The sequence below is a fragment of the Agrobacterium sp. InxBP2 genome (assembly GCF_026191755.1).
In the GTDB taxonomy this organism is placed as follows: domain Bacteria; phylum Pseudomonadota; class Alphaproteobacteria; order Rhizobiales; family Rhizobiaceae; genus Agrobacterium; species Agrobacterium pusense.
This window is the reverse complement of record NZ_JAINDY010000014.1, coordinates 1-56,521: the sequence shown is the minus strand read 5'-3', so window position 1 is coordinate 56,521 and position 56,521 is coordinate 1. Positions and strand designations below refer to the sequence as shown.

Annotated in this window: 58 protein-coding genes and 1 pseudogene (1 of these 59 cut by a window edge); 30 read left to right on the top strand and 29 right to left on the bottom strand. The window is 59.5% G+C overall.

Annotated features, from left to right (window positions below; genetic code table 11):
• From K7A42_RS00625 to nirK, 7 genes are all read right to left on the bottom strand, one after another.
• Positions 1-378, bottom strand: partial view of a helix-turn-helix domain-containing protein gene (locus K7A42_RS00625; RefSeq protein WP_223215467.1) — the 5' portion only. Its footprint begins 201 nt before the window's first position; the window shows 378 of its 579 coding nt (coding positions 1-378); it begins with the start codon at positions 376-378; the stop codon falls past the left edge of the window.
• 557 nt (positions 379-935) lie between these two features.
• Positions 936-1,574: a response regulator FixJ gene (fixJ, locus tag K7A42_RS00620; protein ID WP_077986064.1), complete on the bottom strand. Its 639-nt coding sequence runs from the start codon at positions 1,572-1,574 to the stop codon at positions 936-938.
• A complete protein-coding gene (locus K7A42_RS00615) occupies positions 1,561-2,940 on the bottom strand; it encodes a PAS domain-containing sensor histidine kinase (protein WP_081859577.1) in 1,380 nt (459 codons plus the stop codon). Before K7A42_RS00615 ends, fixJ begins: the two co-directional genes overlap by 14 nt.
• 672 nt (positions 2,941-3,612) lie before the next feature.
• Positions 3,613-3,873, bottom strand: a complete 261-nt coding sequence (locus K7A42_RS00610; protein WP_282454657.1) for an antitoxin — start codon at positions 3,871-3,873, stop codon at positions 3,613-3,615.
• A gap of 138 nt (positions 3,874-4,011) precedes the next feature.
• Entirely contained in the window at positions 4,012-4,713 is a 702-nt protein-coding gene (locus K7A42_RS00605) for a Crp/Fnr family transcriptional regulator (protein ID WP_003585377.1), read from the bottom strand.
• 147 nt (positions 4,714-4,860) lie between these two features.
• Positions 4,861-5,778: a formylglycine-generating enzyme family protein gene (locus K7A42_RS00600; RefSeq protein WP_282454656.1), complete on the bottom strand. Its 918-nt coding sequence runs from the start codon at positions 5,776-5,778 to the stop codon at positions 4,861-4,863.
• 108 nt (positions 5,779-5,886) lie between these two features.
• The gene (gene nirK, locus K7A42_RS00595; protein ID WP_034499549.1) at positions 5,887-7,029 is read right to left on the bottom strand and encodes a copper-containing nitrite reductase; all 1,143 of its coding nucleotides are present in this window, start codon (positions 7,027-7,029) and stop codon (positions 5,887-5,889) included.
• Positions 7,030-7,265: 236 nt separating this feature from the next.
• On the opposite strand from nirK, the gene K7A42_RS00590 reads away from it, so the two are divergent.
• On the top strand, positions 7,266-8,498 hold the full coding sequence (locus tag K7A42_RS00590) for an NnrS family protein (RefSeq protein ID WP_034499551.1): 1,233 nt from the start codon (positions 7,266-7,268) through the stop codon (positions 8,496-8,498).
• Between the two features lie 85 nt (positions 8,499-8,583).
• On the opposite strand, the gene K7A42_RS00585 is transcribed toward K7A42_RS00590, so the two are convergent.
• From K7A42_RS00585 to K7A42_RS00550, 8 genes are all read right to left on the bottom strand, one after another.
• Positions 8,584-9,117, bottom strand: coding sequence for a DUF2249 domain-containing protein (locus K7A42_RS00585; protein ID WP_034499553.1), 534 nt, complete (start codon positions 9,115-9,117; stop codon positions 8,584-8,586).
• A 78-nt stretch (positions 9,118-9,195) separates the two neighbouring features.
• A complete protein-coding gene (locus K7A42_RS00580; protein ID WP_034499555.1) occupies positions 9,196-9,501 on the bottom strand; it encodes a DUF2249 domain-containing protein in 306 nt (101 codons plus the stop codon).
• A gap of 143 nt (positions 9,502-9,644) precedes the next feature.
• Positions 9,645-11,543, bottom strand: coding sequence for a nitric oxide reductase activation protein NorD (locus K7A42_RS00575; RefSeq protein WP_282454655.1), 1,899 nt, complete (start codon positions 11,541-11,543; stop codon positions 9,645-9,647).
• A 72-nt stretch (positions 11,544-11,615) separates the two neighbouring features.
• The gene (locus K7A42_RS00570) at positions 11,616-12,428 is read right to left on the bottom strand and encodes a CbbQ/NirQ/NorQ/GpvN family protein (protein ID WP_022557546.1); all 813 of its coding nucleotides are present in this window, start codon (positions 12,426-12,428) and stop codon (positions 11,616-11,618) included.
• A 64-nt stretch (positions 12,429-12,492) separates the two neighbouring features.
• Positions 12,493-13,839 carry a nitric-oxide reductase large subunit gene (locus tag K7A42_RS00565; RefSeq protein ID WP_003585385.1) on the bottom strand — a complete coding sequence of 449 codons (1,347 nt, stop codon included), beginning with the start codon at positions 13,837-13,839 and terminating at the stop codon, positions 12,493-12,495.
• A 24-nt stretch (positions 13,840-13,863) separates the two neighbouring features.
• On the bottom strand, positions 13,864-14,316 hold the full coding sequence (locus K7A42_RS00560) for a c-type cytochrome (protein WP_022557547.1): 453 nt from the start codon (positions 14,314-14,316) through the stop codon (positions 13,864-13,866).
• Positions 14,317-14,481: 165 nt separating this feature from the next.
• Positions 14,482-14,772, bottom strand: a complete 291-nt coding sequence (locus K7A42_RS00555; protein WP_034499560.1) for a hypothetical protein — start codon at positions 14,770-14,772, stop codon at positions 14,482-14,484.
• Positions 14,773-14,776: 4 nt separating this feature from the next.
• Complete coding sequence (locus K7A42_RS00550) at positions 14,777-15,310, bottom strand: cytochrome c oxidase subunit 3 (protein ID WP_045535130.1); 534 nt, start codon at positions 15,308-15,310, stop codon at positions 14,777-14,779.
• Positions 15,311-15,447: 137 nt separating this feature from the next.
• Between K7A42_RS00550 and K7A42_RS00545 the strand changes: the two genes are divergently transcribed.
• On the top strand, positions 15,448-15,603 hold the full coding sequence (locus K7A42_RS00545) for a hypothetical protein (protein ID WP_022557550.1): 156 nt from the start codon (positions 15,448-15,450) through the stop codon (positions 15,601-15,603).
• A 12-nt stretch (positions 15,604-15,615) separates the two neighbouring features.
• A complete protein-coding gene (locus K7A42_RS00540; RefSeq protein ID WP_022557551.1) occupies positions 15,616-16,293 on the top strand; it encodes an NnrU family protein in 678 nt (225 codons plus the stop codon).
• Between the two features lie 4 nt (positions 16,294-16,297).
• Here K7A42_RS00540 and K7A42_RS00535 read toward each other — a convergent pair whose 3' ends face one another.
• From K7A42_RS00535 to K7A42_RS00525, 3 genes are read right to left on the bottom strand one after another with little or no spacing between them, the layout of a single operon-like run.
• Positions 16,298-16,888 (bottom strand): UbiX family flavin prenyltransferase, encoded by a 591-nt coding sequence (locus tag K7A42_RS00535; RefSeq protein WP_108081998.1) that lies wholly within the window; start codon positions 16,886-16,888, stop codon positions 16,298-16,300.
• Positions 16,885-18,399, bottom strand: coding sequence for a UbiD family decarboxylase (locus K7A42_RS00530; protein WP_162699417.1), 1,515 nt, complete (start codon positions 18,397-18,399; stop codon positions 16,885-16,887). Before K7A42_RS00530 ends, K7A42_RS00535 begins: the two co-directional genes overlap by 4 nt.
• A 56-nt stretch (positions 18,400-18,455) precedes the next feature.
• Positions 18,456-18,806, bottom strand: a complete 351-nt coding sequence (locus K7A42_RS00525; protein ID WP_072495328.1) for a DUF488 domain-containing protein — start codon at positions 18,804-18,806, stop codon at positions 18,456-18,458.
• 150 nt (positions 18,807-18,956) lie between these two features.
• Between K7A42_RS00525 and ubiT the strand changes: the two genes are divergently transcribed.
• The 15 genes from ubiT (at position 18,957) to K7A42_RS00450 (ending at position 31,333) form a co-directional block, all read left to right on the top strand.
• Positions 18,957-19,472, top strand: coding sequence for a ubiquinone anaerobic biosynthesis accessory factor UbiT (ubiT, locus tag K7A42_RS00520; RefSeq protein ID WP_108082043.1), 516 nt, complete (start codon positions 18,957-18,959; stop codon positions 19,470-19,472).
• Positions 19,463-20,440, top strand: a complete 978-nt coding sequence (ubiU, locus tag K7A42_RS00515) for a ubiquinone anaerobic biosynthesis protein UbiU (RefSeq protein WP_045535119.1) — start codon at positions 19,463-19,465, stop codon at positions 20,438-20,440. The genes ubiT and ubiU overlap by 10 nt, the downstream gene beginning before the upstream one ends.
• A 5-nt stretch (positions 20,441-20,445) precedes the next feature.
• Positions 20,446-21,384, top strand: a complete 939-nt coding sequence (gene ubiV / locus K7A42_RS00510) for a ubiquinone anaerobic biosynthesis protein UbiV (RefSeq protein ID WP_034499926.1) — start codon at positions 20,446-20,448, stop codon at positions 21,382-21,384.
• Positions 21,381-21,764, top strand: coding sequence for a hypothetical protein (locus K7A42_RS00505; RefSeq protein WP_022557558.1), 384 nt, complete (start codon positions 21,381-21,383; stop codon positions 21,762-21,764). The genes ubiV and K7A42_RS00505 overlap by 4 nt, the downstream gene beginning before the upstream one ends.
• Positions 21,765-21,911: 147 nt before the next feature.
• Positions 21,912-22,898, top strand: coding sequence for an ABC transporter substrate-binding protein (locus K7A42_RS00500; protein WP_034499571.1), 987 nt, complete (start codon positions 21,912-21,914; stop codon positions 22,896-22,898).
• A 5-nt stretch (positions 22,899-22,903) separates the two neighbouring features.
• Positions 22,904-23,713: an ABC transporter permease gene (locus K7A42_RS00495; protein WP_022557560.1), complete on the top strand. Its 810-nt coding sequence runs from the start codon at positions 22,904-22,906 to the stop codon at positions 23,711-23,713.
• Positions 23,710-24,462, top strand: coding sequence for an ATP-binding cassette domain-containing protein (locus K7A42_RS00490; protein ID WP_034499575.1), 753 nt, complete (start codon positions 23,710-23,712; stop codon positions 24,460-24,462). The genes K7A42_RS00495 and K7A42_RS00490 overlap by 4 nt, the downstream gene beginning before the upstream one ends.
• Complete coding sequence (locus K7A42_RS00485; RefSeq protein WP_108081997.1) at positions 24,459-25,646, top strand: NnrS family protein; 1,188 nt, start codon at positions 24,459-24,461, stop codon at positions 25,644-25,646. Before K7A42_RS00490 ends, K7A42_RS00485 begins: the two co-directional genes overlap by 4 nt.
• Before the next feature lie 181 nt (positions 25,647-25,827).
• Positions 25,828-26,013: a periplasmic nitrate reductase, NapE protein gene (napE, locus tag K7A42_RS00480; protein ID WP_022557563.1), complete on the top strand. Its 186-nt coding sequence runs from the start codon at positions 25,828-25,830 to the stop codon at positions 26,011-26,013.
• 7 nt (positions 26,014-26,020) lie between these two features.
• Positions 26,021-26,521 (top strand): ferredoxin-type protein NapF, encoded by a 501-nt coding sequence (locus K7A42_RS00475; RefSeq protein WP_034499579.1) that lies wholly within the window; start codon positions 26,021-26,023, stop codon positions 26,519-26,521.
• On the top strand, positions 26,514-26,801 hold the full coding sequence (locus K7A42_RS00470; RefSeq protein ID WP_064263844.1) for a chaperone NapD: 288 nt from the start codon (positions 26,514-26,516) through the stop codon (positions 26,799-26,801). Before K7A42_RS00475 ends, K7A42_RS00470 begins: the two co-directional genes overlap by 8 nt.
• Positions 26,776-29,280 (top strand): periplasmic nitrate reductase subunit alpha, encoded by a 2,505-nt coding sequence (napA, locus tag K7A42_RS00465; RefSeq protein ID WP_112767067.1) that lies wholly within the window; start codon positions 26,776-26,778, stop codon positions 29,278-29,280. Before K7A42_RS00470 ends, napA begins: the two co-directional genes overlap by 26 nt.
• Positions 29,250-29,741, top strand: a complete 492-nt coding sequence (locus K7A42_RS00460) for a nitrate reductase cytochrome c-type subunit (RefSeq protein WP_034499927.1) — start codon at positions 29,250-29,252, stop codon at positions 29,739-29,741. The genes napA and K7A42_RS00460 overlap by 31 nt, the downstream gene beginning before the upstream one ends.
• A complete protein-coding gene (locus K7A42_RS00455) occupies positions 29,738-30,439 on the top strand; it encodes a cytochrome c3 family protein (RefSeq protein ID WP_077986030.1) in 702 nt (233 codons plus the stop codon). The genes K7A42_RS00460 and K7A42_RS00455 overlap by 4 nt, the downstream gene beginning before the upstream one ends.
• Before the next feature lie 651 nt (positions 30,440-31,090).
• On the top strand, positions 31,091-31,333 hold the full coding sequence (locus K7A42_RS00450; protein ID WP_108081995.1) for a hypothetical protein: 243 nt from the start codon (positions 31,091-31,093) through the stop codon (positions 31,331-31,333).
• 1,387 nt (positions 31,334-32,720) lie between these two features.
• Here the strand turns inward: K7A42_RS00450 and K7A42_RS00445 are convergent.
• The 4 genes from K7A42_RS00445 to K7A42_RS00430 all read right to left on the bottom strand — a co-directional run bounded on the left by K7A42_RS00445 (position 32,721) and on the right by K7A42_RS00430 (position 36,288).
• Positions 32,721-33,134, bottom strand: a complete 414-nt coding sequence (locus K7A42_RS00445; RefSeq protein ID WP_064263838.1) for a hypothetical protein — start codon at positions 33,132-33,134, stop codon at positions 32,721-32,723.
• A gap of 91 nt (positions 33,135-33,225) precedes the next feature.
• A complete protein-coding gene (locus K7A42_RS00440) occupies positions 33,226-34,002 on the bottom strand; it encodes an SOS response-associated peptidase family protein (RefSeq protein WP_034499589.1) in 777 nt (258 codons plus the stop codon).
• A gap of 289 nt (positions 34,003-34,291) precedes the next feature.
• Complete coding sequence (locus K7A42_RS00435) at positions 34,292-35,248, bottom strand: DUF808 domain-containing protein (RefSeq protein WP_022557578.1); 957 nt, start codon at positions 35,246-35,248, stop codon at positions 34,292-34,294.
• Positions 35,249-35,322: 74 nt separating this feature from the next.
• Positions 35,323-36,288 (bottom strand): magnesium and cobalt transport protein CorA, encoded by a 966-nt coding sequence (locus K7A42_RS00430; RefSeq protein ID WP_006699058.1) that lies wholly within the window; start codon positions 36,286-36,288, stop codon positions 35,323-35,325.
• Between the two features lie 674 nt (positions 36,289-36,962).
• On the opposite strand from K7A42_RS00430, the gene K7A42_RS00425 reads away from it, so the two are divergent.
• The 3 genes from K7A42_RS00425 to K7A42_RS00415 are packed head-to-tail and all read left to right on the top strand — an operon-like array spanning position 36,963 to position 42,413.
• Entirely contained in the window at positions 36,963-37,727 is a 765-nt protein-coding gene (locus K7A42_RS00425; protein WP_006699057.1) for an ImuA family protein, read from the top strand.
• Positions 37,648-39,159: a Y-family DNA polymerase gene (locus K7A42_RS00420; protein WP_282454654.1), complete on the top strand. Its 1,512-nt coding sequence runs from the start codon at positions 37,648-37,650 to the stop codon at positions 39,157-39,159. The genes K7A42_RS00425 and K7A42_RS00420 overlap by 80 nt, the downstream gene beginning before the upstream one ends.
• Positions 39,156-42,413, top strand: a complete 3,258-nt coding sequence (locus K7A42_RS00415) for an error-prone DNA polymerase (RefSeq protein ID WP_034499591.1) — start codon at positions 39,156-39,158, stop codon at positions 42,411-42,413. Before K7A42_RS00420 ends, K7A42_RS00415 begins: the two co-directional genes overlap by 4 nt.
• Before the next feature lie 368 nt (positions 42,414-42,781).
• On the opposite strand, the gene K7A42_RS00410 is transcribed toward K7A42_RS00415, so the two are convergent.
• Together K7A42_RS00410 and K7A42_RS00405 are read right to left on the bottom strand one after the other, a co-directional pair.
• Positions 42,782-43,192 carry a hypothetical protein gene (locus tag K7A42_RS00410; protein WP_051674319.1) on the bottom strand — a complete coding sequence of 137 codons (411 nt, stop codon included), beginning with the start codon at positions 43,190-43,192 and terminating at the stop codon, positions 42,782-42,784.
• A gap of 488 nt (positions 43,193-43,680) precedes the next feature.
• Positions 43,681-44,565: a DMT family transporter gene (locus K7A42_RS00405; RefSeq protein ID WP_022557108.1), complete on the bottom strand. Its 885-nt coding sequence runs from the start codon at positions 44,563-44,565 to the stop codon at positions 43,681-43,683.
• Between the two features lie 157 nt (positions 44,566-44,722).
• Here K7A42_RS00405 and K7A42_RS00400 point away from each other — a divergent pair, with 157 nt between their 5' ends.
• Complete coding sequence (locus tag K7A42_RS00400) at positions 44,723-45,610, top strand: LysR family transcriptional regulator (RefSeq protein ID WP_022557109.1); 888 nt, start codon at positions 44,723-44,725, stop codon at positions 45,608-45,610.
• Positions 45,611-45,791: 181 nt separating this feature from the next.
• Here K7A42_RS00400 and K7A42_RS00395 read toward each other — a convergent pair whose 3' ends face one another.
• The 3 genes from K7A42_RS00395 to K7A42_RS00385 form a co-directional block, all read right to left on the bottom strand.
• A complete protein-coding gene (locus tag K7A42_RS00395) occupies positions 45,792-46,769 on the bottom strand; it encodes an MBL fold metallo-hydrolase (RefSeq protein ID WP_045535260.1) in 978 nt (325 codons plus the stop codon).
• Between the two features lie 225 nt (positions 46,770-46,994).
• Positions 46,995-47,912, bottom strand: a complete 918-nt coding sequence (locus K7A42_RS00390; protein WP_022557111.1) for a LysR family transcriptional regulator — start codon at positions 47,910-47,912, stop codon at positions 46,995-46,997.
• Positions 47,913-47,990: 78 nt separating this feature from the next.
• On the bottom strand, positions 47,991-48,647 hold the full coding sequence (locus K7A42_RS00385) for a TetR/AcrR family transcriptional regulator (RefSeq protein ID WP_064263835.1): 657 nt from the start codon (positions 48,645-48,647) through the stop codon (positions 47,991-47,993).
• Positions 48,648-48,718: 71 nt separating this feature from the next.
• On the opposite strand from K7A42_RS00385, the gene K7A42_RS00380 reads away from it, so the two are divergent.
• Both K7A42_RS00380 and K7A42_RS00375 read left to right on the top strand, forming a co-directional pair.
• Positions 48,719-49,450, top strand: a complete 732-nt coding sequence (locus tag K7A42_RS00380; protein ID WP_022557113.1) for an SDR family oxidoreductase — start codon at positions 48,719-48,721, stop codon at positions 49,448-49,450.
• A 140-nt stretch (positions 49,451-49,590) separates the two neighbouring features.
• Entirely contained in the window at positions 49,591-50,571 is a 981-nt protein-coding gene (locus K7A42_RS00375) for a helix-turn-helix domain-containing protein (RefSeq protein ID WP_022557114.1), read from the top strand.
• A gap of 19 nt (positions 50,572-50,590) precedes the next feature.
• Here K7A42_RS00375 and K7A42_RS00370 read toward each other — a convergent pair whose 3' ends face one another.
• Entirely contained in the window at positions 50,591-51,526 is a 936-nt protein-coding gene (locus K7A42_RS00370) for a hypothetical protein (protein ID WP_045535265.1), read from the bottom strand.
• 236 nt (positions 51,527-51,762) lie between these two features.
• On the opposite strand from K7A42_RS00370, the gene K7A42_RS00365 reads away from it, so the two are divergent.
• From K7A42_RS00365 to K7A42_RS00355, 3 genes and pseudogenes are all read left to right on the top strand, one after another.
• Positions 51,763-52,512, top strand: coding sequence for an SDR family oxidoreductase (locus K7A42_RS00365; RefSeq protein WP_022557116.1), 750 nt, complete (start codon positions 51,763-51,765; stop codon positions 52,510-52,512).
• 72 nt (positions 52,513-52,584) lie between these two features.
• Positions 52,585-53,133, top strand: coding sequence for a flavin reductase family protein (locus K7A42_RS00360; RefSeq protein ID WP_022557117.1), 549 nt, complete (start codon positions 52,585-52,587; stop codon positions 53,131-53,133).
• Between the two features lie 54 nt (positions 53,134-53,187).
• Positions 53,188-53,918, top strand: a pseudogene (locus K7A42_RS00355) (SDR family oxidoreductase).
• 76 nt (positions 53,919-53,994) lie between these two features.
• Here the strand turns inward: K7A42_RS00355 and K7A42_RS00350 are convergent.
• The gene (locus K7A42_RS00350) at positions 53,995-54,459 is read right to left on the bottom strand and encodes an Rrf2 family transcriptional regulator (RefSeq protein WP_022557119.1); all 465 of its coding nucleotides are present in this window, start codon (positions 54,457-54,459) and stop codon (positions 53,995-53,997) included.
• 110 nt (positions 54,460-54,569) lie between these two features.
• Here K7A42_RS00350 and K7A42_RS00345 point away from each other — a divergent pair, with 110 nt between their 5' ends.
• The 3 genes from K7A42_RS00345 to K7A42_RS00335 form a co-directional block, all read left to right on the top strand.
• Positions 54,570-55,247, top strand: coding sequence for a class I SAM-dependent methyltransferase (locus K7A42_RS00345; RefSeq protein ID WP_034499602.1), 678 nt, complete (start codon positions 54,570-54,572; stop codon positions 55,245-55,247).
• A gap of 38 nt (positions 55,248-55,285) precedes the next feature.
• The gene (locus tag K7A42_RS00340) at positions 55,286-55,972 is read left to right on the top strand and encodes a glutathione S-transferase family protein (RefSeq protein ID WP_045535270.1); all 687 of its coding nucleotides are present in this window, start codon (positions 55,286-55,288) and stop codon (positions 55,970-55,972) included.
• A gap of 297 nt (positions 55,973-56,269) precedes the next feature.
• Positions 56,270-56,521 (top strand): AAA family ATPase (locus K7A42_RS00335; RefSeq protein ID WP_282454653.1); only part of this gene is annotated, 252 nt, incomplete at its 3' end.

The window sequence follows — 56,521 nt, the reverse complement described above, 5'->3', positions numbered from 1 at the left end:
AACAAGGAATACCGCAAGTTTCTCGAGGGCGCTTTGGCGGCCAACCACGAGCAGATGCTCCTGGGCCCGAATCATGCTTCGCAAGGCGAGCGCCATCAGGTCGCCGCGGTGAATTTCGCTTCCTTCTGCCTCGATCGACGTCAATCCGGTTGGCACGATCGCCTCGGCGTAGAAGCTCCGACACCCCCACGCCTCAAAACCGAACGTTTCCCCTTGCACATGAAACGCAACAACCTGTCTACGGCCGTCCGTAAGCAGACGGTAGATGCGCACAGCCCCGGACTCTATCCTGTACAGAGATCCAGACTTTTCGCCCTGCGCATAAATCTCACTACCGGAGGCATGAAAAGTGATAGCGCGCGGGCGGACTACCCCCATTGGCAGACCGGGTGACGGAGACGAGCCACGGGAGGAATAACTGGCGGAAGCCATAGCGAGCATGTGAGCTGACCCTCAATTTTGATTGTCCCGACTATGCCGCAGAGCGACGCCTGCCAAAATTCGTTTGTTCCACTAAGGGTTTTTACCTAGCCGCATCAGCGCACTCACGATATCCGTGCCCGTTAGCGGCTTGTGAAGGATTTCTATGCTTGGCCTCTCGTTGCTGAACGTCTCGTCTTCTGCAAGAAAAAGGACAGGCGTCTTTACGGGGAGGGTTGCGAGACATGCTTCCCGCTCGCATTCTGGAAGGGAGCCGTCGAGAATAACACAAATCGCTCCACCGACCGATTCTCCGGCATGCTTCCAGGACCGGAATGACGCGACGTCATATCCGTACGCGCGCAGGGCGAACGCCAAGCCGCGCGACAGTGCGGGGTCCTTCACAATCGAAGTTATATGTCGTGTAGTCGGCAAATTGACACCGGGAACATTGCAATAACGCGACAAGCAGGGCCAGTTGAACAGCCTCTTGACCTTGCGCGCCTTGTTCTGGATCAATTTCCGTCGGAGTTTCCAAAGTCCGCGATTTCAATCGAAAGTGACATGCGGACCAGCTCGGGAAGGCTTCGAGCTTTCATTTTTCCCATGACGTTAGCTCTGTGGACCTCCACGGTTCGCGGGCTTATGTCCAGATTGAAGGCTATGGACTTATTCGGGTGCCCCGCCACCACCGCCGCGAGAACCTGCCGCTCGCGTTCGCTCAGCGTCTCCAGTCTTTTGCGTACTTCTTCTGCCGATTCCGTTTCGGGAGCACGGGGATCCAGACGGGTAGCCGCACGGTGGATCGCGTCGATGATGACCGTATCTGCAAATGGCTTTTCAATGAAGTCAACGGCGCCGGCCTTCATTGCCTCCACCGCCATAGGCACGTCGCCATGGCCGGTGATTACTATCGACGGTATACGCACCCCCTCTGAGCGGATCCGTCGGATCAGCTCAACACCACTTATGTCCGGCATGCGCAAATCAGTCACCAGCACAGCGCGGTGAAGTCTGGGCGCAAGCGATGCAAAGGCGGTAGCCGTTTCATGCACTCTCACGCCAAGACCGCTCATGCTGAGCATAAAGGCGAGCGATTTCCTGACAGCTTCCTCGTCATCAACGACGTGCACAGTGAAATCATCGTTCGCCATTTTCTTCCCCATCATAGGCTGGCAGTGTGAATGTAAATCTTGCTCCTCCGAGCTCGCTACGTGACACGGTTATCTCTCCGCCGTGAGCCTCGATGATACGCTTCGATATGGACAGCCCGATTCCCATTCCGCCAGCCTTAGTCGTGACAAAAGGCCTGAACAACTGGTCGGAAATCTCATTGGGAATGCCGGCGCCGGAATCTTCGACTGTTACTGCGGCTTTGCCGCTTTCAGCAGCCTTGATGCTCACCCGAAGGTTTTTCTTTGGGGACTCGCCCATCGCCTCGACTGCATTTCGCATCAGGTTCGTGAGTACCTGCTGTATCTGAATTCGGTCGACCATGACCATATCGTCGCTAGCAGCAAAGTCAAAGACGGATCGCACACCTTTTTCTCTTGAACCCATCAGCGCCAGTGCGCCCGCCTCCTCAACCAGATGGCGGAGTTTGTGAGGCAGCTTCTCAGTCTCACCCTTAGTTACGAATTCTCGGAGATGGCGAATGATTTGACCTGCCCTGACACTTTGTTCACCTGCTTCCCTCAGGGCTTCGTGCAATTGCCTGTCCCTTTCACTTTCGGAGCCCTGTAGCAAGCGTGCGCAACCATGAACATAGTTGGCAATCGCCGAAAGCGGCTGGTTCAGCTCGTGGGCCAAGGTAGATGCCATCTCTCCCATTTCGTTCAGCCGTGCCAATCTTGCCAGTTCAGTCTGAATCTCCTGTAGGCGGGCTGCTGATTCCTCTCTTTCGGTAAGATCTCTCACGAAACCGGTGAAAAACCGTTTGCCCCCCCGATGCGTTTCTCCAACCGCGAGCTTCATGGGAAATGTCGACCCGTCCTTGCGCTGGCCGACCACGACCCTATCGGTTCCGATAATGCGTTTTTCGCCGGTCGCGAGATAGCGCTGGAGGTAGCCGTCGTGCTCGTGCCGATAAGGTTGTGGCATCAGCATTCGAAGATTTTGCCCAATTGCTTCGTCCTCGGAGTACCCGAACTGCCTGACGGCAGCTGCATTGAAAGAGACAATCGTGCCATCCTGCTGGCTGACGATCGTGGCATCGAGCACAGTATCGAGTATAGACCTTAGGTGTGCCTCGCGCGTGTTCAGCGCTTCTTCTGCCGCCTTATATTGATGCCTCAGGCGTTTGAGCGACCCCCCGAGGTACGCAATTGCAATGCCGACCGCTCCGAAAACCATCAACTCGGGGACCTGGGCGCCGCCGGGGGTAAGCGACCTCAGATAGCTTGCGGAGCAAAACGCCAGGAAAAATGCCAGCAGTCCAAGCCGCAAACCTCCGGTTATTGCGGCCAGGAGAATTGGAGGAACAAACAGTATGTAGATAGCAGGGGCGTCGAGTAGATCCATGAGAAACACTCAAAATAAACAGAACGAAAACGGATGAAGCTGCGATGGAATTCCCATGCGTTTGTCGCAAAGCGAGCGCAACCCGCCATTGGATCTTTTCCGGTCCCTGATCGGCATCATACTTTTCGCGTCCGCCATCGAGGTGCCCATCCTATCGCTAACCATATGTCACATTGGCATAGCGCGCTGGCTGGCGACCGGCAATTGTTTCATGTGTCGGCGGGAGATCATGCCAAACTTGCGGACCACAGACGGTCGTAGAAAGTGATATACAATTCAGCGGCGACGGGACGAACTACCAGAGCTGGCCACGCCCGGAAAAGTCTACGCTGGCTTTGCGCACGAGGTTGCGATGAGGATCACGCATTCACGCGTGACGGACCGCCCGATCAACATGCCGGCGGCGCGAATCTTGAACATGCAGACTGACGTCTCGACTTCGACTGGGATGTTATTGCCACCCAGCCCAAGGCCTTCGATCAGACTAGGCCGGTCCACATGGTTGCGCACATCAGGGTGACAAGGGTGTCGGCGAGCCACGCGCTGCTCAAGTCCCGGAAAGCTGAAGATTCAAAATGGTTTCAAGATTCTTCGGTCGACGTGAAGAGCCGGAATATGTCCGATCGGCGGCCAACAATGTTACAACCGCAGTCGTGTCGAGAAGATGCGCGATTACGGAAACATCGTATAGATCTCCAGCCGGTCCTGTCGATCTGACTGGTCGCGCACGTCTTTCATAAAAACGTCGCTCTCGCCGCGCACCATCGCTGCTACAAGAGAGTTCCAGGCCTCGGCACGCTCAACATGGGGACGCAAGATCAGTGCATCGCCCTCTTGCGTAATGTCCACACGATCGACGTGGACAGGCAATTCTTTCGGCAGGCGAATCCACTGGGAGTTACCGGACTGAAATACGCGGGCGACATGGGGCATGGTTCGCTCCCCTCAGGTTTACCGCATTTATAAACATCATATGTCCCGCCACTTCAACTAGCAGCCTGCTTATAACCGACAGACAGTAAGAAATGCGCAAGAGCAGGTTGCCGCAATGAGCGAGGCCAAGGCTCCGCCCTAGACTTGACTGGTATCGCCGTCCGCCAGTTGAGCGAGGCCCGGCAGATCGCATACGAGAAGCTTCTGCCGGCCGCCCTGAACGAGGCCCTTGCTCTCCCAACTGGACAGGATGCGAGAAACGGTGTGGAGCGTGGTGCCGGTCATTTCCGCTATATCCTGCCGCGAGATCGGGAAGTCGATTCGAATACCGTCCACCTCCTTGCGCCCTGCCTGTTGCGAAAGGCGCAGTACGGCGTGCGCCACCCGACGCTCTACCTCCTGCGTCGACATTTCGCGGATGCGCGTATGGGCTTCCTCAAGACGTTGGCCAATGGTCTGCATGGCGGAGACGGCAAGGTGCGGGTTCTGCTCGACGAAGTGCGGCCAGAGGTCCGTCTGCCAGGAAAGGATCACGCTTTCGGCGGCCGTGGTCGCGGTACCGGGATAATCGGACCGCTGCAGCGCCCGGGCGAAACCGAAGAGATCACCGGGATGCACCACACGCACGATGATTTGCTGGCCATCGTGCGTGACCTGCGTCACCTTCAGGCGGCCATGAATGAGCAGGAAGAAATGCTTGGCTGGCTGGCCCTGCTCAAAGATGGCTTCGCCCGGCGGCACCAGCCGAGATGTGGCGTGCGTCAGCAGTCCGTCCAGCTCATCGTCGGCCATCCTGGCAAACAAGGCCAGCGACCGGATGACGCTTCGGTCAATCTTCACTTGCACCCTCTCCGGTTAACTGGCACCGCGCGCTCCCTGCAGGAGAAACATGATGCGAGCGTTCTGTATTCTCAACGACACAGCTCTACCCATCGGGCGAAGAAGAACAAATGATATAAATCAACTGGATGTTTTAAGTGACGACTATCACGTAGCCCGACCGGCTGCCCGGAGCTTTTCGACAAGCGGAGCATACCAGCGCGTATCCTTCACCAGCCGGAAGCCGAGATTGTCAGGCGGTACTCCGACAGCGCAGCCTCCGCTCTTCGGGTTTTTGACGAAGGCGCTCATAGCCGCCCGATGTTTTCCCGACGCGACCGGGATACCGCAGGAGGCAACGCTATCGATCGCCTCACCATCCTTGCCGAGCGTCACGCGGTGGCTGCAGCTCGATGTCCATTCCCAGACGTTGCCCCCGAAATCGGCAAGGCCATATTCGTTTTCGCCAAAGCTGCCATAGGATTGCGGAACCGGGTTGTCCGAGGCTTTACGGCTGGTCTGCCGCTCGTAATCGGCCAGCCAACGCAAGGCCGGGTTTTCGCTGTCCGCGCCGACACCCAGCGTCTCATCCGGAAAATGCGACCCGGCGGCGAAAGCCAGTTCAGCGTCGCTCGGCAGGCGCCAGACCTCGCCTGTCCGCTCACTCAGCCACGTCGCATAAGCGCGGGCGTCATCCTGGCTGATTCCGGTTGCCGGTATCTCGCCGCCGACCGGAGCGGCAAAGCTGGGTTCCGGCTGCTGACAGCCGCCTTCCGCTACGCAGCGCGCATAATCGCCGCTCGATACCTGATATTTCATGATCGTCAGATTTTGCCGCATCACTACGTCGACCACCGGGCCATCGACGGCATAGCCATTGCGGAAATATTCGCCCTCCGCCCGGTATGTGAAATGCCCGGCGGGCACTGTGACGACCTGTGGAGCCATCATGGTCGCGCGGTCATCAATGCCGCTGCGGATGATCCCGGATTGGAAACCGATGGCCGTTGCCAGCAGCGTTGCAATCGAGAGCGGGAGAAGAAGCGAGACGGCTTTTGGGAAGTGGCTGTTGCCAGAAATGCCCATGGGAACCTGCCTGCGTCGAGAAGACGCCAAAGTCGGGCCTGCGTTCAGGCGCGGAGAGCAGAACCTTAAGCGCGCCCGCGGCTGTCGACGGGCGCGCTTCCGCTTGTGTCAGATGCTCGACGGGGCGAGCACCGCCTGCATCAAGCTGTTGTTCCACTCGCCTGTCACCTTGAAATGGGCGGCCGCGCCCAGTTCGAAGGCTTCGATAAGGTTGTGATTGACATAGGCGTAGATGCCAGGCTGCTCGAAGGTATAGAAGGCCGCGCCTGCCGTGCCGCCGGGGATGAACCATGTTTCCTGGTCGATATCCGGCGGATTGCGGAATTTACCCGTTGCCCAGACATAATCGCCATGGCCGCCGATAAGGTGCGGGCGGGTATCACGGTTCGCCTGCGAATGCACGATCAGCACTTTTTCACCCACGGCGGCCTGAAGGGCGTGTTCTCCCGTTAGCGCGCCAACCGCACCGTTGAAGACGATGTGACTCGGTGTCAGCTTGCGCATCACCTCCAGCGTGTCGGCCATGGCGTCGCCGGCGCTTTCATATTTTTTGAAATTGCCGTTCTCGTCGCGCGGGATGTAGAAGTCCTGCTCGCCGACATAATAGATCTTGTCATAAACGAGCTCCTTGCCGTGGCCGTCCGTCAGGCCCTCACGCGGCAGTACCATGATCGCGCCATTCATGCCCGAGGTGACGTGCCACGGCACCATGCCGGGAGGTGCGCAGTGATAGACGAAGACGCCGGCCTTGGTGGCCTTGAAGCGCAGGATCGCCTTTTCACCGGGGTTGACGATGGTGAGCCCGCCGCCGCCGAGCGCGCCGGTGGCCGAGTGGAAATCGATATTGTGCTGTAGCTCATTGGTATCGGGGTTGATGAGGGTCAGTTCGACATAGTCGTCCTGGTGCACCACCATCAGAGGCCCGGGAACCGAACCGTTGAAGGTCATGGCGTGGACCTCGGTGCCCTTGTCGTCGAGGATCATCTTCTGCTCTTTGATCGTGAGCGTGAACTCGACGATCTTCGGTCCGCCTTCGGCTTTCTGCGTGTGAGCATGCACGAAGGGCGGCTTGACGAGATCAACTTTTACGCGAGGCAGTACTCCAATCTCCGCGTTCGTCAATGGCTTGGCCGCAGCCTTTTTTTCCTCTGCCGCGCTCGCTGTCGATGGCATGATGACCGGAGCTATAGCCCCTGCAAATGCCGCGCCTGCGAGAATATTACGCCGTGTGATGTGGAAGGTTTCCGTCATCATATTTCTCCTGTCCCTCTTGGGGCAGAGCATGCTTCGCTCTGTCCCAGCATTTGTAGTGGAGGTACGAAAATACAATTTGAGATGGAGCAAACTGCGCGTCGGGCCACCTGCGACATTTTGGCAGGCGGTTACGGCTTCATGCGGACGGGTAGCACCGCCTCTTTGCCCGTTCGCAAAGAAGCCTGACGGGCTTGGGTCTAGACATATGTCAAGACCAAGCAAGGAGCATTATAATGAGTGGCAGCCAACCCGTTCCCACCAAAGGACGTAGCCGGCCAAAGGGCGGCATTCCAAGGGGGCTGGCACGCAGCGGCCCGGTTATCTTCTCCTACGGCTTCCGGCCGTTTTTTCTCGGTGGCGCCCTCTGGGCCATCGTGGCGATGGTGTTGTGGATCGCAGCACTTTCCGGCTTCATCGACCTTGGCGGAGATTATGGCGCGCCGAACTGGCATGCCCATGAGATGCTGTTCGGTTTCGCTTCAGCGGTGCTGGCCGGCTTTCTCTTGACGGCTGTGCCCAACTGGACGGGGCGGCTGCCCGTATCGGGCAAACCGCTGGTCTGGCTGTTTGCGCTGTGGTGCGCGGGCCGGATCTTGCTGCTGGTGCCAGGCAAGGTAGGTGTGGTCACCGCCGCAACCGTTGACGGACTTTTCCTGCCGGCACTTCTCACGATCTGCGCGCGCGAGGTCATTGCAGGGCGCAAGTGGAAGGACCTCAAAGTGCTGGGTGGGCTATTGGCGCTTTCCATTGCCAATATCGTTTTCCATTTGGCGGCGATTGAAGGCGACCTGAGCCAGACGGCGACCCGTCTTGCCGTCTCAGCCTACACCGTGCTCGTCATTATCGTCGGCGGCCGGATCGTGCCGAGTTTCACTCGCAACTGGCTGAACCGTTTCGGCCGCACGGATTTTCCTGTGCCCTATAACGGCTTCGACACCGCCGCCATCCTCACCGGCATTGCGGCGCTGGCCACCTGGACAATGGAACCCGAGAGCATGCTGGCCGTGATAACGGCGCTTCTGGCGGCTTTCATGCATGCGATGCGGCTCATCCGCTGGCGCGGCTGGACGACATGGCCGGACCAGGTGCTGGTGGTGCTGCATGCGGCCTATGCCTTCATCCCCGCCGGTTTCATCGCCATCGCGCTGGCGGCTCTCGATGTCATGGATACACGCTCGGTCCTGCATGTCTTCACCGTCGGCGTCATCGGCTGCATGATGCTTGCGGTGATGACCAGAGCGAGTCTCGGCCATACCGGACGAAAGCTCGCGGCTAGCAAAGTTACTATTGCCGCTTATGTGGCGCTGATCGCCTGCGCACTGCTGAGGCCGGCAGCCGAGTTCTTCCCCGGCGCGATGATGCGTCTCTACGCCTGCTCGGCGCTTCTCTGGATCGTGGGTTTCGGTCTGTTCTGCTTCGAGTACGGGCCGATCCTGATGCGCGAGCGCAAACCGCTCAAAGCCTAGAAGGCCTGCTTGCCATACCGCCAAAACAAAACGCCCCGGAAGCAATTTCAGGGGCGTTTCGTTTTCCGGGAGTTTGACTTCTGGTTTAATGCGCGCCGGCACCGGCGCGGATGAAGATGCGAAACGCCGTGCGCGCCTCGTCGAAATTTCCGGCCCATTGATGACCCCGGGCCAGTAGCTCCGGGTAGAGGAAGGTCGGTTCCTGCGGCATCAGCAAGAAGATCACGGAACCTAGGGGAAGACTGTCAAGTGTGGCAAGCGTACGGGTCGTTTGACCCTCGGTCGCCTCATCGCTCAGATCGAGATAGACGACCGGGTCGGGCCATATCTGCGGCTCCTCCGCGTTGCCCGCAAGCGCGGGCGACACGGAAATCTGCTCGGCTTCACTGGATCGCGGCGTGAACAGCACCTCCCAGTCGCCGCCGCCGATTTCCCGAACCTGATGGTTGAAACCGCGTTCGGCCATCACCTTGAACAGTGGACTGGGCCGGAAGGTGGCGTATAATCGCAGCGCCTCACCGGGCGCAAGCCCTGCCACGGCTTCCATGATGGCCGGAAAAGGCTCGCCGCCGCTCAGCAAGAGCGGCCGGACATCGAGTTCCCTGATCATTTCCGTCATTGCATCACCTCATCTGTCGGCTGGCGGCGGCAGGGGCCGTCCGCCAGAGGAATTTTCACCATGCCGCAGGCGCTGGGCTCAATGTTCGGATCCGCAGCAGCATTCGCAGCCGGAGATATCGTCTTCCGAACCTTCGGCCTGTTCTTCCAGGCGGCCGATATCGAGGCGCCAGACGTCCGGACCCTGTTCGAGATATTCCCAGCCGAACTGGCCAGGGAAATTGGTGGCCAGCTGGTAAAGCAGCGGACGGGGATCGTGATCGCTGGTGATCTGTAGCGATTGCCCCTCGGTCAACGCGCCGAGCGCACCGAAAATGCGCGGATGACGTTCGCGATGCGGAATGATGCGCACATCGATATTGGTTGCGGTATGAGCTTCGGACATAGGCTGGCTCCACGGCCGCGGATGGAATGATGCCCGGCGGTGCGGCCGGCCGGCGGACTGGAAAAACCTATCCGCCGTGCGGTTGGGAGACATTGTCGCCGCGCAAACAAACCTGAGATTCGTCAGGTCCGTCTGCGCGACAATCAGCCGGCAAGGCTGCGATAGATTGCCGGCAGCGCCGATGGAAGCTTGGCGATCCTGTTGACGATGGCATAACCGTTCTGGCCGAACATGGCCGGAATATAGGATTGCGCCTTGCTGTCGACGGTCACGCCGAAGACACTGACGCCCGAGCGCCGCGCCTCGGAAACCGCACGACGGCTGTCCTCGATGGCGAAGCGGCCTTCATAGTGGTCGACATCGTTCGGTTTCCCGTCTGTCAGCAGCAGAAGCAGCTTGCGGCGCTCCGGCCTCTCATGCAGCTTGGCGCTGGCGTGGCGGATGGCGGGGCCGATGCGGGTATAGAAGCCGGGCTTCAGCGCCGCAATGCGCCGCTCGACAGCGTGGCCCATTGGCTCCTCGAAATCCTTCACCGTTTCCACCCGCACCCAGGAACGGCGGCGGGAGGTGAAGGTCAGGATGGAGTGACTGTCACCACAGGCGGAAAGCCCGTGCGCCAGCACCAGCAGGGCTTCCTTTTCCACATCGAGAACCCGGCGATTGTCGAACCAGGCATCGGTGGACAAGGACACATCGACGAGGATCGTTACGGCGAGATCATGCGCCTGCGGGCGACTGGCCATATGAATGCGGTCGCTGCCCTGTCCGCCGGCGGTGATATCGCTTCTGGCGCGCACCACCGCGTCAAGATCGAGATCATTTCCGTCAAGCTGGGCGCGCAGCATCTCGTGGCGTGGCCGCAGCACCTCGAATTGCCGCCTGACTCGGCGGATGAGGCTTTTGGTGTCCGGGTCGGGTTCCGGTGCCGTCTTGGCGTCCTTCGCCGGACCGGCGATCACCCGGCAATGATCGGAGAGATAGGTACCGCTGCGATAATCCCATTCGGGATAGGTGAGCTCTGCCCTCAGCGCGGTGTGGTTCAGCGCTTCGGGCGGCAGGTCCAGATCGAAGCGGAAGCGGGCGGAAGGCCGTCCCTTTCTCTCGCCCAGCGTCATATCATCCAGCTCGTCGGCTGCGCTGCCGTCGGCATCGTCGCTGTCGTCAACGGGGCGGTCGACATTGACCATCTCCGCCATGGCGAGGATTTTTTCGAAACGATTGAGGATGAAGGGGCTGCGTTCGGTCTGGCGGTTCTCAGTTTTTTCGCGCACGGCGATATGGCGGGCGGTCTCCGCCCCCTGCGGCGCGGCGCTCGTTGCCGGTTGGTCCTTGCCCTGCCGGGCTTCGGATGTCTCGCGCAGCAGCGTATCCGGCCACAGCGGCACCGGCAGCATCGGCAGGTAGCGTGGCGGCGCTTTGGCCAGAAAGCCGGCGGGTGGCTCATGTCCCTCGATCCCTGCCGCATCGGCCAGCATGGAAAGCACCCGTTGTTCCACCTGCTGTTCGGCCTGCGGCAGTGGCCGCTTTTGCCGCACCGCGAGCATGGCGGCGCATAGCCGGCGATAGCGGGTCTTCATGCCGGGAAAAGTACGGGTTACGGTCTTGGCCAGCTCCGCGGCGCGGTCGAGCCGGGCAAGATCGTTGCGCAGCGGATCGGCAGCCACGACCGGTTTAAGCGGCATCATCGCCATGGCGGCGGCGAGCCAGAGATAAAGATCGCGGTTGAGGCACCGGTCGGGAAACAGATCGAGCATCGGCGGCAGCATCAGCGTGGCATGATCGCGTCCGGGTTGGGCGAGCTTCTCTTCGCCAAGGCCCATGCGCTGGCGCAGCCTCAACCGGTGGCTGGAAGTGCGCGCGCGGGCGGGAGCGATCTGCACCGCGTGTTCACCGCCAAAACCGCGGAAACAAATGGCCAGCACGGCCTGCATATCTTCCAGCTTCACGGCGTGATCCGGAAAGCGCAACCATGTACCGGTATCGCCGATCAGCCTGTGCCAGGCGCGGCCGACGGTTTCTTCCAGTTCCAGAAAGTCCAGCATGGTTTATCCTCATGGCATCAGGCCGGAATGCGAGGGCCTCGCCGCGCATTCCGATACGGATAAAAATGCGCCCTATCGAATGATCGCATCCGCGACTTCATGCAGCGCGGCCTTCACGTCAGGCTCGTCGGTCAGCGGCTCGATCATCGCCGCGCGCACGGCCTGACGGGCGGGAAGGCCGGTATCGATGAGGCTGGCGCAATAAACGAGCAGGCGGGTGGAGACGCCTTCTTCCAGATCGTGACCTTTCAGGCCGCGCAACCGGTGGGCGAGATCGACGAGCGGCTCGACGTCGCGCGCATCAAGCCCGCTTTCATGCGAAACGACGGCAATCTCCTGCTCCTTCGGCAAAAAATCGAATTCAATGGCGACGAAGCGCTGGCGGGTGCTGGGTTTCAGGCTTTTCAGCAGGTTCTGGTAGCCGGGATTGTAGGATACGACGAGCATGAAACCCGAGGGCGCTTCCAGCACCTCGCCGGTGCGCTCCAGCGGCAGGATACGACGGTCGTCGGTGAGCGGATGCAGCACAACGGCCACATCCTTGCGCGCTTCCACAATCTCGTCGAGGTAACATATGCCGCCCTGACGCACGGATCGTGTCAGCGGGCCGTCCATCCACACGGTTTCACCGCCTTTCAGCAGGTAACGACCGGTCAGATCGGCGGCGGCAAGATCGTCGTGACATGAAACGGTCGAAAGCGGCAGGCCGAGTTTCGCCGCCATATGGCTGACGAAACGGGTCTTGCCGCAACCTGTCGGGCCTTTCAGCAGCAGCGGCAATTGCCGCACCCAGGCGCTTTCGAACAGCGTGCATTCATTGCCAAGCGGTGTATAGAACGGCGTGTCCGGCAAAGGCTGCGGCGGGGGGCGGAAAATCGTATTCATGGTCATCTCCATGGTTGGTGGTAAGGACCGGCTCTCCGGGGGAAAAGGAGAGCCGGTCCGTTTCTCATTCGGCGGGCTGCACGAGGCGGGCGACGTCGCCCTGTTTCTGCTTGCCCGGCACCAGGACTGCCCAGATGAACATGACCGCCGAAATGAGAACTGCGAAACCGGAGCCGAGACGGATCCAGTAGAAGATCGCCAGCTGGTCCTGCACATCCATGAAGCTTTCGCCCATGACGCGCTGAAGCTGGATCTGCACCACGCCGGCAAAGGTCAGCGCGAAGGTCATGACCGACATGGCCGTGCACATCACCCAGAAGCTCGTCATCGAAAGCCACTGGTTGTAGGGCGCGCGTTTCTTCATTTCGGGGATGGCGTAGGCCATCATCGCAAGGTTCAGCATCACATAGGCGCCGAAGAAGGCGAGGTGGCCATGCGCGGCGGTAAGCTGCGTGCCGTGGCTGTAATAGTTCACTGAAGACAACGTGTGCAGGAAACCCCAGACGCCGGCGCCGAAGAAGGCCATGACCGAGCAGCCGATCGACCACAGAAGCGCTGCGCGGTTCTCATGCTTGCGGCCGGCCTTCCAGGTCATAACGAAGGTGAAGATGACCATGGTGAAGAAGGGGGCCACTTCCAGCGTCGAGAACAGCGAACCGATCCACTGCCAGTAACCTGGCGCGCCGATCCAGTAATAATGGTGGCCGGTGCCGAGAATGCCCGAAAAGAGGGCAAGGCCGACGATGACATAGAGCCATTTTTCCACCACTTCGCGGTCGATGCCGTTGAGCTTGATCATCAGGAAGGCGAGGATTGACGCCATGATCAGTTCCCACACGCCTTCCACCCACAGATGGATGACGTACCACCAGTACATCTTGTCGAGCGCCAGGTTCATGGGGTTGTAGAAGGCGAAGAGGAAGAAGATCGCCAGACCCCAGAGTCCGAAGAGCAGGATGTTGATGACGGTGGTTTTGCGGCCCTTCAGCGCTGTCATGGTGATGTTGAACAGGAACATCAGGACGACAAGCACGATGCCGACCTTGATCGCAAAGGGCTGTTCGAGGAACTCGCGGCCTTCGTGGATACGGAACATATATCCGACCACGGCAACGGCTGCGGCCACCAGAAAGATCCAGAACTGCGCGATGGCGAGCTTGGGGCTGTAAAGCTCCGTTTCCGTCTCTTCCGGCAGCAGGTAGAAGGTCGAGCCCATGAAGCCCATCAACAGCCACACGACCAGCGCATTGGTGTGGATCATGCGCACGATGTTGAAGGGCAGAAGCTCTGAAAGCGTATTGGGAAGCACGTAGATCGTCGCGGCGACGACGCCGAACAGGATCTGCGCCACGAACAACCCGATTGCGCCGTAAAAATACAGCATGGCGACTTTTTGCGTCTGGTATTTCATCTCGTCATCTCCTTGCCGTCAGCCTCAGCCCGCATCGTTCGGCGGCCAGTTCTGCGTCTTGATCCGGCTCGTCCATTCGAGGAAGTCGACGAGATCATCCAGTTCCTGTTCGGTGAGATTGAATTGCGGCATCTGGCGCCGGCCCTCGATGCCGGTGGGCTGGGCTGCCATCCAGGCCTTGATGGAATCGCGCGCCGCATCCTTGTCGTCCACGCCGCCATAGCGCTTCCAGACATTGCCGAGTTCGGGCGCGAAATAGGCGCCTTCGCCGAGCAGCGTGTGACAGTTGATGCAGGAATTTTTCTCCCACACATGTTTGCCGCGTGCGACGCTTTCGGTCAGCGTGCTTTCATCCGTCGAGGTGGTGCGCATGTAATAATGGCTATGGGCGGTCAGCCCGACGAATATGGCGAAGAAGAAGATGGAGCCGCCGTAAAAGACGTTTCGCGCTCCTGTTTTGGTCAGGCGTTCTGCCATGCCAATGGTCCTTTCCATCCGGAAGACCGCTTATGCGGACTGGCTTGATCGAACCCTCTTGCCGGAATTTGCCGGCAGCTTCGGGTCTCGCCCCTTTCTAGCCGCTGGCCGCCGGCGTTCTTTGCCATTTGGCAAACAAGTGCAGAGGTGATGTGGTCCGCCTTTTCAGAGCGACAAAATGCCCTGCAGGAGCGCCCGCAGCAGGGCTGCGGCGGCAAAGATGGCCGGCCATGCCAGAAGTGCTGTCCGCAGCAGGCCACGCTCTTCGCGAAAGCCGAGAAAGTCGTCGATGACGCGTCTGGATTTTAGGAGCGCGAAAAGCAGCATCAGGCAAGCGGCGGCGACCGGTGGCAGAAGCGCCGCTTTCCACGATGTCACGACGGCCGTACCGGCGAGAACGAGAATGGCGAGTGCTGCAAAACTTCTTGCAAGCTGGTGGGAGGTGCGGTGGATCATGATGTCAAACCAGATAAATAACGGGAAAAATGACGATCCAGACGAGATCGATGACATGCCACAGCGTCGTCACCAGCGTGACGTTCTCGTTTTTCGGGAAGACTGCGACGAGAAACAGCAGCACGGCCACGAAGACGACATGCAGCAGATGGAAGCCGGTGAGCAGAAAATAGAGCTCGAAGAAAGCGCCATAGGCGGGATCGGAGGCGAATGCGATTTCGGTGGAGTATTCATAGAGTTTTACGCCGACGAAAACGAAGCCCAGCAGGCCGGCAAGCGCGAGCGCCCGCCTTCTGCCCGCCAGCGCGGTGGGGCGACTGGCCGCAACGGCCGCCTGCCAGCCGCTCGCCAGCAAAATCAGCGTATTGAGGCCGGCAAGTTGTGGCTGCAGATGCTGGCGCGCGGCGGCAAATGCATCGGGATTGAGGGTGAAGGCAATGATGAAGGCGCCGGTCAGCGCGCCGAAAGCGGCAAGTTCGCTCCAGACCAGAATCCACAAAAGCAGGTTTCCGCTTTCCTCTTCCGTATTGATCGCCATGGTCTTGTCCGTAATGGTAAAACAGCAAGCCACGCTTAGGCGTCCTCAAACCCCGCTTCTTTGCGGTCGGTCAAAGAAGGGAGCGTGCAAAGTCCTATTGTCATGACAAAGCGCAACTCTGGAAAATGGAGCTTCCCATGAACGACGCGCAGGTCGGGCTGATTGTCGCAACCCCTATTATCGTTGGCTTTGCGGTGCTGTTGTACCGTATGGGTGTGTTGCAGCGCATGGGTGCGGTTTCCGCCGTGCTTGCCTCCGTGGCCATTGCTTCGGTGCTGTTCCTGAACCAGTAAGAAGGCAGTCACATGCTTGAACTTGTCGCCGCTCTTTCGCTTTTCGTGGCGCTGCATTCCATTCCCGCCGTACCTGCCGTGCGCGGCCGGCTGATTGCGGCTATCGGCAGGCCCGCCTATTTCGGGAGTTATTCCGTCGTCTCGCTTCTGACGCTGGGCTGGGTATTTTATGCCGCGCTGTCGGTCGATTATATTCCGCTTTGGGATGTCGCGCCTTGGCAGGCGCATGTCACGTTTCTCGCTGCTCCAATTGGCCTGTTTTTCGTGCTGGCCGGCCTCCTCAGCGTCAATCCGCTTTCCATTTCCGTGCGGCAGGGAGATATACCTGGGGCAATCGTGCGCATCACGCGGCACCCGGTACTCGTCGGCTTTCTGTTCTGGTCGTTGGGGCATGTCGTTCCGAATGGCGATCTGCGCTCCGTCATCCTGTTCGGCGGCTTTGCACTGTTTTCGCTTGGCGGGATGGCCATGACGGAAAAACGCGCGCGGAAAAGACTGGGTAATGCATGGAGCGCGGCGGCTGCTAAAAATGCAACGATCCCTTTCGCAGCAATGCTTTCCGGCAAAACGCGCCTTGCCGTGGACGGGCCGATGCTGCTCGCCGCGGCGCTGACAGGATTGACGGTGTGGTGGCTGCTGGCCGGCGGCCATGTCATGCTTTTCGGCGCGGACCCCATGGCCTATCTCTGATCGTTCAGCGCGCCTTCACCATATGCGGCCGCCATATCGGCGCCTGCGGCGCGGGCGTGATACCGAGCTGATCGATGGCGCGGGCGGCGAGCTGATCGACAATATCGAAGACGCGTTGCGGCCGGTTGTAAAAGGCCGGCACCGGCGGCATGACGATCGCACCTGCCTCCGTCACCGTGCACATGTTGCGCAGATGGATGAGATGCAGCGGCGTCTCGCGCGTCATCAGCACAAGTTTCCGGCGTTCCTTCAGATGCACATCGGCGGCGCGGGTGAGAAGATTGTCCGAAAACCCGGTTGCAATGGCCGTAAGTGTGCGCATGGAGCAGGGCGCAACGATCATGCCTTTGGTCGGAAAGGAGCCGCTGGCAATTGCCGCGCCGATATCATCGACGGCGTGGTTGACGCTGGCGAGCGACAACATGCGCCCCATGGCTTGCGCACCTTCCTCATGCAGCACGGTACGCTTGGCGGATTGCGACAGGACGAGATGGATTTCGACGCTTTCCATCGCGGCGAGGCGCTCGACGATCCGCAACGAAATGCCGGCACCCGAGGCGCCGGTGACGCCAACCACGACGCGGCACGGGGTCATGGCCGTTCTCCTAGGCCAAGATCACGCCACATCAGATCCACTTTCGCGATCACGTCAGGCGTCATCGACAGCACACGGCCCCATTCGCGCTCCGTTTCCGGCGGCAGCTTGCGGGTGGCGTCCAGCCCCATCTTGCCGCCGAGCCCGGGTTTCGGCGAGGCGAAGTCGAGATAATCGATAGGCGTATCGTTTATGATCATCGTATCGCGCGAGGCGTCGAAACGGGTTGAGAGCGCCCAGATGACATCTGCCCAGTTGCGCACATCAATGTCGGGATCGACCAGAATGATGAGCTTCACATAGCTGAACTGCGGCAGCATCGACCAGAGGCCCATCATCACCCGCTTTGCCTGACCGGGATAACGCTTGTCGATGGAAGCGACCATGACGCGGTAGGAACAGGCGTCCGGCGGCATCCACAGATCGACAATTTCCGCAAACTGCTTTTTCACGAGCGGCAGGAAAATGTCGAGCATGGCTTCGCCGAGAACCGAAGGCTCATCCGGCGGCCGGCCGGTATAGGTGGAAAGATAGATCGGATCGCGGCGCATGGTGATTGCCGAGAGCGTCATGACCGGGAAGGATTCGACCGAATTATAATAGCCGGTATGGTCGCCATAGGGACCTTCGAGCGCCTTTTCCGTTACTGAGACGGTCCCTTCCAGTACGATTTCGGCATTGGCGGGCACCGGCATCGGCACGGTCAAGGCTCTGGCAATGCGGCTTTTCGAGCCGCGCAGCAGGCCGGAGAAGCCAAGCTCGCTGATATGGTCGGGAAGCGGCATGACGGCGGCGAGAATGGTGGCGGGATCGGCACCGATGGCGACGGTAACGGGCATATCCAGCCCGCGCGCTCGCCACAGCCGGTGGTGATGCGCGCCGCCGCGATGCGCCAGCCAGCGTATAATCACCCTGTCCGGGCCCAGCACCTGCATGCGATAGATGCCGACATTGATATCATCGGGATCGTCAGGCGAACGGGTGATGACCAGCGGCCAGGTGACGAGCGGGGCCGGTTCGCCCGGCCAGCACCATTGCACCGGCAGGCGGGCGAGGTCGACAGCATCGCCCGTCAGCACCCTTTCCTGCACCGGCGCGCGTGAGACGTTGCGTGTCCGCATCGAAAGTGCGGCTTTCAGCAAATGCAGCTTACCCCATGCCTCGGCCATGGATTTCGGTGGTCGCGGCTCGCGTAATTCGGCGAGCTTTTGTCCAAGTGCGGGCAGGCCGCCGGTCTCAAGCCCCAGCCCCCACTCGATACGTTGCCGCGTGCCGAAAAGATTGGCAAGCAGCGGCATGTCCCGCACCTTTGCCTCATGGTCGACGGGTTGCTCGAAAAGCAGCGCCGGCCCGCCATCGGCGAGCACGCGGCGGTGGATTTCGGTGATTTCGTGCACCAGCGAGACCGGCTGGCGAATTCGCCGCAGCTGCCCGCGTTCTTCCAGCAACCGGGCGAAACTGCGCAGATCGGCTGCGTGGGCGGGTTTAGTTTCTGTTTTCTCGTCTCTCATGCCGCCTGTTTGCCGATGGCAGTGCGGCATGTCCTTGCGCTGCCGCAAATGCGGCTTCAATGCGAACGAAGATAGTCGGCGAGAACCAGGGCGTGGTTATGTTCGATATCATGGGCGGCATAAAGCAGCGTGACGCGGCCTTTCGCCATCAGCTCCTTCATGTGCGCCACGGCATCGGGATTGGCCGAGAGTTCCTTATGATAATGCCGGGTAAATTCCTCAAAGCGAGACGGCATATGGGAGAAGTTCTTGCGCAATTCGTTGCTGGGCGCGATGTCCTTCATCCACAGGGAAAGCTTTGCCTTTTCCTTGCTCATGCCGCGCGGCCAGAGCCGGTCCACCAGAATGCGCGCGCCGTCATCGTCGCTGGCGGGTTCGTAAATCCGTTTGACCCTTAAATCGGACACGGGCGGCCTCCGTCGCTTGGCAAGTGAATGAATTATAGCGGCTTTTGTGAAGGCGCACCCGAAAATTTCCCTGTCTTTGCGTTCGCTCAAACCGCCACCCCGCGCGCTGCGGTTAAGTTGCCGCCCGCAACTGAGCCGACAGGACCTTTCATGAGATCTTTTCCCGCCGCCATCGCCCGCCCCCTGAATTTCCTACCCCTTGCCGTGGTGCAGCGAGCGACGGCGGCGATGCTGGCACAGATCATGAAGCGGCATCCGGATATGTTCGTCCGGCTCGGTGAACATCGTGGCAAGCGCTACGCCTTTCTGCCCGTCGATCTCCCCTTCGCCTTCATGGTCGAGCCGGCAGGTCCCGCCATCACCGTCAGCCGCAAGGCTCGCTTGGCCAAGGCGGATGCGGCGGTCGAGGGACCGCTTTTCATGCTGCTTGCGCTGATGGAGGGGCGGCAGGATGCCGATGCGCTGTTCTTTTCGCGTGATCTCAGCGTCACCGGCGACATGGAGGCGATGCTGGCGCTGCGCAATGCGCTCGATGACAGCGGCATCGATCTGCCGCGCGATCTCGGTGCATTTGCTGGACCTTTCGCGCCAATGGTAACGGGCCTTGCGAACCGCCTGCGCGGCCATGTTCTATCCGAAACGCGGGGAGGCGAGGCATGGAACTGATCTGTCCTGCGGGAACGCCTGCCGCCTTCCGCGAGGCCGTGGATGCCGGGGCGGATGCGGTCTATTGCGGTTTTCGGGATGAAACCAATGCCCGCAATTTCCCCGGCCTTAATTTTTCCCGCGAGGAACTTGCCGAGGCCATCGTTTACGCAAAAAAGCGCGGTGTACAGACCTTCGTGGCGCTCAACACCTTCATGCGTGCTGGCAATGAGGATATCTGGTATCGCGGCGCGGCCGATGCCGTGAAGGCGGGGGCGGACGCACTTATCCTTGCCGATTTCGGCCTGATGGCGCATGTGGCGGAACATCATCCGCAGCAGCGTATCCACGTCTCCGTGCAGGCCTCCGCCTCCAATGCGGATGCGGTGAATTTCCTCGTCGATGCCTTCGGCGCGAAACGCGTGGTGCTACCGCGCACCCTGACTATCCCCGACATCGCCCGGTTGGCGCGGCAAATCCGCTGCGAGATCGAAATTTTCGTGTTCGGCGGTCTCTGCGTCATGGCGGAGGGGCGCTGCTCGCTGTCATCTTACGCCACAGGCAAGTCACCCAACATGAACGGCGTCTGTTCGCCGGCAAGCCACGTCCGCTACCGGCAGGACGGGCAGGCGCTGGTGTCGGAACTTGGCGATTACACCATCAACCGTTTTCCGGCCGGCGAGGCGGCGGGTTACCCCACGCTGTGCAAGGGCCGTTTCGAGATCGCCGATGACAGGTCCTATGCCTTTGAGGATCCGGTGTCGCTTGATGTGATGGACCAGATCGATGCCTTGCGCGAGGCGGGCGTCAGCGCACTGAAGATCGAGGGCCGCCAGCGCGGCAAGGCCTATGTGGCGGAAGTGGTTTCCACCCTGCACCGGGCGCTGGCCGCTAGCGCCGAAGAACGGGGACGGCTGCTCTCGCGCCTGCGGCTCCTAAGCGAAGGCCAGCGCACCACCGTCGGCGCTTATGAGAAACGCTGGAGATGACGGCGATGGCAAAACCCGCAAAAACCACATTGGCGCTCGGCCCGGTCCTCTATCTCTGGCAGGGGGAGAAATGGCGAGATTTCTATTTCCGCATCGCCGATGAAGCGCCCGTCAGCCATGTTTATCTCGGTGAAACCGTCTGCTCCAAACGGTTTCATTTCACCGAGCCGCATCTGGCAGAGGTGATCGAGCGGCTGGAGAGTGCCGGAAAACAGGTGATCCTCTCGACGCTTTCGCTGGTGACGCTGGAGCGGGAAAGCCGCCACCTGCGCAGTCTGATCGCCGACAGTCCCTATCCGGTCGAGGCGAACGATCTTTCCGCGCTCGGCATGCTGCACGGCACCCCGCATGTCGTCGGGCCGATGGTGAATGTCTATAATGCCGCGACCGCGCGGTTGCTGTCGTCTCGCGGCGCGAGCGCCATCTGCCTGCCGCCGGAACTGCCGATGACCTCGGTGGAGCGCATCGTGGCGCAGACGCCTGATGTGGACTTCGAGATCTTCGCCTTCGGCCGCCTGCCGCTCGCCATTTCGGCGCGCTGCGCCCATGCCCGCGCCAAGGGCAATATCAAGGATAATTGCCAGTTCGTCTGCGGCGACGATCCGGATGGATTGCCAGTACGCACGCTTGACCGGCAGTCGTTTCTGGCGCTGAACGGCGTACAGACGGTGTCGCATACCTGCCAGTCGCTGCTTGGCGAATTGCAGGACCTAGCCGCCGCCGGCATTTCCCGCTTCCGGCTGTCGCCGCAGGACTGCGACATGGTTGCGGTGGCGCAAATCCATCACGACGTTCTGGCCGGCAGGCGGGAGGCGGAAGACGGTCTTGCACGTCTCGGGCAAATCTACCCGGACGTGCCCTTTTCCAATGGTTTCCACCACGGGCAGGAAGGGGCGGCCTGGATCGCCCGTGCCCGCAACACGGCGCATGGGGTGAATGCATGACGACGAACGGGCAAAGCGAGCAAAAGCTACCCGCAGCGGCACCGGGCGGAGCGGATATCGCGGCGGCAATCCATCTGGTGCGCGATATTGTCTTGCAGAGCGCGCTTGATTGCAGCTGCCGCGACAGGGTGCACGAGGCGCTGCGCGAACTCGAGGATTTCGAGCGCCAGCGCAATATCGTCAAGCTTCTTGCCGCCGCCCGTGAGGAGCGTCGCAAGATCGCGCTCCTTACCGAGATGCTCTGCGATTTCGCCGAAGACGACACGGTGGATGAAGGCGTGGTTGAAACCGCAAGCCTGATGTTTCTCGATATCGCCGCCGCCGCTCAGGAGGGCTCGCGGCTCCTGCGGGACGCGCTCTCACTCAAGAAGGGTGAATAATCCCTGTTTTCGGCTCTGTTTGATCCTGCGCAAAGAGCGGGCGCTTGCAAAATGTCATTTCCGGGGTGGCGACGCGCCGGGACCGGAAAACGGTCTGAGCGGGCGTCACGCGCATCAGGGCGCTTCCGGCGCGAAAGGATCAGGACCATGGCCCATCATTTCACCCGTCGTCAGGCTCTTTCGGCCTTTTCCGCGCTCGCGGTGGCGACACTAGCCGCACCGCATGTCGCGAAGGCGGAAGCGCCGCTCACCTTTTATGGCCCTCCGGCCGCGCCCTCCGCCGTGCTGGCCCATGCGGTAAAGGGCGGGTTCCTGAAGGATGTCGCACCCGGAGCATTCTTCAAAGCCTGGAAAACACCGGATGAAATGCGCGCCGCCGTTGCCTCCGGCTCCATGGGGGCGGTGGTGATGCCGAGCTACGGCGCCGCCAATCTCCATAATCGCGGTCTCGGCCTCGGGCTGTTGAACGTGCTGACCACGGGCCTGCTCTATATCGTTTCGAAAGACGAGACGCTGAACTCCCTTAAAAGCCTTTCCGGCAAGACGCTCGCTTTGCCGTTCAAGAATGATATGCCCGATTTCGTGCTGCATCGCCTCGTTGCCGAAAACGGCTTGAAGTCCGGCGACATCAAGCTGGAATATGCCGCCTCGCCGCCGGAAGCTGTGCAATTGCTGCTGACGGGCAGGGTGGATGCGGCGCTGCTCAGCGAACCGGCCGCAACCGCTGTGCTGATCAAGGCGAAGTCGTTTTTCATGACCGTCCATCGCACCATTGATATTCAGCGGGAATGGGCGAAGGTGGCCGGCAAGGCTGAAATTCCGCAGGCTGGCCTCGCCTTGACATCGCTGGTCCAGCAAAAGCTTGGCAAGTCCGGCATAGAGGCTCTACAGGCCGCCATGGAGACGGCGCTTGCCAGCGCTATGGCCGATCCGAAGGCGGCGGCCGCTGCGGCCGCTGATGCCTTGGGTTTCCCGCCTGACATCATCGCGGCCTCCTTCCCGACAAGTCATCTATGCGCCCTTAAGGCGAGCGCTGCGCGCGCCGATCTCGAGGCGTTTTACGATGAACTTGCCAAGGCAGACCCGGCAATCATCGGCGGCCGGCGGCCGGATGAAGGGTTTTATCTGGTGTAGCAGGCATGAACCGCGTTCTCGAAAGTCTTGGTTGGATGGGCCGCTATCTCTGGGCGGGCTGGGCCGGGCTCTCAGGCATTTTCTGTTTTCTCGCCGCCTGGCAGGCCGGGCACGAGATTTATGGCTCCTTCATCCTGCCTTCGCCGGGGGAGACCTTCGCGGCAATGGGGCTTTTGGCGGCGCGGCCCGATTTCCTCGCTATCCTGGCGCAGAGCGCCGTCAGGGCCCTGACCGGCTTCGGTATCGCCGCCGGCATCGGCACGGTAGCGGGCGTGCTGGCGGGTTATTCCTTCGCGGCCATGCGGTTGATGAAGCCTGTCGTCACCGTTCTACTCGGCGTGCCGCCCATCGGCTGGATCGTGCTGGCGCTCATTTGGTTCGGCTCGTCCGGCGGCACGGCTGTCATGACCGTCATTATCGCCTCGGCTCCCGTGTCCTTTGCCGGCGCGCTGGAAGGTGTCGCCAAGCGGGACCGTCAGCTGGAGGTGATGGCGCAGGCCTTCGGCGGTCCGTGGTTTTACCGGCTGCGCACCGTCACCATGCCGCATGTTCTCTCCTACCTCTTCCCGGCTTGGACGACGACGGCGGGAAGCGCGTGGAAAGTAACCGTCATGGCCGAGCTCCTTTCGAATTCCGGCGGCATTGGCGGCGAACTGGCCACCGCACGCGCGCTGTTCGACATTGCGCAGGTCAGCGCCTGGCTCACCATCACGGTCGGCCTTGCACTGTTGACCGATTACGGCCTGCTGCATCTGTTGCGCGAGGTGCTGGAACGCTGGCGCGCCGCCGGACTGCCATGGGGTGTCAAACGATGAGCGACCGTTCCATCCTGCGTTTCGAACATGTCGGCCACGCCTTTCTCGGCCGCAGCCTGTTCGAGAATTTCGATCTCGGCATAGCGCCGGGGGAAACCGTGGCGCTGCTCGGCCCCTCCGGCAGCGGCAAGACGACGATTTTACAGATCGCGGCTGGTATCATCGATCCTGTTCGCGGCCGCGTGCACCGCCATTATCGCCGGCAGGGTCTGGTGTTTCAGGAGCCGAGGCTGCTGCCGTGGATGACGCTTATCGACAATATTGCCTACGGCCTTGCGGCGGCCGGCTTGCCGAGACGGGAGCGGCGCGAAAGGGCGGGCCTTTTTGCGCTGGAGGTCGGTCTGGAGGTGGCTGATTTCGGCAAATATCCGGTGGAACTCTCCGGCGGCATGCGCCAGCGCGCCGGCGTGGCGCGGGCGCTCGCCGTGGAGCCGGACATGCTGTTTCTGGATGAGCCCTTCAGCGCCGTCGATGTCGGCCTGCGCCGTCATTTGCAGGAGCTTCTGGTGGGCGCCGCCCGTCGGCGCGGTTTTTCCACCCTTCTCGTCACCCATGATCTTCATGAGGCGTTGCTGGTTGCCGACAGGCTGATCGTGCTCTCCGGCGTCGATGGCCGAGTCATTGCCGCGCATAAGCCCGCGGGTTCGCCGGGCCGGCGCATGGCGCGTACGGTTTTCGACGAAGCGGAACGCCTGTCCGAGAGCCCGGCCTTCGCCGAATTGTTTTCAGCAAGGGAGCGGGTGCGATGAGGCAGCCCCCCATCCTTTCCGAAGCCCTGCGGCTGTTTTTCCCTCTGGCCGCACTGCATGGTGCGGGCTGGCCCCTCCTGTGGATCGTCATCGGTGGTTATGCCCTGCCTTTCGCCGATGCGGTGCCTGCATCGCAATGGCACGCCCATGAAATGATCTACGGCACCTATGGCATGGCGCTTGCCGGTTTCCTTGGCTCGGCGGTGCCGGAATGGACGGATACGAAGCCGGCGCAGGGACGAACGCTGCTTCATCTCGCCGGTCTCTGGTTGCCGGGCCGCCTTATCGGCTTTCTCGGGATGGAGGCAGGGAGCCTGTTTGCAGGTTTTTTCGATCTCGCCTTTCTGCTCGCGCTCTCTGTTCTCATCGCCAGGGCGATGCTGGCGCGGCGCACGATGAAACACCTGGCGTTCCTTATCTGGCTTCTTCTGTTTACGGCGGCTGAAGCCGGTGTGCGTTATGCCTGGTGGAGCGGCGATCTCGAACTTGCATCCCGCATGCTGGAGGCGGCGCTGTGCATTTTCACCGTGCTGTTTTCGCTTTCCGCCGCACGTATCAATGTGGTCGTCATCAATCTGGCGCTCGATCCCGGCGGCGAGACCACGCCTTACCGGCCGCATCCCGGCCGCCAGCATATGGCAGGTGCCATGGTGACGCTTTACATGGCGGCGAAACTTTTCTTTCCGCAGAGCGATGTCTGCGCCTGGCTTTCGCTTGCGGCCGGCGCCGCCTTTTTCGACCGGCTGGCCGAATGGTTCATCGGGCGTGCCGTCTTTAAGACCGAGGTGCTGTTGCTCGGCCTCGGCAACGCCTTTGCGGGCGTGGGTTTTCTGGCGCTCGGCGCGATACGGCTCGGTTTTTCCGTTACGCCCGCCGCAGGGCTGCATCTGCTCTCGGTCGGGGCGCTTGGATGCGCCATCATGGCCGTCTTCATCATTGCCGGGCTGCGGCATACGGGCCGCAATCTGACGCATCTTCCATGGCAGGCGCATGTGGCCGCCCTTTTGATGGCGATGGCCGGGCTGGTCCGCATCCTCCCGGAATTCGACTTTGCCGCAACATTGTCTCCCTATCACCATGGCCTCAGCGCCGTTTTGTGGGCGGTGAGCTTCGGGGTCTGGTTGCAGAGTTTCCTGCCCTTCATGCGCGCGCCTGGCATGGACGATGCAGGAGCCTGCGGATGAGAGCGAGACACTGTTTGCCCGTCTAATGTTTATTTTTTGAGCAGAAGCACAATGCGAAATCAGTGATTTAGGCGAGCCGTCTTGATGAATGTTAATTTTGATAAATAATCAATGAAATCAAGTGGTTGAATATTTCTGTCTTTTGGGGGATGATGACTCGAAACGAATAGGAAACGCGAATATGCCTAAAATAGTCGCGCCTCAACACGCAGATGAAAAGCCAGGTCGGACGAGGGAACTTGTGACCTTCGCCGTTCTGGCCTTCGGAATCTGGCCCATTCTGGCGGTCGGATTTGTTGGAGCCTATGGCTTTATCGTCTGGATGTTCCAGATCATTTACGGCCCGCCGGGGCCGCCCGGACATTGAGGGCGAGATGATGATGGAAGTCTCTCTCAGCCGGCGCGATTTCCTGCGCGGCGGGCAAAAAAATAGACCACGCATCTGCCCCCCCGGGGTCGCGTTGAGCGACCTCGCCGCGTGCAGCGGTTGCGCAAAATGCGTCGAGGCCTGTCCTACCGGCATCATCGCCATGGCGGACGGTTTGCCTTGCGTGGATTTCTCCGCCGGGGAATGCACCTTTTGCGGCAAATGTGCTGAGGCCTGTCCCGAGCCGGTCTTTGCTGCCCCCACGGCACAGCGCTTCGGTCACGTCACGGCGATCGGTGAGGGGTGTCTCGCCTTCGGCAATATCGATTGTCAGGCCTGCCGCGATGCCTGTCCGACCGAGGCCATCCGGTTTCGGCCCCGGCGCGGCGGCCCCTTCGTTCCGGAACTGCTGGAAGATGCCTGCACCGGCTGCGGGGCCTGCGTGTCCGTCTGCCCGGCCGGCGTGATCGAGATCAAAGATAGAGCCACGGAGATGCAATATGCCTGAAAATACAGGCCGGTATCATGTTTCAAGCGCCGTGGTGGCGGTGATGCCGCAGATGCGGGACGCCGTGCTGGCAACGCTTTTTACGCTCGACAATGTCGAGGTTCATGGCGAGGGCAACGGCAAGATCGTCATTGTCATAGACGGCACGAGCACCGGCATGCTGGGCGATACGCTCACTTATATTTCGACGCTCGACGGTGTGATTGCCGCCAACATGGTTTTCGAACACGTCGATACAGAGGAGACAAGCGGCGATGAGCAGCGAACTGACGCGGCGTGATCTATTGAAGGCCCATGCCGCCGGCATTGCGGCGGCAACGGCGGGCATTGCGCTGCCGGCCGCCGGCCAGCCGGTGCCAGGCGGGGTTTCCGCATTGCAGATCAAGTGGTCCAAGGCGCCCTGTCGTTTCTGCGGCACGGGCTGCGGCGTCATGGTCGGCGTCAAGGAAGGCAAGGTCGTCGCCACCCATGGCGACATGCAGGCGGAGGTCAATCGCGGCCTCAACTGCATCAAGGGCTATTTCCTGTCCAAGATCATGTATGGCAAGGACCGGCTGCAAACTCCGCTTCTGCGCAAGAGAAACGGCGTCTACGCCAAGGATGGCGAGTTCGAGCCTGTGAGCTGGGACGAGGCCTTCGACGTCATGGCCACGCAGTGCAAGCGGGTGTTGAAGGAGAAGGGACCGACGGCCGTCGGCATGTTCGGCTCCGGCCAATGGACGATCTTCGAAGGTTACGCCGCAACCAAGCTGATGCGTGCCGGCTTCCGCTCCAACAATCTCGATCCTAATGCCCGTCACTGCATGGCGTCTGCTGCCTATGCCTTCATGCGCACCTTCGGCATGGACGAGCCGATGGGCTGTTACGATGATTTCGAACATGCCGATGCCTTCGTGCTCTGGGGTTCGAACATGGCGGAGATGCATCCCATTTTATGGACGCGCATTGCCGACCGGCGTCTGGGCTTCGACCATGTGAAGGTGGCAGTGCTTTCGACCTTCACCCATCGCAGCATGGACCTTGCCGATATTCCGATGGTCTTCAAGCCGGGCACGGATCTCGTCATCCTCAATTACATCGCCAACCACATCATCAAGACCGGACGCGTCAACGAAGACTTCGTGAGGAACCACACGAAATTCGTGCGCGGTGTCACCGATATCGGTTATGGCCTGCGGCCCGACAATCCGGTTGAGGTGAATGCCGCCAATTCCGCCGATCCAACCAAGACCGAAGCGATCGATTTCGAAACCTTCAAGGAATTCGTCTCCGAATACACGCTGGAAAAGACCGCGAGCATGACCGGCGTTGAAGCCGGTTTTCTGGAGGAGCTGGCCGAGCTTTATGCCGACCCGAAACGCAAGGTCATGTCGCTCTGGACCATGGGTTTCAACCAGCATGTTCGCGGCGTCTGGGCCAACCAGATGGTCTATAACATCCATCTGCTGACGGGTAAGATTTCCGAGCCGGGCAACAGCCCGTTCTCGCTCACCGGCCAGCCCTCGGCCTGCGGCACGGCGCGTGAGGTAGGAACCTTCGCCCACCGCCTGCCTGCCGACATGACGGTGACCAACCCCGAGCACCGCAAACATGCCGAAGAAATCTGGCGCATCCCGCACGGCATCATCCCGGAAAAGCCGGGTTACCACGCCGTCCAGCAGGACCGCATGCTGCATGACGGCAAGCTGAATTTCTACTGGGTGCAGGTCAATAACAACGTACAGGCAGGTCCCAACACCAAGAACGAGACCTATCAGGGCTATCGTAACCCGGAAAACTTCATCGTTGTTTCCGATGCCTATCCGACCATCACGGCTATGAGTGCCGACCTCATCCTGCCCGCCGCCATGTGGGTGGAAAAGGAGGGAGCCTATGGCAATGCCGAGCGGCGCACCCATGTCTGGCACCAGCTTGTCGAGGCCTCGGGTGAGGCGCGTTCCGATCTCTGGCAGCTGGTGGAATTCTCCAAGCGCTTCACCACGGATGAGGTGTGGCCGGCGGAGATACTGGAAGCCAATCCCGCCTATCGCGGAAAGACGCTGTACGAGGTGCTCTTCAAGGACAGTGATGTCGGCAAGTTCCCGCTGAGCGAGATCAACGCTGAATACGAAAACCAGGAAGCAAAACACTTCGGATTCTATCTCCAGAAGGGTCTCTTTGAGGAATATGCCGCCTTCGGGCGGGGCCACGGCCATGATCTGGCGCCCTATGATGCCTATCACGAGGTGCGCGGCATGCGCTGGCCGGTGGTGGACGGCAAGGAAACGCTGTGGCGTTACCGAGAGGGTTACGACCCTTATGTAAAGCCGGGCGAGGGCGTGAAATTCTACGGCAACAAGGACGGCAAGGCGGTCATCATTGCCGTGCCTTACGAACCGCCGGCGGAATCCCCGGATGCGGAATTCGATACCTGGCTGGTGACGGGCCGCGTGCTGGAGCACTGGCATTCCGGTTCCATGACCATGCGTGTGCCGGAACTCTACAAGGCGTTCCCGGGCGCCCGCTGTTTCATGAATGCCGACGATGCGCGAAAGCGCGGCCTCAATCAGGGCGCGGAAATCCGCATCGTGTCGCGTCGCGGCGAAATACGTTCCCGGGTGGAGACGCGCGGCCGCAACCGCATGCCGCCAGGCGTCATCTTCGTTCCCTGGTTCGATGCCAGCCAGCTCATCAACAAGGTCACGCTCGACGCAACCGATCCCATCTCCAAGCAGACGGATTTCAAGAAATGCGCAGTCAAGATAGAGCCAGTCGCATGATCAGGAAACACGGATGGATCGCCGCCACGCTTCTGGTCGTGGCGTTGGCGACGGGGGCCGTTGCGCAGATGGTGCCGGAATTGTCCGGCCCGCGCGGTGACGCCATGCAGACCGAACCCGCCAAACCCCTGCCGAAATGGGTGGTCGACGATTTTAGACGCATGCGCGCTTACCCGGAGCAGCCGCCGGTCATCCCGCATTCGATCGACGGTTACCAGCTTTCGGTCAATGCCAACCGCTGTCTTTCCTGTCACAAACGCGAGTTCACGCAGGATTCCGGCGCGCCGATGATCAGCGTCACCCACTATATGACGCGCGAAGGCCAGATGCTGGCGGACGTCTCGCCGCGCCGTTATTTCTGCACCGCCTGCCATGTCCCGCAGGCTGATACCCGACCGCTTGTGCCCAGCACGTTTGAGGACATGAGCACGATGGGCGTCAAACCGGCGGGTAGCGAATGATGATTACCCGTGTGAAGAAATTTCTCGCCTGGCTATGGGCGGTTCTGACAACGCCGGCTGGCACGCTTAGCCTCGCCTTCCTGACGCTAGGCGGCTTCGTCGGTGGCGTGATGTTCTGGGGCGCCTTTAACACCGCGCTCGAGATGACCAACAAGGAAGCCTTCTGCATTTCCTGCCACGAGATGCGTGCCAATGTTTATGAGGAGCTCACTCGAACGGTGCATTTCTCCAACCGTTCCGGCGTGCGCGCCTCCTGTCCCGATTGCCACGTGCCGCATGAATGGACCGACAAGATCGCCCGCAAAATGCAGGCTTCCAAGGAAGTCTGGGGCAAGATTTTTGGCACAATCGACACCCGCAAGAAGTTTCTAGACAAGCGGCTAGAACTTGCCCAGCACGAATGGTCGCGCCTCAAGGCCAATGACAGTCTGGAATGCCGCAACTGCCACTCCTCCGTCGCCATGGACTTTACCAAACAGACACAGCGCGCCGCCGATATCCATTCCAAATATCTGCTGACGGGCAAGGCCACCTGCATCGACTGCCACAAGGGCATCGCCCATGAACTGCCGAACATGGAAGGCATCGACCCGGGTTGGAAAATGCCGCCGGCCCTCAACGATGAAACAGGACAGACGGCATCTGCGATCGATGATCTGCGGCGGGCGATGAGCGATGTGCACCGCAACGTATTCTAGAACACCCCCTGGTTCCAAAGAGAGCCTTCGATCGCCGCGCCGTCTGTGCGGGCGCCGAAGCCTATGAGGCAGCCGGGCCGTGCGGTCATGCGCGATCCGCTCGAACAGGACATCGGCGACGATCGTTAAACCGGAAATCCTCCGCAGGAAGGAAGCTGCGCGAAGGCCCGGAACCCATGCTGATCTGCTCGAGGTCGGGTGCAATCGTCTTGTAAAAATAACCGTCTTTCAGGAGGACGGTAGCGGCATTCGGCTCACCATCGAGGCGATATATCCGTAAAAATGATATCCAGCTCATGCGCAGGCGAGACCAGTTCGTTTTACCGGAGTTCTCACAAGCAAAATCGAGGGCAGTAACAACCATTTATCAGGGCATCGCTGATGAACACGGTTCTTCGCATGGAGTGACGCCGCTTTGCGTAAGGTCGGCGTGGGTGTTTGCTGAACAAGCACATGCGGTTCTCGAATTTTCGAAAGATACGGCAATCCATGAATTCCAACGCGTTTCCGCCAAGACTTGTCTGACGGAGCCCGGGTTAGCCCCACTTCGGAATTTTGCCATGGTGTTAACCATACATAAAATCGCCGCTCCAAGGTCTCTTCGGTTATGTTAACAGTTGGTGAAAATCGCGATCGAGTTGGACCAACGACGTGAGCTTTGTGCTGGAGAAACACTGGGATCGCCTCCTTAAGGAGATTGCAGCGTATGAAGTGGCGGTTCGAGAAATCGAAACCGACCTTCGACTTCGTGCTATGTCGAACGACGCCAGCGACAGGGAGTTGGCTCTCTTGCGGCGGCTGAAGCATGAAAAGGCCGATTTGCTTTATCGTTGCCAAAACCTCCGAGAAGCCTTCATCGCGTTGCTGGGTAAAAGCAGTATCGCGGCTGAATAGGTTCCGAGGTCGGAGTTGCGGGCTAGCTTTGGACCTACTTTTATCGATTTTGTCAGGCGTTCGTCGTCCCGGCTTTGGGGACGTGGCCCGAAGCTCGCACTGGGTCATCCCTACCAAGCTCTCCGGCTGGCCCTGGGCGGCTTGCAGTTTCCAAGTCGGCAACCATGCCGGTGCGATGCGGCGATGGGCTGAGGCTGGCAGCGTCTGCCCTGGAGGCTCGGCAGAACGCGCGCATAATTAATCCTGCCTCATGCAAACAGTCGCGAGACCTTCCCCATACCCGAGCCACCCTCCGCCTCGAGCCACCTGAGGATATGCCCGTGTTGCGAGCGTTTTCGTGGGAAGCTGTTCATCGTAGAGCAGCGCCTTATACACACATTTGCGTGCCGTCAGCGGTTGCAGGCAGCAGCAGCCGTCGTCCTGAGCGCGGTTCGATCAACACGATGCGTGCTCAGTCCGTTACTGGAGTGGGACGTTGACACCACAATCGTTGACGTGGATATCCACGATCAGACATTGCTGAATGTGTCGATTGCACTGGAGAACGTCAAAATGCCGTTCGTTTTCGCGAACCGGGCCAAATCGAACGACTGCGGTAAACTCTATGACCGGCGATAGCGCGGAACTTCGCAAATAGCCGACGCGCTTTTCGGTCCCCCCGGAACGCCGTCCGCTATCACTGACAGTCGCTCGACAATCGATCGTTGTCGGAAAGACGCTCAATGCCTGGGCGAGGACGAGCAGTGAATTCCCGCAAAGCGACACCTCGCAAAGTCGCGAGTAACTCTACATCGATCCTGGTGTCGTGATCGGCGCCCGGAAAATCCCGGATGACCTCGCCTATCGTTTTTTCAACAAGCCGGCTCTGCATCCGCTCGTCAGAGGTAAACCGCGCGGCCCAGCGAGAAAGGAGGCGTCGAAGTGGACATTCCTGGAAATCGGATGGTTTGAGCACGCAGCCGTCCTCCACACGATATAGGCGGGAGCACGTAGTAACCCTCAGGTGCCACCGCCTATGTATTCGGTTGGTGACACTGCAAAAAAGTGTAACACGTCTCGTGGAGGAGTCGAGCGATTAGATTTCAAGGGTACGGAGTTGCAGCCCGGTAGCAGGCCGTCGCTGGCGGTCTGATGGCTTTTGAAGGCATAACTTGCTTGCGATGCGAGCAAAAAGAAACCCTCCAGAGCGGAGGGTTCGAAGGTGTGCAACCATGACAGGCTGCAAGCGCATGGACGGGGGAAAGACCATCCGCCTACCCAACCGTCGCTGTGATGATTTGTTCCGAAAAATTCGATCCTCAATTGAGGTTACTGGGGCGCTTGCAGCCGGCATGCTTGCACCACTGGTTCTCATGAATGCCCTTGCCGGCCTTACGGCTCTCAACGTTCATTGATGGGCGTCTCCGATTATATCGACTGGCCCTCCCGATGTTTCGATCAGCGGCCAGCGGACCTTCCTCTTCCATTCAGTCAAGGCATCGACGGGTGAGGTGCAGAATACCCACTCAATGAAAGCATCGGATATTTTGGGATGATCATAGAGGAGGGCGGCGATGCCTTTCCGGTCGCTGAACAATATCTCTATCCTCGCTCCCGTCGGAATGTCGTCATCATCTGCCCAGAGTTCCATGGCGGCATATCCGGAATAGGCAGTCAGGTCGGATTCCCGGTCGACTTCGGCGACCAGCCGTTGGTCGAGATTATCGTGAGTGGTTTTCCGCACGCCGAAGAATTGACCGTCCTCCAGAAATCTCTTGGGATAGACACCATGATTTTCGAGAATGTAAGGGCGGATATGCATCTTCCTTCTCCTCTCTCCGAACAGTTCGGCGGGTTTAGTCTCCTCATCGACAAGGCTGTGGCCCGGACAGTGGTGAGGTAATGGCCGCCGATTATAAAAGGCGTCCTTGCTCCTCCACCGGTTCTCCACTTTGCGAAACGATCGTTGATCCGTATGGTTCGCGTGACGAAATGATCAGCGCGCCGTTCGGGAGCGGGCGGGCGAGCTCCTTTGCCTCATTCCACGGAGCCCGCATCCAGACTTCGGTTTCTTCCTTCGTCAGCAGCAGGACCGGCATGGCCTTTTCATGGATCGGCTTCACGAGGTCATTCGGATCGGTCGTCAGGAAACCGTATAGGTCGTCGGTTGTGAGCCCATCCCTGACCTTGCGGACGCTCTTCCATTGCGGCACGTGGACGCCGGCAAAAAACATCAGCGATTTCGCATCATCACGGGCAAACCAGGCATTAGGCACATTGCCACCCTCCTGTTTGCTCATCGGATCCGGTTCGGCAAAGCTTGTGACCGGGACAAGGCACCTGTGCTCGACGCCGAACCATCGCGTCCAGTGAGGGAGATTGAGTTTGCGCACATTCGTCACGCCGCGGTCCGGTTCTATGCGGATAAGTTCATCCATATCGACGGCCTGACCTTTGGCCTTCAGTTTTCCCGCTCTCGCTTCCGCAGCTTTCTTCTGCACGAAAATCGGCGAGGGCAGGCCCCATCGTGCATGAACCAGCTGCTTCTTGCCGTCCGCCGTGTTTCGGACGATCGGCCCCATCTGGTCGGGGTTCATCTGATAGGCCGGCATCAGGTTGATCAGGCTTTCGGCGTCCTGGGCCCACTTCGAGACCCAGTCCTTGTCCTCCATCCGATAAAGGTTGCACATGCTGGCAGTTCCCCTTGGTCCGGATGCAATGTGTTCACCGCATCACGTGCGCTTCACTAGTGGAGCATATAAACGCGGGTATTGTCCTGCCGTTCCCCCATACCTGGTAGGAGCCAGTCGCACTTTGTCGTAAGCCGTCCACAAGCGCGGCCACTGTGGCGCCGGACATAACCCAATGCGGAAGGCCCTTGCGCCTCCGTCAAGTCTGGCAAGGTCCATCCAGAACGACCATAGCAGCTACACGTGCGTAATCCACCGCACCTGGTTCTATGAAACCAGCGACGGAACGCTAGCTGGTCCTAGTGTCGCCAGGAATGAGTTGCTTCCAGATGGACAGGAGCAGGATTGCAATTGCGCCTGTCGCAATGCCGATGATTGCCTGGGCCAAAGAGGTGGCCAGCCACTTGGTGATTTGCGGAAGAACCGCCACTGTGTGTTCGATATTAGATGCAAACGTTTCAATCAGATGCTCTGGTTGATGCAATCCAAGCCCTGCCAGACTGTGCACGATGATGCTTCCACCTACCCACAGCATTGCCGCCGTCCCGACGATAGCCAATGTCTTCAAAAGCACGGGCACGCCCTTCACGAGGCCCGCTCCGACTTTGCTTGCTAAAGGGCTTCCTGCCTTTGCCAGGTGCAGTCCCACATCGTCTGCTTTGACGATGATGGCCACGACACCATATACTGCAGCGGTGATCAGGATGCCGACGGTTGCCAGCACCGCAGCTTGCGAATAGATGCTCAATGTCGAAACCCCGGCAAGCGTAAGCGCCATAATCTCGGCTGAGAGGATAAAGTCGGTCCGGACCGCGCCGGAAACTTTGCGGTTTTCGAGATCCGTCGCGTCGAGCGCCGCGTTCTGAGCCTGATCGTGCTTGGTGACGTGAGGAAAGAAGGCCTCGTGAAGCTTCTCCGCGCCTTCAAAGGACAGATAAATTCCGCCGATCATGAGCAGGGGGGTAATGAGCCATGGAGCAAAATATCCAAGCACAAGACAGATCGGCAGGAGAAAGATCAGCTTGTTTTTCAGCGATCCGAGCGCAATCTTTCCGATGATCGGAAGCTCACGTGCAGGAGCCAGGCCAATAACATAGGTCGGAGTAACGGCAGTATCGTCGATCACGACGCCCGCCGCCTTCACGCTGGCTTTCGCTGTCTGCGTTGCGATGTCGTCCAACGAGGCAGCTGCGGCCTTCGCGATGGCTGCAACGTCGTCAAGCAATGCGATCAGTCCAGTGGCCAAATCCAACTCCTTTACGGCTTCAGTGCGATGCGATTTAGGCTGTGCGCTAGATAGTCTTGAGAGACGGGATTACACTACAGCCACCCTGTTTTTTTGAAACTGGAATACAGGATAGCGCAAAGTGTAAGAATGACACCGATTACGACATAATAGCCATATTCCGATTTCAGCTCCGGCATATGCTCAAAATTCATTCCATAAATGCCAGCTATCGCCGTAGGCACGGCGAGAATCGCGGCCCAGGCAGCAAGCTGCCGGGTGATTGTTCCCTGACGCTGCTGTTCCAGAAGGTTTGAGGCTTCGAACACGGAGGTGATGATTTCTCGCAGACCTGACATCATGAACTCGACGCGCCGAACGTGGTCGAGCACATCCCGGAAATAGGCCTTGGCATTGTCGTCGATACAGGGCAGTTCGAGGTTTGTCAGCTTGCCCACGACCTCGGCCATCGGGCCGAGGATGCGCTGAAACCGGATGACCTGTCGGCGCATGCGAAAAAGCCGTCTGATCTGCTCGCGTTCGAGAAAAGAGATCAGCATATGCTTTTCCATCTCGAGCACCTTGTCCTCCAGAGCCTCGACCATCGGAAGATAGCCGTCTACCACGAAGTCGATGATACCGTGCAGGACATAGTCGGGCCCGTGATCCAGGAGTTGTGGAGACTGTTCGAGCTGTTCCCGTAACTCCCTGTGTGAGCGTGCCGAACCATGCCGAACGGAGATCACATGGTGCCGGCCGACAAAAATACAGGTCTCGCCATAGGCAATCTTGTCTCCTTCGAGATGGGCGGTCTTGATGATGACGAACAGCTGGTCGCCATAGACTTCGACTTTGGGCACCTGTTTGCCATTGAGGGCATCTTCTACCGCCAATGGATGGAGATCGAACATCGACTTGAGGCATGCCATTTCATCGGGTGTCGGGTCGGCAATGCCGATCCAGGCAAATTCGCCGTCGGTCTCTTGGAACGGGTCGCCCGTCAAGGGGAGTTTTTCGGTGCGCTCGCCGAGCCGATAGATGTAAGAGGCTATAACTGTCATGAAGGTCGCTCTCTAATGGCAATGGCTTGCGATGTGGCACCCAGCTACAGCCGTGGCAAGAGGGCGACGCAAAGTCTAAATGCCAGGACTGTGTCGATAGGGCGTCATCAGCCACTTTGCTACTGCATCGAAGCAGGGAAACACTGCTGCAAATCTGAAGTTCGTTAAAGGGAAACGGGCTTCAAACTGATCTCGATGCGGAACAGGCACTTTAACGAGACGTTTCGACAGCGATGGAGTACGGCCAATGTCAGCTTCGTTCAGTCCCCTAACCGACGTGAGACGGGTCGCGCCCCGCAAGGTCTTCCGGTTCGAGATCCGCAGGATCGCGTTTCGTTGCCCGCAGAACCCGTTGAAAAAGAGAAATCCGGGGACATCGCGCTGTACCCAACGCCAATGCAATCGCCGCAACGTGCACTTTTCGCACTGGCGATACCCATGTCCGTCGCCGCCACAATACCGCATGGGGTCGACAATAGGCACATGCCAAAAAAATTCTTTGCTTCCTACGTGCTTGAATCTTTTTCGAATCTTCGACCTTGCTAATATTGGGATAATATTCCTCAACTTTGTAGTGCTTGACTCTTTTGCACTATAGGAACAAACAATGAACAGATAGCCCGTACGACATGACGTCGATCCTATGAACACGACCTTGAAGGGAGCCGTGAACGATGACTGCTGCCCGCCCCAAGGGGGTAACAGATCTGATCTGTGACTTGCGTGACCGCATCGCCTCGATGGAGGGCGCAGCCGCGAAGCGGCCCGGAACGCTCGCCTTCGGTGTCCCCAAGATCGATGCGGCCTTGCCTGGCGGCGGGCTTGCCTATGGAGCCCTGCATGAGTTTGCGGGCGGAGGATCCGGTACGGTCGATGGCGCAGCAGCAGCGCTTTTTGTGGCGGGCATTGCCGCGCGAACCAGAGGCCCGGTCATCTGGTGTCTGACGCGACCGGATCTGTTTTTTCCGGCGCTTGCTCAGGTAGGCCTCCATCCTGACCGCGTTATTTTTGTCGAGTCCGACAGGGAAGAGGATGTTCTGGCCAATATGGAGGAGGGACTGTCGTTCGGCGGTCTCGGGGCGGTCGTCGGCGAACTTGTCCGCCTGCCGATGGTCAGTTCCCGCCGATTGCAGCTAGCCGCCGAACGAACCGGGACGATGGCTCTTGCCGTCCGGCGATGGCGACGGCAGACCGAGGCGAATGATTTTGGCCAGCCGACGGCGTCAACAACCAGATGGCGGGTCAGTGTGATGCCATCGGAAGAGCTGCCGGTACCGGGGGTGGGCAGGCCTCAATGGTTTCTTGAATTGATGCGCGTGAAAGCGGGTGAGTGTGCTGAGTTTCTCGTGAGGGCGTGTGATGACAAGGGTCGTCTCGATCTATCTTCCGGATCTGCCGACGGATCGTATTCGGCGGGCGGATCCCTCCATTTCGCCTGAACAGCCAATTGCCGTGATCGCAAGAAGCGGGTCGAAGCGATGGGTTTCGGCTGCCGACCTGGCTGCCAGGGCGGCAGGCGTGCATGTCGGCATGCCGGCGGCAAAGGCGCAGTCGCTGTTTCATGGCCTGATGATGGTCGACGCCGATATCGAAGCCGATCGGGTAGCTCTCGAACGCATCACACTGTGGGCACTAACCATCTATTCGCCGATCGTCGCGATTGACGGGATCGACGGCATCGTGATGGACACCGAAGGCGCCGACCACCTGCAGGGCGGTGAGCTGCCAATGGTGACAAAGATCGCCAACCGGTTTCTTGGCAGGAAGCTGACTGCCCGCGTGGCGGTCGCCGACAGCTGGGGTGCAGCCCATGCCTGCGCCCGCGCCATCAACCGCGAGACGATCGTCATTCCGCCGGGTGAGACAGTGCAGGCCGTTGAAAAGCTGCCGATATCGCTCCTGCGTCTGCCGGCAAAGATTGTCAGCGATCTCCGCATTCTCGGATTTCAGACGATCGGGGAGCTTGCCAATACCCCGCGCGCGCCGCTGACGTTGCGCTTTGGACCGGAGGTTGGGCGCCGTCTCGATCAGATGCTCTGTCGCATCGCCGAGCCTATCGAGCCGATCCGCACGCCTGAGCTGGTCGAGGTTTCGAAAGCCTTCGCTGAACCGATTGGCGCAGCGGAGACCATCAACAAATATGTCGGCCGCCTTGTCGTGCAATTGGTCGATGAACTCCAAAAGCGGGGGCTCGGCGTGCGTCGGGCTGACCTGATTGTCGAGAAGGTCGATGGCACCAGACAGGCAATCCGCGCCGGAACAGCCAAGCCCGCCCGCGACGTAGCCTGGCTGACGAAACTGTTTCGGGACCGGACGGAAAAGATCGAGCCGGGTTTCGGGATCGAGAGGCTCACCCTTGTTGCGGTTCTGGCCGAGCCATTGGAAGAGGCGCAGAAAGTCTCTGCTCTGGTCGAGGATGACGTCACCGATGTGACGCCACTGATCGACATCTATGGAAACCGCGGCCAGCGGGTCTATCGCGTCGCACCGGTTGCATCCGATGTGCCGGAACGTTCCGTCCGGCGGATCAGTCCCGTTGCTGAACCGATCCCTGTTGCCTGGGTGAGCCATTGGCGCCGTCCAGTCCGGCTTTTGCCACGGCCCGAACTGATCGAGGCGATTGCGCTGATGCCGGACCGCCCGCCGGTCTCGATCGTCTGGCGCGGCAAGCGCCGTAAGGTCAAACGCGCCGACGGCCCGGAACGCATCTTCGGGGAGTGGTGGCAGCGCGACGCCGAAATGGACGCGGTGCGGGACTACTTTGTCATCGAGGACGAGGCAGGCGAGCGCCTGTGGGTGTTCCGCTCCGGCGACGGAGTGGATCCCGAGACCGGGTCCCATCGCTGGTTCTGCCACGGGATCTTCGCATGAGCTACGCCGAGCTCCAGGTCACGACCCACTTTTCCTTTCTGCGCGGCGCCTCCTCTGCACAGGAGTTGTTTGAGACCGCGAAACAGCTCGGTATCGACGCAATCGGCGTCGTCGATCGCAATTCGCTTGCCGGAATTGTTCGGGCGCTTGAGGCGTCGCGCGCCACCGGGTTGCGCCTGGTCGTTGGCTGTCGTCTCGATCTGGCGGATGGCATGTCTGTGCTGGTCTATCCGATGGATCGCGCTGCCTATTCGCGCCTGACGCGCCTCATCACGCTGGGAAAATCGCGTGGCGGCAAGAACAACTGTATCCTGCATTGGGACGATATCGTCGCTTACGCCGAGGGCATGATCGGCATTCTGGTACCTGATCTGCCGGATGCCACCTGCGCCTCGCAGCTTCGCAAGATGGCTGAGCTGTTTGGTGATCGCGCTTACGTCTCTCTCTGTTTGCGTCGGCGACCGAACGACCAGTTGCGGCTGCATGAGATTTCCAACATGGCGACGCGGTTCAAGGTCAGAACCGTCGTCACCAATGATGTGCTGTTTCATGAGCCGGGCCGGCGGCAATTGCAGGACATCGTCACCTGTATCAGGCACAACACCACGATCGACGATGTCGGCTTTGAGCGCGAACGCCACGCCGACCGCTACCTCAAGCCACCGGAGGAAATGGCACGCCTGTTTCCGCGCTACGCGCAAGCACTCGCGCGAACCCTGGAAATCGTGCGTCGCTGCAAATTCTCGCTCGAGGAACTGACCTACCAGTACCCGGAGGAAGCCATCGTGCCGGGCAAGGATGCTCAAGGATCGCTCGAGCATTATGTCTGGGAATGTGCGCCCGATCGTTATCCGGAAGGCCTGCCACCGGATGTTTTAAAGACCGTTCGGCACGAGCTCGATCTCATCCGCACCATGAAATACGCGCCTTACTTCCTGACGGTGTTTTCGATCGTCCGTTTTGCCCGAAGTCAGGGCATTCTCTGCCAGGGCAGGGGATCTGCGGCCAACAGCGCTGTCTGCTATATCCTTGGCATCACCTCGATCGATCCCTCGACCAATGATCTCCTCTTCGAGCGCTTCGTCAGTCAGGAACGCGACGAGCCGCCGGATATCGATGTCGACTTCGAGCATGAACGGCGCGAGGAGGTCATCCAGTGGATCTACAAGACCTATACCAAGGATAAGGCGGCACTCTGCGCAACCGTCACCCGCTACCGGGCCAAGGGCGCAATCCGCGATGTCGGTAAGGCGCTTGGCCTGCCTGAAGATGTCATCAAGGCGCTGTCATCGGGCATGTGGTCCTGGTCGGAAGAAGTTCCCGACCGAAACATCAGGGAACTCAATCTCAACCCCAATGACCGGCGTCTGGCGCTCACCCTGAAACTCGCGCAGCAGTTGATGGGCGCGCCTCGGCATCTGGGTCAGCACCCCGGCGGCTTTGTCCTCACCCATGACCGGCTAGACGATCTCGTGCCGATCGAACCGGCGACGATGAAAGACCGGCAGATCATCGAATGGGACAAGGACGACGTTGAGGCACTGAAGTTCATGAAGGTGGATGTCTTGGCGCTCGGGATGCTCACCTGCATGGCCAAGGCTTTTGATCTCATCCGCGAGCACAAAGGGCAGGATCTTGATCTCTCGAAAATCAGCCAAGAGGATGCGGCGACCTATGCAATGATCCGCAAGGCTGACACGCTCGGCACCTTCCAGATCGAAAGCCGTGCGCAGATGGCGATGCTGCCGCGGTTAAAACCGCGCACGTTCTACGATCTCGTCGTGCAGGTGGCCATCGTGCGGCCGGGCCCAATCCAGGGTGACATGGTGCATCCCTATCTCCGTCGTCGCGAAGGCAAGGAGCCCGTCGAGTATCCGACACCCGAGTTGGAGGCGGTGCTCGGCAAGACGCTGGGCGTGCCGCTGTTTCAAGAGTCAGCGATGCGCGTCGCCATGGTCTGTGCCGGCTTTACCGGTGGTGAGGCCGACCAGCTGCGCAAATCCATGGCGACCTTCAAGTTCACCGGCGGCGTCTCGCGCTTCAAGGACAAGCTGGTGTCAGGCATGGTCAAGAACGGATATTCGTCCGAGTTCGCCGAAAAGACCTTTTCGCAGTTGGAAGGCTTTGGCTCATACGGCTTTCCGGAAAGTCACGCGGCCTCCTTTGCGTTGATTGCCTACGCTTCGAACTACATCAAGTGCCATTACCCCGACGTCTTTTGTGCAGCCCTTCTCAACAGCCAGCCCATGGGATTTTATGCTCCGGCCCAGATCGTCGGAGACGCGATCAAGCATGGCGTCGAGGTGCGGCCGGTCTGCGTCAACCGCTCGCGATGGGACTGCACGCTGGAAAGGATTGGAGGCGGCGATCGTCATGCTGTGCGCCTCGGGTTTCGGCAGGTGAAAGGGCTGGCTGTCGCGGACGCCGCACGGATCGTTGCAGCGCGCATGAACAACCCGTTCGCCTCAGTCGATGACATGTGGCGCCGGTCCAGCGTGCCGACCGAAGCGCTTGTTCAACTGGCAGAGGCCGACGCCTTTCTGCCATCGCTGAAACTCGAACGACGCGATGCGCTCTGGGCGATCAAGGCGCTGCGCGACGAGCCCTTGCCGTTGTTTGCAGCCGCAGCCGAACGCGAGGCGACGGCGATTGCCGAGCAGCAGGAGCCAGAGGTGGCGCTTCGGCAAATGACGGACGGCCATAACGTCATCGAGGACTACAGCCACATCGGGCTCACTTTGCGCCAGCATCCTGTCGCCTTTCTGCGCAAGGACCTGTCGGCACGCAATATCATTTCCTGTGCCGAGGCGATGAATGCCCGTGATGGGCGGTGGGTTTATACCGCTGGACTCGTGCTGGTGCGGCAGAAGCCGGGATCGGCCAAGGGTGTGATGTTCATCACCATCGAGGACGAGACCGGACCGGCCAACGTCGTTGTCTGGCCCACCCTGTTCGAGAAACGCAGGCGCATCGTGCTGGGATCTTCGATGATGGCGATCAACGGACGGATTCAGCGGGAAGGGGAGGTCGTCCATCTCGTCGCCCAGCAACTCTTCGATCTCTCAGGCGATCTGGTTGGCCTTGCCGATCGAGATACGGAGTTCAGGCTGCCGGCTGGTCGCGGCGATGAGTTTGCCCACGGAGGCAGCGGGCCGGATTCACGCGATCGGCCGAAGCCGGTCGTCCCAAGGGATATGTTCGTGCCTGATCTCCATATCGAAACGCTCAAGGTGAAGAGCCGGAATTTTCAATGAATTATTGCCGCGCGAAAATTTCCTGCGAACAAACCCGGCTATCGGCTGCGGCGTTTGTGCCTGAAAACCTGCTTGTAAGCTCGACGCCTGCGATGCCAACGCCGCCCATGGACACCTGTAAACGATCCTGGCGCAAAGCGATGGCGGCCTCCGTACGGGCTCCAAGACTCTGCGGACGGAGCCTGTTGATCCTTGTCTTTCGTCTGTTATCGAAGGCGCAGCAACTCTCCTGTTGCGATGAAAGCACTTAAATTGCTACTGCGGCCAGCTGCGTGGCGATGAAAGGCGTCCTTCATCCACCTACGCCAGCCGTTAAACTTCAGGCCAAGGCCTAAAGACAATTCCGGTCGCTGCCTTCCTGGGAATCTCTAAGCCGCAGCGACATTGACCCGGACATATCCCCGATCCTTGGCACTCAGCCAAGAAAGGTCGGATTTACCGGCCTGACGGAGATGCTCGGCGGCCCTCAAGACAAGTGGGTGATCCAAATCACTTTTCTTCAGCCGGCAGCTACGCTCACCCCTTGCCCAACCGATCAACTCTGCCTTGGTCGGCTCATCGATGTAGGCACGCGCCGTCAACATCATCACCCCATCTGAAAATAGATATACGTCGTACTCGTAATGGTAGGCATAGAACCCACCTTCGTCCGGCTCAGAAGCGTCAATGTGACGGGAGACCTCCACCTTGAATGGCCATGGGGACGCATTGCGCCGGAAGAAAGACACCCGCCACAAGGCGACCCTGACCCGATAGAAGAGTTTTTCGAATATGAACAAATCAGCACACCAGCAAGCCTGCCCTCCAGACGGAGTTAATGGAAATGGTCCGGCCGGAAGGTGTGTCAATGATAAGTCAAAACGAAGCCAGAAAGTCCAGACCAATCTATTCCGCAGCGCGCCAGGTCGTCCCGCTTCGTTCAGGATCCTGTGTGCAATGATTTGCTATGACATGACGTGCCGGTCATCTACCGGGAAGAGCCCTTTGTCGATGACCTCAATAACGTCCAGACCTTCGTGTTCGAGTGTATACACGTCGTCGCGGCCGGCGTCCCTTTGCGGCTTGCGTGGATTGCACGACGCCCGGATCGATACGCGCCGCCCAGTTTCGCGGGACGCCGGTTCGCATCCGCTCAAGGCGTAACTTCCCCTTCTTGACTCAAAATTGTCATTCTACATGGACAACCTGTTGAGCCTCCCCGGGCTACCCTTCGAAGAGGTGGCATTGGTTGCTCCCTCAACCCCTTTTGTTCGAATTGGGCTGATACCTACGATCGCGATGTCATCCAAACGCCGACCAGCGTCACCGCAAGTCCCATGAACATCGCGATCGTTAGAGGTTCTGAAAATAGTGCCCAGGCCCATAGCATCGTCACCGGTGGGCTGAGATAGATAGCAGCGCTGACCTTGGCCACCGGGAACAGCCGCAGGCTGGTGTAATAGACGGCGTAAGCAAGGAAGGTCGCGATCAACACGAGCCAGATTATCCCGAGCGCAAACTCGACGGTCATCGGCGGCGTAAGGCCCCCCTGCGTCGCCGCACATGCCCCGAACAGGACCGATCCGGTCAAGGTTTGAATGCAAAGGATCTGATGGATAGCAATTGTCTGATGTCGACGTCTCCTATGCAGCACCGAGGCGACCGCAAAGATGAGCATCGACCCCACAGTCACGCCGTATGCCCAAAGCGGAGCCGAACCGATACTGAGGCTGTCGATGGACACGATGAGAACGCCGACGACGGCGATGGCTGTGCCTATCCACTGCCTTGGTGACAGACGCTCCCCGAGAACGGGTTGGGATAGGGCGGCGATCGCGAGCGGCAGGAGGTCGGAGATCAATGCAACGAGACCCGTGGGAACCCTCTGCTCGATCGCGAGCGCAAAGCCACCGAGGTAAAGGAAAACAGACATGATGCCGAAGAGGGCCTGATCCCGGATCACCCTCAAAGACAGACTTGGTCCGATCGAAAGTGCAAAGGGAAGCAGGATCAGACCCGACAGGAGCGTCCGCCAAAACAGGAGAAGCATGACGCTGGCTTGCTCATTCGCGTAACGGATGCCGACGAAACCCGAACTCCAGCCGAGGATCAGCAGTGTCGCCAAAAAGGGCCAGAGCAGAGGGTGCCGTTTCGGCGCTGCGGAAGTGGCCATGGCGCCCTCTGGGTATCTTTACGCGGGAATCGTAGGGCCATCTCTCGCAAAGCGCACATGACAAATATCGATGACGCGATGACATGTCTGAAATTTGTGTCATCTCAAAAGCCAATTGTGGTAGGGTAGTTTGCGAACAAATCGAGCGGAGAGGGCGTTGAAGGAAGTCAACGGACGCAGACTGGAGATCGACTCATTGCGGGCGCTTTCGGCGATCCGAAAACATGGCGGCATCACCAAGGCGGCTGTCGTGTTGGGGCTTTCACAGTCTGCGGTGAGCCACAAGATCAAGCGGCTGGAGATCAGCCTCGATTGCGAACTGCTCGGCCGCAAGCCCGGGGGGCCAATATTCACCGCCGCCGGAGAAGACCTTCTCGATTACGCCCGCCGTATTCTGGAGTTGCATGACGAAGCCTTGCTCAGCCTCTCGAAGACGCCACTGGCTGGACGGTTGGCGCTTGGCCTGACCGAGGATACGGCCTGCACCGATCTCGCCCGCATCCTGGGCCGGTTTCGGCGGCTACACCCCAACGTCACCGTTCGCACGAAAGTCCGCATGAGCTTGGTCCTGCGCGCCATGCTCGAACGGGGTGAGCTCGACGCCGCGATCATCCAGGTCTTCAGCCATGAGGTCCGCCCAACGGACATCGTGCTGTTTAGGGAGCAACTGCACTGGGTCAAGCATCCAGAGTTGGTGCTGGCGGTCCACCGCCCGATCCCATTCTTGTCGTTCGATGACGAATGCTTTTACCGACAGTGGGCGCTCGACATCGGCCAGGACGACGCGGTGCTTGAGACAGTCTTCGAATGTTCGAGTGCCGCGGGGATCGTCTCCGGCGTCAACGCGGCCATGGGCGTCGCCTTGTTGAGCGATCGGCATATCCGCGGCGAGATGAAAATCATGACAGAACGGCTTCCGCAGCCGCCCGCATTAGCCTACATAGTGCGTCGATCGCGTAAATTGAGGAATGCCGCCTTGGACAGCCTCGTGGCCGAGATCAAGAGGGATACAACTCGACAGGGCGGATTGGCGCTTGCGAGTTGATCTCCGCGAGATGTTTTCATGGTTCGCAATTCCTATCTCAGGCGCGGCCCTCGGCGGGGTTAATTGGAGGATCGTTTCACATATGGCAAGGTGAACTTTCCCACTCTAGCGAAACGTAGCTAAGAGGGCCGGTAAGAACAGACCGGCACCCTCGTTACTACTTATTCATCAGAACCGCTTTTTAGTTGCCGGCGCGGTTTCGGTATTCGAGGGGATGCCAGGAGAACGTATCCGGCCCTTCTGAACGAATATAGCCAACGCCGGGGAAGGGGATATGCGGGGCCGCCACAAGTTTGCGATGTTGAGCGAAATCTTCGAAAGCTTCCTTTCGAGCTAAAGCGGCCTCTTGAGGTTTGACATCATAAAGAATTGTTACGTTCGGGTCTGGAAACTGCACGGCCGCAACATGGATCACGTCGCCAATGAAAGTGATGGATTTTTCTCTGCTTGAGACGATAAAAAAGGCGCTGCCCGGTGTATGCCCGGGGTGAAGAGACGCCCGCACGCCCGGCAGGATCGTTTCGCCGTCTCCAAAGGTTTTCACCTTGCCGAGCCGCTCATAGGCACCGATCGTTTTTGCTGCTTCGTCAAAATAACTCTCAGGATATACTGCCTTCTTTGCGTTCGACGAGTCGAGGAAGAAGCTCAGATCCGGCGCGCCGACGTGCACGGTGGCATTGCGAAACGCGGGTTGACCATTTCGCACCAGACCGCCGGTGTGATCGGTGTGGATGTGTGTAATGAGTATGTCAGAGATGTCATCAGCTTTGACGCCTACACTTGCAAGGCTGTCCAGTAGTTTTCCGCCATTCCCCGGACCAAACAAATCACCGGAGCCGGTATCCACAAGAATGTTTTTGCCTGGGCTCTGGATCAGAAATGCGTTGATGGATGCTTCAACAGGGTTCGCCAGGAATGCCTTATCAAGCAGCTCCGTGGTATGGGACTGCGACGTGCCGGTCAGCAGCTTGTACAGGTCCTGGGGCACAGTTCCATCTGAAAGAGCAGTGATACGGATATCTCCCAGGGGAAAACTATAACTGTCTGTAACCTGCTGATAGTTTGCAATAGCAGTTACGTTCTCTCCGGCAAACACAGGAGCAGATAATGCTGCGGCGAATGCTGCAGCGGCGAAAATCACGGGCATTTTTATGCGCATCGGTTTATTTCTCTCAACGTGGCTGTCGAATTGATGACGTCGAATTGGACGACCGACACCATGTGCATGTGTTGACTTATTGCGCCGAGACCGGGAGTCGTCCGCGGCGTCAACACCGGGTCATTTGGTGGGGCCGTTCGGAATATTTGACAGATCCGGGCAGGACGCCAATCAGAACCGGCGATGCGACCTATCGCTGTAAATGATCATAGAGGATCACCGGACTCAGGATGTACCTGCAGATGAGTCAGCCACGATGGTTCGCAGCCATTGGTGCGCCGGATCCGACGTCATGCGAGGATGCCAGAAATACTTAAGAGCAAACTCGCCGAGTTCGATTGGCGGCTTGAACAGATCAAGGCTATGCGAAAAGCGCTCCAGCAGGCGCTTTGGCAGCGTGCAAAGGCAGTCCGTTCCGGCGACAATCAGGGGCGCGAGCGCGTAGCTTTGCACCGAAACAGAAACTCTTCGACTTTTACCGTGCTCAGCCAGAACCTCATCGATCACGCCTGAAAACATTCCCCCGTTGGACGAGATTAATAGATGCTCATGGGCGCAAAACTCGTCGAGAGACAATGGTCCTCGGCCACGCGGATGACCTATTCGCTGGGCGGTCACGAGCTCGTCGGTGAATAGCCTACGGCCGATCAGGTCCAGAGGTGCATCGTTTGCAGCGCCGATATAAAGGTCAACATCGCCGCTCTCTAACTGCCGTCCTATGTGGCCCCGATCCGGAAAAACAAATCTGATGTTGATACCGGGAGCCTGCTTGTGAACGAGCGAAAGAAGCTCGGGAGCGACGATGGCCGCGGGATTGTCGGATGCCGCGATCGTGAACATCCGATCGCTTGAGGCTGGATCGAAAATATATGCCTTTCGCCCGAACTGCTTGAGACGTTCAATGAGTTGATCAAGCTCGGGTTTGAGCGCCAGCGCATGGGGCGTTGCGACAATGCCCCTCCCGGTCGAAGCTGGAGTAAACAGCGGGTCGTTCAATAGATGCCGGAGCTTGTTGAGACGACCCGACAGTGCAGACTGCGTGATGTTCAATTTTGCTGCAGCGCGTGTCACATTCTCTTCTTGCAACAACGCATCCAGTGCAAGGAGGAGGGCGATCTCCAATTGTCCGACGCGGTGTACCAAGAGCAGGCTCCTAAACTTCTATGTGATCACGTCCAAAAATAGCCAGGGTGTGAAGACGGTGGTAGCCAACCGCGATCATCAAACCACTTGGATCGGCGCCTGCATCTCACCGCCTGCCACAGCGAGGTAAGCGAGACACATGCGTTTCATCTCATCACGAATGGCGTCCTGGTCCGAAGGTGGAAGGTTGCGTTCGAAGACATTCCTGACCGTTCCGAAGATGACGGATAGAAGTGTCAAGTTGACGAGACTGATATCGCTGTAGCGAGCATTTGGGGCGCTTAACAGCATCGCCTTGGTCGCGGCATCCATGCGTCTTGCGAACGCATCAATCAACGCCTCATTGTCCAACTCGACCGAAGAGCTGTAGAGCGCGCGCGTAACATCACTGCGCTCCATTTTTGCTTCCCAGTACGCGGTAATGAGCGCCTCGACCATTTCAGCGGTCAACCGGCCATGAAGCTTGCGGCAGGTCATTTCCACTCGCTCTGCCAAACTGTCCAGGTAGCGTTCGTTGAGCGCGTAGAGCAAGGACTGCTTGTGCGGGAAGTATTGGTACATGGTGCCGACCGAGACCCCGGCGCGCTCGGCGACCCGCGTGGTCGTCAGACGATGTGTTCCCTCCTTGATCAAAACCTGAATGGTGGCTTCGAAAATCGCATCGATTGTCGAGCTGGAACGGGCTTGACGCGGCGTTTTGCGGGCTTTGAGATGACGTGGTGGGGAGACGTCCATATGCGAATCCAAAAGGCGAATGATTCTTCATATATTTAGCCGTGCATGCTCCCAATATGCAAAGGTGATTTATGATGGATAGAACGAAAATCGCGCTCGTGACGGGCGCCAATAAAGGCATCGGCTTTGAGATCGCACGGCAACTTGCGCAAGCCGGTGTCATAGTGTTGATGAGCGCCCGCGACAGGGCGCGGGGATGGGCCGCGGCGGATGAACTGGAGCGAGGCGGCCTCGCGGTGGAGCCGATTGTCATTAATGTGAATGACGAAAAGACCATCTCCGCCGCTTCCGAGGAGATCGCAGCGCGGCATGGCCGGCTCGACATTCTCGTGAACAATGCCGGCATCGTCGACGGCGCGGACGGTCCGCCGACGCTTGGAACTGTCGCTGCGGCCCGAAGGTTGATGGAGACGAATTTCCTCGGCAGCCTAGCCGTCACGCAGGGCATGCTGCCGCTGCTGCGCAAATCCGCGGCCGGTCGCATCGTCAATGTGTCCACGACGCTCGGCTCACTTCAGGTCAACGGCGATCCGACATCGCCCTATTACGAGGCGCGGCTGATCGGCTATAATGCCTCCAAGGCGGCGCTGAACATGCTGACAGTGCAGCTTGCAGCGGAACTCAAGGGCACGTCTATTGCCGTGAATTCGATTGCGCCGGGCTATGTCCAGACCGATCTCACCGGCGGCAATGGCTACCTGACTCCGGAAGAAGGTGCGCGGCTGCCGGTGCAATATGCGCTGTTGGGCGATGGCGCCGTCTCCGGCCAGTTCGTCGCACCGGAGGGCCCCGTCGCCTGGTAATTGTGCCACGCCAGGGCCGGCTCTTGCCGACCCTACCAATCTCGGACGTCCGCCGACCTGGCCGCAACAAGTCTCGGACTTGCGCATTAACCGGCAGCACGCTGGTGGAAAACAGACCGATCGCACCAAGAGAAGAGGCCATGACCGAAATATCAGCTCCTGCCCTTTCGGAGGCGTTTGGCGCCGTCAGACCCGTCTGCGAACGTGCGCCTTTGCCGGAAAAGACTGTGCCGGAGCGGACGTCGCCACGCGGTCTGGAGCAGTTCATCACCGGCCGAACGCTCCTCACCGGAGACAGTCTGGCGTGGAACGATCTCTTCGTCCAGATCTACACGCGGCAGCAAAATCAGGACGCTTTTCTGGTGCCGGCAGTTGCCGAGCCGCTGATCGTCTGGATCATGTCGGGCGAGGCGGTGGTCGAGGAACGCGATCTGGATGGAGACTGGTCGAGCGCTCATGTGAAGGTTGGCGATTTCTTCCTGACCCGCACGGACCGGCCCTACGAGATGCGATGGCGCGCCATGGGATCTGATCCGTTTAAGGTCATGCATCTCTATATGTCAGTCCCCCTGTTCGAGCGCGTAGCCTGCGATGTTCTCGGCTGCGTAGCAGCGCCAGCCCTGCGCGATATCTCCGGTGGGCGAGACCAGCAGCTGACCCACTTTCTGCAGCTCATCCATCATGAGCTTGTGTCGGAAGGCAAGGGTAGCCAACTCTATGTCGAGGGGATGGCGCAAAGCCTTGCCGTGCATCTGATCCGCAACTACGCCGCCGGCGCGAGTGAGGAGGGGCGGCAGGCCGCGCTGCCCGGCTACAAGCTGCGGCGTGCCATGGCGCATCTCGAGGAACATCTGGCCGAACCGTTTAACCTGGCGCAACTTGCGGCCACGACCGGAATGAGCGAGTTCCATTTCAGCCGCCTGTTCAAGAAAGCAACCGGCGTCTCACCCTCGCGCCATCTCATTCGCCAGCGGATCGCCAGGGCACAGCAGCTCCTGCAGGAAACGGATCTCAGCATTATCAGGGTCGGTATCGCGGTCGGTTATTCGAGCCCGAGCCATTTCGCCCAGGTATTCAAGCGCGAGACCGGCTTGCTTCCGAGCCAGTATCGCAAGCGCTGACCGCGTCGCTGCCCCGGTATCACATCTCGGGCCGGGCCGGTGGAATGAGCATGCGCGACCTGTTATCCCATCGCCAGCAGGTGTGACCCTTCAGTTGTGTTCCGCCCCACCATCGATTGATGCCGCGGACCTTCACGATATCCGTTTCGCCGGCGAGTACGCTGCGGCCCAGAGCCGTCAATGCCAGCTGGCTGTCGCGAAAGGCGTCCAAGGCATCGACATCATCGGCGAAGTCGTCTTCGCCAAGTCGCCCGTTGAGGCCCTCGATGAGCGGAGCCGCGCCGGAGGCCAGGGAACCGAGCAGCGCAACGGTCTGCGGGAGCGCGATCAGCGGTGACGGAGATTGGGCGAAGACGCCCGCGATATCACCGACTCGGCGTGGCCTGGCGACGATAGTCTCCAGAACCAGGTGCTCGCACGCGCCGAGGCCGGTATCGGCGCGCGGAAGATCGTCCAGCAGCGCGTCCCACGCCTGATGCATGGCGGGAAAATGGGCCAGATCCTCAGGCGAAAGACTCAACCACGCCTCGGGCGACGGAGCGGCATAGGCGGACCAGATTGCCCTTGCGGCGGTCATATGCGCGTCATCCACTTCGACCGGTAGTGCCACGGTATCGGGCGGCGTACCGCTATCCACATGGGCCCATCGCAACGGTCCATGCCGGAGATGGATCTTGCCGCCATCCAGCCCGGCGGCACAGGCCCTGGTCAGTAGTAGGGCCATGAGAAGCTGACTGTTAGGATCGGGGTCGACGTAGATCTCTACGCGATCGGCGGCATCCAGGCGGGACAGGACGCAGGTCTCATCCAGCTTCGCGCCCTCGGATGCCAGGGGCGTACGGATCAGCCGGAGCGGCAAAGAGACGATCTGCGGCTGGGATGTAGAGCGTGAATGATGTGCCTTGAGATATCCGGCAGCGCTGTCATCGGAGGTCAGGCAAAGTAGATTTTGCATGCCTTCAGTTCCTTATCCTCGCAGTTCATTCCGCCCGCTTGCAGGTGCAGAGCGGCCCGCCTCTTTGCCTCCCGGAGCTACGCATAACACCATCTCCTGGCGATCGCGAACTTTCGCGCAAGATCGCAATAGGCGGAGCAAGAGCACGAGAGAAGGGGCCTGCCATCCGCCCCATCTTCTTCCTTGTCAACACGCAACCGCCGCCTGATCGGTGGCCAAGACAAGGAGTGAAGACGATGACTAACCTCAATGGAAAGATTGCACTCGTAACTGGCGCCTCGAGCGGCATCGGCGCTGCCACCGCCATCAAGCTCGCGAAGGCCGGAGTCAAGGTCGGCATTGCCGCCCGCCGCACCGAAAAGCTCGAGGATATCAAGCAGCAGATCGGAGCCAACGGTGGTCAAGCTCTGGTTCTGCAGATGGACGTGGTCGATCCGGCCTCGGTCGAAGCAGGCGTCAAGACGCTGATCGATACCCACGGTGCAATCGACATCCTCGTCAACAATGCAGGCCTGATGCCGCTCTCCGATATCGATCAGTTCAAGGTCAATGAGTGGCACCGGATGGTGGATGTGAATGTGAAGGGCCTGTTCAACACGACGGCCGCCGTCCTGCCTCAGATGATCAAGCAGCGGTCCGGGCACGTCTTCAACATGTCCTCGATTGCGGGTCGCAAGGTGTTCAAGGGATTGTCTGTCTACTGCGCCACCAAGCATGCAGTAGCCGCCTTTTCGGATGGTCTGCGCATGGAGGTGGGGCCGAAGCACAATATCCGGGTTACCTGCATTCAGCCGGGTGCTGTCGCAACCGAGCTCTACGATCACATCACCGATCCCGGCTACCGCCAGCAGATGGATGACCTCGCCGGCCAGATGACCTTCCTCAATGGTGAGGACATCGGCGACACCATCGTCTTTGCTGCGCAGGCCCCGGCGCATGTCGATGTTGCCGAGCTATTCGTCCTGCCCGTGGAACAGGGTTGGTGATGCACCGCCCTTTTGGCCCCTGCCATTGCGCAGGGGTCCCGAAGGAAATCCAGATGCCCGAAGGAGATCGAGATGAAGGAACTACCCGCATCGCAGGTTTATCGCCTGCTTGAACCTGGCCCGATCGTGATGGTATCGACGCTCGACAACGGCAGGCCCAATGTCATGACCATGGGTTTCCACATGATGATTCAGCACGATCCGCCGCTCATCGGATGTGTGATCGGCCCGTGGGATCACAGCTATCAGGCGCTTCGTAACACCGGTGAATGCGTGATCGCCGTGCCCGGACTGGATCTGGCCGAAACCGTCGTCGATATCGGAAACTGTTCCGGCGCGGATGTCGAGAAGTTCGAGAGATTTGGCCTCGAGACCAAGCCCGCGGAGCAGGTCTCAGCTCCGCTTCTCGAAGATTGCCTGGCCAACATCGAATGCGTGGTAATCGATGACAGGCTGCTCGATCCCTACAACCTCTTCATCCTTGAGGCGAAGAGAATCTGGCTCAACGAAAGCCGGACGGAACGGCGAACCCTGCACCATCGCGGGGATGGGACCTTCGCCGTCGACAACGGCACGCTCGACCTGAACCACCGTATGGTCAAGTGGCGTCACCTGCCGTGAGCACCGTGCGCCAGGCCGTTGCCTCATTTGAAACCACCATGGAAGGAATATCCGATGACGAACATCGCCAACAAGATCGTCCTTATCACCGGAGCGAGCAGCGGGATAGGCGAAGCGACCGCGCGCACTCTCGCCACTTCAGGCGCTGCCGTTGTGCGGGGGGCAAGACGAACGGATCGTCTCGAAAAGCTTGCCGAGGACATTACCGCTGCCGGGGTAGGGCAATCTACAGAAGCCTTGATGTGACTTCTCGTGAGAGCGTCCGGTCGTTCGCGGATGCGGCAGCGCAGGAGTTCGGCCGGATCGACGTGATCATTAATAATGCCGGCATCATGCCGCTGTCACCCATGGCATCTCTGAGGGTGGACGAGTGGGACCGGATGATCGACGTCAACATTAAGGGCGTCCTGCATGGCATTGCAGCGGTTCTGCCATTGATGAACAGGCAGGGATCCGGTCAGATCATCAATATCTCGTCGATCGGCGGCTTTGCCGTCTCGCCGACGGCCGCCGTTTACTGCGCCACCAAATATGCAGTTCGCGCGATCTCGGACGGGCTGCGCCAGGAGAACGACAAGCTCCGCGTCACCTGCATCTATCCAGGTGTGGTGGAATCTGAACTGGCCAACACGATCACCGATCCGGTGGCGGCGCAGGCCATGGAGAGTTATCGCCAGATCGCTTTGAAGCCCGAGGCGATAGCAGCGGCCATCATGCATGTCATAGACCAGCCTGACGAGGTGGACACGAGCGACATCGTCGTTCGACCGACGGCCAGTGCCTGAAACCCGGCACCTCATCCGGCTCTGCTGTGGTCCTGCAGCATCGCTCGCGTTGTGACGCACGCCGATGCGGGTCTACTCAGTCCCCGTGCGGCGTGGCGGACACGGTACTGCCGCAAGGTGAGGATATAGCCTTTGCCTGAGACGGCATCAGTTGATCGAGCGTCACCTGGCCAAATCGCTCCAGCAGCAGGCTTTCCGCCCGCCGCATCGTCTCCGCCAGCGCCGAATTGACGGCCTCTTCGATCTTGCATTCCGGATGCCTGCCACGCGAGCCGATGGCAAAGAGCGTTGGCCGCTCCAGGGCTTCATAGACGGCTAAGAGCGTGATCTCCTTAAGGGGCCGCGCAAGTTGCCAGCCGCCGCCGTGCCCCTTGCCCGACATGACGTGACCGGCGCGACGCAAACCCGCCATCGTCCTGCGGAATACCGCAGGGTTGGTACCCATACTTCGGGCCAGAACCTCCGATGTCAGCGGTTCCTTCACCTGCGCCATGTGCAATAGCACATGCAGCACGTCAGAAAGTCTCGTATCCCTGTTCATTGCCCGGCCTCGGTCCATGCGATCATCATCCTGCACATCATGTAGCACCACTTGATACAAGAAGCGAAAGCATGTTACGTATCCTCAACTGATACAGAAACCGGTTTGTCATGCGCAGCAATCCCAATCCATTCCCCAATCCGGCGGCCGTGAGCGACTACGTTCTTGAGACGCCGCGCAAGGTGCCAGGGCTTGCAGACCTTCACAAAATGGCAGCGCTGCTTCTTGCCGAACAGGCGCGGGGTCCTGCCGATATTCTCGTCGTGGGTGCCGGCGGCGGCCTGGAGATCCGGGCAATGGCGGAGATGCGACCGGACTGGCGATTTACCGGCGTCGATCCCTCGCCTGCCATGCTCGACATCGCTCGACAAACGACATCGATTTGCGCCGAGCGAACGCATCTTATTCACGGAACGGCGGTTGATGCACCCGCCGGTCCCTTCGATGGGGCAGTGTGTCTCCTGACACTCCATTTCCTCGATAGGCGTGAGCGGCTGGAGACTCTCCGGGAGATCCGCGGGCGTCTGAAGCCGGGCGGCGTTTTGGTTGCTGCCCATCACACTGAGATCGATGGACAAGCGTACCTCTGGCTGGAGAGATCTGCGGAATTTGCCGTGGGCCCGACTTCGGCGCCCGGACAGGCAGCAGCCTCGGCCAAGGCGATGGCCGAGCGGCTGCCGCTGCTTTCGCAGGACCGGGAAGAAGCGTGCTTTCGCGAAGCGGGCTTCAAGCATCCAAGCCTGTTCTACGCCGCTCTTTCGTTCCGCGGCTGGGTCATGATCGCCTGATGCTGCGAACAACGCCCTGTCGATAAGGAGGGATCAGCTTGATCGAAATCTTCAATTTCGCCTTTGGGCCTTATCCGCAAAGGTTGAATATCTACCTGGCAGAAAAGCAGCCTGGGGGCGTCGCCATGACAGTGTATGCGCAGCCGGATACGCTTGCAAACATGCCTCCGCCCGAGATCGGGGCTCTTACTCCCATGGGATCTCTTCCCATCCTGAGGCATGCCGATGGCACCGTCATCGGCCAATCGCTGGCGATCCTCGACTATATCGAGGACACAATTCCGGATCCCGATATGCGGGGGAAAACGCCGGCTGTGCGGGCGAAGGTGCGCCAATGCGTTTACATGTTCGATGAGCCCCTGACATTTTTCGGTCTTTGGGCGCGCCACGGCAGTGTGCTTGGGCAAGGCGCGGTGCGATCGAGTCGGGAGGTCGCCGAAATCGGCGCCGACCGGTATATCGGGCAGTTGCGGCTTGTCGAAAGCTTGATGCCCGAAGAGCGGTTCATTGCCGGTCAATACGTCACGCTGGCTGACTGCGTGGCCATGGCGACGCTGCAATACGCGAGCGATTTTTACGCCGTACCGATCCCGCCCGAGTGCGTTAAGCTCCAAACTTGGTTCGATCGTTTCAGTCAGCGCCCCAGCGCCAAGCGGCCATCCTATCCCGAGGAGCAGCGGGGGAAGGCATTCGGCTTGATGGACCAGACCGGTGTCCGGTTTTAACGTGCGTCCCGTCCTTAGGATATGCTTTAGGCGGCTGAAAACACAATGCAAGCAGTCGTTTATGGTGACCGGACATCGGTTCGATTCCCATCAAGAGCAAAATACGATTTGAATCCTCACTCCAACACGCCTCCGCTCACTCTTCTCGATAGCTGGCTCGTCCCCATCAAGTTTCCGAAACGGACGGCAGTAAGTTCCGGATTGGACGAAGTTGCAATCCGAATTGGACGCATGTAAACTCCGACCTGAACGCATCGGCAATCCTAGAATTTGGTAGCGATCAGGAGGAGAAATAGATTGAAAGGGGAAAGTCCTTCTGACCTCCTTTATCCGAGAGGCGCAGCCGAGCGAATTAGGGTCGCGCTCAAAGATACGCCAGTCGTACTTGTGAACGGACCGCGGCAGTGCGGCAAGACGACGTTGGCTCGAACCCTGCTCCAGACAGATCGTCCGTATTTCACGTTAGATGACGAAACGACCTTACTATCAGCAAAGACCGATCCAGTCGGCTTCGTTCGTCAGATTGATACTGCCATCATAGATGAGGTG

Coding starts and splice junctions, on each gene's coding strand:
- napE (WP_022557563.1), top strand. CDS start 25,828: ATGCCTAAAATAGTCGCGCCTCAACACGCAGATGAAAAGCCAGGTCGG.
- K7A42_RS00495 (WP_022557560.1), top strand. CDS start 22,904: ATGAACCGCGTTCTCGAAAGTCTTGGTTGGATGGGCCGCTATCTCTGG.
- ubiT (WP_108082043.1), top strand. CDS start 18,957: ATGAGATCTTTTCCCGCCGCCATCGCCCGCCCCCTGAATTTCCTACCC.
- K7A42_RS00505 (WP_022557558.1), top strand. CDS start 21,381: ATGACGACGAACGGGCAAAGCGAGCAAAAGCTACCCGCAGCGGCACCG.
- K7A42_RS00375 (WP_022557114.1), top strand. CDS start 49,591: ATGACCGAAATATCAGCTCCTGCCCTTTCGGAGGCGTTTGGCGCCGTC.
- K7A42_RS00370 (WP_045535265.1), bottom strand. CDS start 51,526: ATGCAAAATCTACTTTGCCTGACCTCCGATGACAGCGCTGCCGGATAT.
- K7A42_RS00380 (WP_022557113.1), top strand. CDS start 48,719: ATGATGGATAGAACGAAAATCGCGCTCGTGACGGGCGCCAATAAAGGC.
- K7A42_RS00550 (WP_045535130.1), bottom strand. CDS start 15,310: ATGGCGATCAATACGGAAGAGGAAAGCGGAAACCTGCTTTTGTGGATT.
- K7A42_RS00430 (WP_006699058.1), bottom strand. CDS start 36,288: ATGACAGTTATAGCCTCTTACATCTATCGGCTCGGCGAGCGCACCGAA.
- K7A42_RS00590 (WP_034499551.1), top strand. CDS start 7,266: ATGAGTGGCAGCCAACCCGTTCCCACCAAAGGACGTAGCCGGCCAAAG.
- K7A42_RS00560 (WP_022557547.1), bottom strand. CDS start 14,316: ATGGCAGAACGCCTGACCAAAACAGGAGCGCGAAACGTCTTTTACGGC.
- napA (WP_112767067.1), top strand. CDS start 26,776: ATGAGCAGCGAACTGACGCGGCGTGATCTATTGAAGGCCCATGCCGCC.
- K7A42_RS00545 (WP_022557550.1), top strand. CDS start 15,448: ATGAACGACGCGCAGGTCGGGCTGATTGTCGCAACCCCTATTATCGTT.
- K7A42_RS00575 (WP_282454655.1), bottom strand. CDS start 11,543: ATGCTGGACTTTCTGGAACTGGAAGAAACCGTCGGCCGCGCCTGGCAC.
- K7A42_RS00460 (WP_034499927.1), top strand. CDS start 29,250: ATGCGCAGTCAAGATAGAGCCAGTCGCATGATCAGGAAACACGGATGG.
- K7A42_RS00360 (WP_022557117.1), top strand. CDS start 52,585: ATGAAGGAACTACCCGCATCGCAGGTTTATCGCCTGCTTGAACCTGGC.
- K7A42_RS00345 (WP_034499602.1), top strand. CDS start 54,570: ATGCGCAGCAATCCCAATCCATTCCCCAATCCGGCGGCCGTGAGCGAC.
- K7A42_RS00470 (WP_064263844.1), top strand. CDS start 26,514: ATGCCTGAAAATACAGGCCGGTATCATGTTTCAAGCGCCGTGGTGGCG.
- ubiV (WP_034499926.1), top strand. CDS start 20,446: ATGGCAAAACCCGCAAAAACCACATTGGCGCTCGGCCCGGTCCTCTAT.
- K7A42_RS00580 (WP_034499555.1), bottom strand. CDS start 9,501: ATGTCCGAAGCTCATACCGCAACCAATATCGATGTGCGCATCATTCCG.
- K7A42_RS00485 (WP_108081997.1), top strand. CDS start 24,459: ATGAGGCAGCCCCCCATCCTTTCCGAAGCCCTGCGGCTGTTTTTCCCT.
- K7A42_RS00405 (WP_022557108.1), bottom strand. CDS start 44,565: ATGGCCACTTCCGCAGCGCCGAAACGGCACCCTCTGCTCTGGCCCTTT.
- K7A42_RS00415 (WP_034499591.1), top strand. CDS start 39,156: ATGAGCTACGCCGAGCTCCAGGTCACGACCCACTTTTCCTTTCTGCGC.
- K7A42_RS00420 (WP_282454654.1), top strand. CDS start 37,648: ATGACAAGGGTCGTCTCGATCTATCTTCCGGATCTGCCGACGGATCGT.
- K7A42_RS00540 (WP_022557551.1), top strand. CDS start 15,616: ATGCTTGAACTTGTCGCCGCTCTTTCGCTTTTCGTGGCGCTGCATTCC.
- K7A42_RS00425 (WP_006699057.1), top strand. CDS start 36,963: ATGACTGCTGCCCGCCCCAAGGGGGTAACAGATCTGATCTGTGACTTG.
- K7A42_RS00600 (WP_282454656.1), bottom strand. CDS start 5,778: ATGGGCATTTCTGGCAACAGCCACTTCCCAAAAGCCGTCTCGCTTCTT.
- K7A42_RS00570 (WP_022557546.1), bottom strand. CDS start 12,428: ATGAATACGATTTTCCGCCCCCCGCCGCAGCCTTTGCCGGACACGCCG.
- K7A42_RS00475 (WP_034499579.1), top strand. CDS start 26,021: ATGATGATGGAAGTCTCTCTCAGCCGGCGCGATTTCCTGCGCGGCGGG.
- fixJ (WP_077986064.1), bottom strand. CDS start 1,574: ATGGCGAACGATGATTTCACTGTGCACGTCGTTGATGACGAGGAAGCT.
- K7A42_RS00565 (WP_003585385.1), bottom strand. CDS start 13,839: ATGAAATACCAGACGCAAAAAGTCGCCATGCTGTATTTTTACGGCGCA.
- K7A42_RS00610 (WP_282454657.1), bottom strand. CDS start 3,873: ATGCCCCATGTCGCCCGCGTATTTCAGTCCGGTAACTCCCAGTGGATT.
- nirK (WP_034499549.1), bottom strand. CDS start 7,029: ATGACGGAAACCTTCCACATCACACGGCGTAATATTCTCGCAGGCGCG.
- K7A42_RS00385 (WP_064263835.1), bottom strand. CDS start 48,647: ATGGACGTCTCCCCACCACGTCATCTCAAAGCCCGCAAAACGCCGCGT.
- ubiU (WP_045535119.1), top strand. CDS start 19,463: ATGGAACTGATCTGTCCTGCGGGAACGCCTGCCGCCTTCCGCGAGGCC.
- K7A42_RS00530 (WP_162699417.1), bottom strand. CDS start 18,399: ATGAGAGACGAGAAAACAGAAACTAAACCCGCCCACGCAGCCGATCTG.
- K7A42_RS00445 (WP_064263838.1), bottom strand. CDS start 33,134: ATGCATATCCGCCCTTACATTCTCGAAAATCATGGTGTCTATCCCAAG.
- K7A42_RS00585 (WP_034499553.1), bottom strand. CDS start 9,117: ATGACGGAAATGATCAGGGAACTCGATGTCCGGCCGCTCTTGCTGAGC.
- K7A42_RS00350 (WP_022557119.1), bottom strand. CDS start 54,459: ATGAACAGGGATACGAGACTTTCTGACGTGCTGCATGTGCTATTGCAC.
- K7A42_RS00615 (WP_081859577.1), bottom strand. CDS start 2,940: ATGGATCTACTCGACGCCCCTGCTATCTACATACTGTTTGTTCCTCCA.
- K7A42_RS00455 (WP_077986030.1), top strand. CDS start 29,738: ATGATGATTACCCGTGTGAAGAAATTTCTCGCCTGGCTATGGGCGGTT.
- K7A42_RS00395 (WP_045535260.1), bottom strand. CDS start 46,769: ATGCGCATAAAAATGCCCGTGATTTTCGCCGCTGCAGCATTCGCCGCA.
- K7A42_RS00490 (WP_034499575.1), top strand. CDS start 23,710: ATGAGCGACCGTTCCATCCTGCGTTTCGAACATGTCGGCCACGCCTTT.
- K7A42_RS00535 (WP_108081998.1), bottom strand. CDS start 16,888: ATGACCCCGTGCCGCGTCGTGGTTGGCGTCACCGGCGCCTCGGGTGCC.
- K7A42_RS00365 (WP_022557116.1), top strand. CDS start 51,763: ATGACTAACCTCAATGGAAAGATTGCACTCGTAACTGGCGCCTCGAGC.
- K7A42_RS00440 (WP_034499589.1), bottom strand. CDS start 34,002: ATGTGCAACCTTTATCGGATGGAGGACAAGGACTGGGTCTCGAAGTGG.
- K7A42_RS00555 (WP_034499560.1), bottom strand. CDS start 14,772: ATGATCCACCGCACCTCCCACCAGCTTGCAAGAAGTTTTGCAGCACTC.
- K7A42_RS00500 (WP_034499571.1), top strand. CDS start 21,912: ATGGCCCATCATTTCACCCGTCGTCAGGCTCTTTCGGCCTTTTCCGCG.